Annotated in this window: 39 protein-coding genes (1 of these 39 running past the window's edge); 16 read left to right on the forward strand and 23 right to left on the reverse strand. The window is 68.4% G+C overall.

Going from position 1 to position 57,671, the window contains the following annotated elements; genetic code table 11:
- From CEK65_RS10760 to CEK65_RS10825, 14 genes are all read right to left on the reverse strand, one after another.
- On the reverse strand, positions 1-1,090 hold a 1,090-nt coding region (locus tag CEK65_RS10760; RefSeq protein ID WP_193314756.1), incomplete at its 3' end, for a beta-galactosidase family protein.
- Between the two features lie 134 nt (positions 1,091-1,224).
- The gene (locus CEK65_RS10765; RefSeq protein WP_152181717.1) at positions 1,225-3,567 is read right to left on the reverse strand and encodes a GH92 family glycosyl hydrolase; all 2,343 of its coding nucleotides are present in this window, start codon (positions 3,565-3,567) and stop codon (positions 1,225-1,227) included.
- A 130-nt stretch (positions 3,568-3,697) separates the two neighbouring features.
- Complete coding sequence (locus tag CEK65_RS10770; protein ID WP_152181718.1) at positions 3,698-5,140, reverse strand: glycoside hydrolase family 125 protein; 1,443 nt, start codon at positions 5,138-5,140, stop codon at positions 3,698-3,700.
- 170 nt (positions 5,141-5,310) lie between these two features.
- Positions 5,311-6,753 (reverse strand): 6-phospho-beta-glucosidase, encoded by a 1,443-nt coding sequence (locus tag CEK65_RS10775; RefSeq protein ID WP_152181719.1) that lies wholly within the window; start codon positions 6,751-6,753, stop codon positions 5,311-5,313.
- Positions 6,728-7,663, reverse strand: coding sequence for a carbohydrate kinase family protein (locus CEK65_RS10780; RefSeq protein ID WP_152181720.1), 936 nt, complete (start codon positions 7,661-7,663; stop codon positions 6,728-6,730). The genes CEK65_RS10775 and CEK65_RS10780 overlap by 26 nt, the downstream gene beginning before the upstream one ends.
- On the reverse strand, positions 7,660-9,036 hold the full coding sequence (locus tag CEK65_RS10785; protein ID WP_152181738.1) for an APC family permease: 1,377 nt from the start codon (positions 9,034-9,036) through the stop codon (positions 7,660-7,662). Before CEK65_RS10785 ends, CEK65_RS10780 begins: the two co-directional genes overlap by 4 nt.
- Positions 9,033-10,952: a beta-galactosidase gene (locus CEK65_RS10790; RefSeq protein WP_152181721.1), complete on the reverse strand. Its 1,920-nt coding sequence runs from the start codon at positions 10,950-10,952 to the stop codon at positions 9,033-9,035. The genes CEK65_RS10785 and CEK65_RS10790 overlap by 4 nt, the downstream gene beginning before the upstream one ends.
- Before the next feature lie 760 nt (positions 10,953-11,712).
- A complete protein-coding gene (locus CEK65_RS10795) occupies positions 11,713-14,685 on the reverse strand; it encodes a TonB-dependent receptor (protein ID WP_152181722.1) in 2,973 nt (990 codons plus the stop codon).
- Between the two features lie 632 nt (positions 14,686-15,317).
- Positions 15,318-18,047, reverse strand: a complete 2,730-nt coding sequence (locus CEK65_RS10800) for a glycoside hydrolase family 3 C-terminal domain-containing protein (protein ID WP_152181723.1) — start codon at positions 18,045-18,047, stop codon at positions 15,318-15,320.
- Positions 18,047-20,746, reverse strand: a complete 2,700-nt coding sequence (locus tag CEK65_RS10805; protein ID WP_152181724.1) for a glycoside hydrolase family 2 protein — start codon at positions 20,744-20,746, stop codon at positions 18,047-18,049. The genes CEK65_RS10800 and CEK65_RS10805 overlap by 1 nt, the downstream gene beginning before the upstream one ends.
- A 16-nt stretch (positions 20,747-20,762) precedes the next feature.
- Positions 20,763-23,261 carry a family 20 glycosylhydrolase gene (locus tag CEK65_RS10810; RefSeq protein WP_152181725.1) on the reverse strand — a complete coding sequence of 833 codons (2,499 nt, stop codon included), beginning with the start codon at positions 23,259-23,261 and terminating at the stop codon, positions 20,763-20,765.
- Between the two features lie 119 nt (positions 23,262-23,380).
- Entirely contained in the window at positions 23,381-24,433 is a 1,053-nt protein-coding gene (locus tag CEK65_RS10815) for a glycosyl hydrolase family 18 protein (RefSeq protein ID WP_152181739.1), read from the reverse strand.
- Positions 24,433-26,127, reverse strand: a complete 1,695-nt coding sequence (locus tag CEK65_RS10820; protein ID WP_152181726.1) for an alpha-L-fucosidase — start codon at positions 26,125-26,127, stop codon at positions 24,433-24,435. The genes CEK65_RS10815 and CEK65_RS10820 overlap by 1 nt, the downstream gene beginning before the upstream one ends.
- Before the next feature lie 99 nt (positions 26,128-26,226).
- Positions 26,227-28,878 (reverse strand): TonB-dependent receptor, encoded by a 2,652-nt coding sequence (locus CEK65_RS10825; RefSeq protein WP_152181727.1) that lies wholly within the window; start codon positions 28,876-28,878, stop codon positions 26,227-26,229.
- An 873-nt stretch (positions 28,879-29,751) separates the two neighbouring features.
- Between CEK65_RS10825 and CEK65_RS10830 the strand changes: the two genes are divergently transcribed.
- Positions 29,752-30,774: a glucokinase family protein gene (locus CEK65_RS10830; RefSeq protein WP_152181740.1), complete on the forward strand. Its 1,023-nt coding sequence runs from the start codon at positions 29,752-29,754 to the stop codon at positions 30,772-30,774.
- Positions 30,775-30,932: 158 nt separating this feature from the next.
- On the opposite strand, the gene CEK65_RS10835 is transcribed toward CEK65_RS10830, so the two are convergent.
- Together CEK65_RS10835 and bioA are read right to left on the reverse strand one after the other, a co-directional pair.
- Positions 30,933-31,664, reverse strand: a complete 732-nt coding sequence (locus tag CEK65_RS10835) for a 16S rRNA (uracil(1498)-N(3))-methyltransferase (protein WP_152181728.1) — start codon at positions 31,662-31,664, stop codon at positions 30,933-30,935.
- Positions 31,655-33,046: an adenosylmethionine--8-amino-7-oxononanoate transaminase gene (bioA, locus tag CEK65_RS10840; protein WP_152181729.1), complete on the reverse strand. Its 1,392-nt coding sequence runs from the start codon at positions 33,044-33,046 to the stop codon at positions 31,655-31,657. The genes CEK65_RS10835 and bioA overlap by 10 nt, the downstream gene beginning before the upstream one ends.
- 74 nt (positions 33,047-33,120) lie before the next feature.
- Between bioA and nudE the strand changes: the two genes are divergently transcribed.
- The 11 genes from nudE (at position 33,121) to CEK65_RS10895 (ending at position 41,468) form a co-directional block, all read left to right on the forward strand.
- A complete protein-coding gene (nudE, locus tag CEK65_RS10845; protein ID WP_026143746.1) occupies positions 33,121-33,675 on the forward strand; it encodes an ADP compounds hydrolase NudE in 555 nt (184 codons plus the stop codon).
- Positions 33,672-34,472 (forward strand): 3'(2'),5'-bisphosphate nucleotidase CysQ, encoded by an 801-nt coding sequence (gene cysQ / locus CEK65_RS10850; RefSeq protein WP_017912917.1) that lies wholly within the window; start codon positions 33,672-33,674, stop codon positions 34,470-34,472. The genes nudE and cysQ overlap by 4 nt, the downstream gene beginning before the upstream one ends.
- Positions 34,473-34,601: 129 nt before the next feature.
- The gene (gene mazG / locus CEK65_RS10855) at positions 34,602-35,378 is read left to right on the forward strand and encodes a nucleoside triphosphate pyrophosphohydrolase (protein WP_255424528.1); all 777 of its coding nucleotides are present in this window, start codon (positions 34,602-34,604) and stop codon (positions 35,376-35,378) included.
- On the forward strand, positions 35,375-35,698 hold the full coding sequence (locus CEK65_RS10860; protein WP_017912920.1) for a YnfA family protein: 324 nt from the start codon (positions 35,375-35,377) through the stop codon (positions 35,696-35,698). Before mazG ends, CEK65_RS10860 begins: the two co-directional genes overlap by 4 nt.
- A gap of 403 nt (positions 35,699-36,101) precedes the next feature.
- Positions 36,102-36,404 carry a DUF962 domain-containing protein gene (locus CEK65_RS10865; RefSeq protein WP_152181731.1) on the forward strand — a complete coding sequence of 101 codons (303 nt, stop codon included), beginning with the start codon at positions 36,102-36,104 and terminating at the stop codon, positions 36,402-36,404.
- 63 nt (positions 36,405-36,467) lie between these two features.
- The gene (locus CEK65_RS10870; RefSeq protein WP_087963563.1) at positions 36,468-37,433 is read left to right on the forward strand and encodes an SPFH domain-containing protein; all 966 of its coding nucleotides are present in this window, start codon (positions 36,468-36,470) and stop codon (positions 37,431-37,433) included.
- 3 nt (positions 37,434-37,436) lie between these two features.
- Positions 37,437-37,868, forward strand: coding sequence for an NfeD family protein (locus tag CEK65_RS10875; RefSeq protein ID WP_150409340.1), 432 nt, complete (start codon positions 37,437-37,439; stop codon positions 37,866-37,868).
- A 309-nt stretch (positions 37,869-38,177) separates the two neighbouring features.
- Complete coding sequence (gene gcvT, locus CEK65_RS10880) at positions 38,178-39,284, forward strand: glycine cleavage system aminomethyltransferase GcvT (RefSeq protein WP_152181732.1); 1,107 nt, start codon at positions 38,178-38,180, stop codon at positions 39,282-39,284.
- A 92-nt stretch (positions 39,285-39,376) separates the two neighbouring features.
- On the forward strand, positions 39,377-39,772 hold the full coding sequence (gene gcvH / locus CEK65_RS10885) for a glycine cleavage system protein GcvH (protein WP_017910465.1): 396 nt from the start codon (positions 39,377-39,379) through the stop codon (positions 39,770-39,772).
- Between the two features lie 467 nt (positions 39,773-40,239).
- A complete protein-coding gene (locus tag CEK65_RS10890) occupies positions 40,240-40,689 on the forward strand; it encodes a hypothetical protein (protein WP_148827634.1) in 450 nt (149 codons plus the stop codon).
- Positions 40,690-41,012: 323 nt separating this feature from the next.
- Positions 41,013-41,468, forward strand: a complete 456-nt coding sequence (locus CEK65_RS10895) for a hypothetical protein (protein WP_010344200.1) — start codon at positions 41,013-41,015, stop codon at positions 41,466-41,468.
- A 1,622-nt stretch (positions 41,469-43,090) separates the two neighbouring features.
- On the opposite strand, the gene CEK65_RS10900 is transcribed toward CEK65_RS10895, so the two are convergent.
- Together CEK65_RS10900 and CEK65_RS10905 are read right to left on the reverse strand one after the other, a co-directional pair.
- The gene (locus CEK65_RS10900; RefSeq protein WP_026143743.1) at positions 43,091-44,479 is read right to left on the reverse strand and encodes a serine hydrolase domain-containing protein; all 1,389 of its coding nucleotides are present in this window, start codon (positions 44,477-44,479) and stop codon (positions 43,091-43,093) included.
- Between the two features lie 336 nt (positions 44,480-44,815).
- The gene (locus CEK65_RS10905; protein ID WP_017910467.1) at positions 44,816-46,414 is read right to left on the reverse strand and encodes a choline dehydrogenase; all 1,599 of its coding nucleotides are present in this window, start codon (positions 46,412-46,414) and stop codon (positions 44,816-44,818) included.
- A 209-nt stretch (positions 46,415-46,623) separates the two neighbouring features.
- On the opposite strand from CEK65_RS10905, the gene CEK65_RS10910 reads away from it, so the two are divergent.
- Complete coding sequence (locus CEK65_RS10910) at positions 46,624-47,970, forward strand: MFS transporter (protein WP_043091861.1); 1,347 nt, start codon at positions 46,624-46,626, stop codon at positions 47,968-47,970.
- Positions 47,971-48,052: 82 nt separating this feature from the next.
- Positions 48,053-48,406, forward strand: a complete 354-nt coding sequence (locus tag CEK65_RS10915) for a DUF1304 domain-containing protein (protein WP_150409335.1) — start codon at positions 48,053-48,055, stop codon at positions 48,404-48,406.
- Between the two features lie 28 nt (positions 48,407-48,434).
- Here the strand turns inward: CEK65_RS10915 and CEK65_RS10920 are convergent, their stop codons facing one another.
- The 3 genes from CEK65_RS10920 to CEK65_RS10930 all read right to left on the reverse strand — a co-directional run bounded on the left by CEK65_RS10920 (position 48,435) and on the right by CEK65_RS10930 (position 52,389).
- Positions 48,435-48,917 (reverse strand): hotdog fold domain-containing protein, encoded by a 483-nt coding sequence (locus tag CEK65_RS10920; RefSeq protein ID WP_152181733.1) that lies wholly within the window; start codon positions 48,915-48,917, stop codon positions 48,435-48,437.
- 68 nt (positions 48,918-48,985) lie between these two features.
- On the reverse strand, positions 48,986-51,472 hold the full coding sequence (locus CEK65_RS10925; protein WP_017910471.1) for an acyl-CoA dehydrogenase: 2,487 nt from the start codon (positions 51,470-51,472) through the stop codon (positions 48,986-48,988).
- Positions 51,469-52,389: an alpha/beta fold hydrolase gene (locus CEK65_RS10930; protein ID WP_152181734.1), complete on the reverse strand. Its 921-nt coding sequence runs from the start codon at positions 52,387-52,389 to the stop codon at positions 51,469-51,471. Before CEK65_RS10930 ends, CEK65_RS10925 begins: the two co-directional genes overlap by 4 nt.
- A 139-nt stretch (positions 52,390-52,528) precedes the next feature.
- Between CEK65_RS10930 and CEK65_RS10935 the strand changes: the two genes are divergently transcribed.
- Complete coding sequence (locus CEK65_RS10935) at positions 52,529-53,140, forward strand: TetR/AcrR family transcriptional regulator (RefSeq protein WP_017910473.1); 612 nt, start codon at positions 52,529-52,531, stop codon at positions 53,138-53,140.
- 17 nt (positions 53,141-53,157) lie between these two features.
- Here CEK65_RS10935 and CEK65_RS20985 read toward each other — a convergent pair whose 3' ends face one another.
- Positions 53,158-53,565, reverse strand: coding sequence for a hypothetical protein (locus CEK65_RS20985; RefSeq protein ID WP_193314757.1), 408 nt, complete (start codon positions 53,563-53,565; stop codon positions 53,158-53,160).
- Here CEK65_RS20985 and CEK65_RS10940 point away from each other — a divergent pair.
- On the forward strand, positions 53,539-54,759 hold the full coding sequence (locus CEK65_RS10940; protein WP_193314758.1) for a sulfotransferase: 1,221 nt from the start codon (positions 53,539-53,541) through the stop codon (positions 54,757-54,759). The genes CEK65_RS20985 and CEK65_RS10940 overlap by 27 nt on opposite strands.
- Before the next feature lie 114 nt (positions 54,760-54,873).
- On the opposite strand, the gene CEK65_RS10945 is transcribed toward CEK65_RS10940, so the two are convergent.
- Positions 54,874-57,671, reverse strand: partial view of a TonB-dependent receptor gene (locus CEK65_RS10945; protein ID WP_152181735.1) — the 3' portion only. The gene runs 52 nt beyond the window's last position; the window shows 2,798 of its 2,850 coding nt (coding positions 53-2,850); its start codon lies off the right edge, out of view — the gene reads right to left on this strand; the stop codon is at positions 54,874-54,876.

Below are 57,671 nucleotides of genomic sequence, written 5' to 3' on the forward strand. Positions count from 1 at the left end.
GGGCGATGCCGGTGACGTGTTGGATGGCGTCGCGGAACAGGGTGAACTTGGGGGTGGGGCGGCCGGCTTCGTCGAGCACGGCGTCGTAGTCGTAGCTGGTGGTCTGCGGGGCGTAGTGGTCGCTGGGGTTCTTCTGGAAGTTGGCGCCATTCATGAAGCCGAAGCTGGTGCCGCCGACGAACATGTAGAGGTTCGCGGAGTGGCCCTGGCGCAGGATCCATTCGAATTCGCTGGCCTGCTTGGCGGCATCGGTGGCCGCGTGCTTCTCGCCCCATTGGTCGAACCAGCCGGCCCAGTATTCACCGACCATCTGCGGTTGCCCGGGGCGGAACTTGGCCAGGGTCTCGAAGGCGTTCTTGGCGTCGCCGGGGGCGAAGTTCACCACGGCCAGGGTGTCGGGCAGGGTGCCGTTGGCGAGTACGTCGGGGCCGTCGGCGGTGAACAGCAGCGCCTTGTCGAAGCCGGCCTGGACGAACATGGCGCGGTTGCGCCGCATGTAGGCGTGGTCGTCGCCGTAGGAGCCGTACTCGTTCTCCACCTGCACGGCGACGATCGGGCCGCCGTTGCCGTTGAGCCGCGGTTTGACCTGGGCGGCGAGCGCGTCGAGGTAGGCCTGGCTGGCGGCGAGGAAGCGCGGGTCCTGGCTGCGCACGCGCATGCCGGGCTCGGCGAACAGCCAGGCGGGATAGCCGCCTGCTTCCCACTCGGCGCACACGTAGGGGCCGGGTCGCAGGATCACGTTGAGGCCCTGCTTGGCGGCTTCGTCGACGAAGGCGGCGATGTCGTTGTTGCCGCTGAAGTCGAACTGGCCCGGCCGCGGTTCCACCAGGTTCCAGAACACGTAGGTCTCCACCGTGTTCAGGCCCATCGCGCGCGCTTTCTGCAGGCGGTCCTTCCAGTAGGCGCGGGGGATGCGCTGGAAGTGGATGGCGCCGGAAATGACCTGGTACGGCTTGCCGTCACGGATGAAGTGATCGCCCTGGGTGGCGAAGGCGGGCCAGGCGGTGGTGCTGTCGGCTGCGCGCACCTGCGTGGAGGGCAGGGCGAGCGCCAACGCGAGGGCGAGAGCGGCGAGGGTCTTACGCGGCATGGGAGATTCTCGAAAAAAGCGATGCGAGTGCGACAATAGGACGACCGGAGCGCGCGCCGTCGTGCATCGGGTCACGCACAGGCGCGGATGTGGGGAACCACCAATCCCGATTTCCCAATCCCCATTCCCGGCGGTCAGCTAAACGATGGCGGCAGATCGTCCTTGCCCGCACCGAACGCGGTATTGGGCTTGGGCCCCATCTCCAGTTCCAGCGTGCCGCCGGCGGCGAGGTCGGCATGGCGCAGCCAGCTGCGGGTGTAGGGCTTGCCGTTCCAGCGGGCGCTCTGGATGTAGACGTTGGCCGCGCTGTTGCCGTGGGCGACGATGCGCAGGGTGCGGCCGTTGCCCACGTCCAGTTCGGCGCGCTTGAACAGCGGGCTGCCCAGCACGTAGTTGGCGCTGACCGGGTCCACCGCGTACAGGCCCAGTGCGCTGAGCACGAACCAGGCGCTCATCTGCCCGCAGTCCTCGTTGCCGGACAGACCGTTGCGCGCGTCGTGGTACTGCTCGCGCAGCAGCCGCCGCACCATCGCCTGGGTCTTGTATGGCTGCCCGGCGTAGGCGTAGAGGTAGGCGACGTGGTGGCTGGGTTCGTTGCCGTGCGCGTACTGGCCGACCATGCCGTCGATGTCCGGCGGCGCGTCCGCCGGCAGTTCGGAGCTGGTGGTGAACAGTTCGTCGAGCTTGGCGACGAAGTGATCGCGGCCGCCGAACAGGTCCATGTAGCCGTACAAGTCGTGCTGGTTGAGGAAGGTGGCCTGCCAGGCGTTGGACTCGGTGAAGTCGCGCCACTGCGCGCTGTGGCCCATCGCACGCGGATCGAACGGGGTGGCCCACTGGCCGTCGCTCAGCCGCGGCTGCACGAAGTGACTCTCGCGGTTGAACACGTTGCGGTACTGGCGCGAGCGTTCGCGCAGGTGCTTGGCATCGTCGTCGGCGCCGACCGCCTGCGCCAGATGCGCCACCGCCCAGTCGTCGTAGGCGAATTCCAGGGTGCGGCTGACCGATTCGTCGACCTTGTCGCAGGGGATGTAGCCCATCTTCCGGTACAGCGCCAGGCCGTGCACGTCGTCGTCCATCGCACGCTTGCGCCACGCCGGGTAGGCGGCCTTCCAGTCGATGCCGGTGAAGCCCTTGGCATGCGCCTCGGCCAGCACCACGGCGGAGTGGTAGCCGATCATGCAGTCGGTCTCCACGCCCTGCAGTGGCCAGATGGCGACGCCCTGCGGGCATTCGTGGGCACCGCGCACCAGGCACTGCACCAGGTCGGGCACGCGTTCGGGCTGCACCAGGGTCAGCAAGGGATGCAGGGCGCGATAGGTGTCCCACAGCGAGTAGGTGCTGTAGTTGTGGTAGCCGGCCGGCGCCTGGTGCACCTGCAGGTCCATGCCGCGGTAGCGGCCGTCGGTGTCGCTGAACAGGGTCGGCGCGATCAGGCTGTGGTACAGCGCGGTGTAGAAGATGCGGCGCTGCGCCTCGTCGTCGCTGTCGATGCGCACGCGGCCCAGTTCCTTTTCCCATTCGGCCACGGCGGCGGCGTGCACGCGGGCGAAGTCGAAGTCGGGCAGTTCCGCGTCGAGGTTGGCCAGGGCGTTGTCGGTGCTGACCGCGGAGATGCCGACCTTGACCAGCAGCGGCGCGTCGGCGGCATCGGGGTAGTGCAGGGCCAGTTTCAGCCGGTTGCCGTCGGCGCTGCGCGCGCTCGCGGCCAGCGGCTGGTCGTCGGCATACAGCTGCGCGCTGGCGAACGGCCGCGACAGGCGCATGGCGAAGTAGATGTAGCGGCCCTTGGCCCACTGGTAGACGCGGCGGCCGCCGGTGACGGTCTGCGCGTCGACCAGGCGCAGGCTGGCGTCTTCGACGCGGGCGGGGATCTCCGGCTTGTCCTGCATGCCGTGGCACAGGTCCAGCAGCAGGTGCGCTGGCTTGCCCTTGGGGAAGTGGTAGCGGTGCAGGCCGGCGCGCGCGGTGGCGGTGAGTTCGGCATGCACGCCGCTGTCCTTCAGGCGCACGCGGTAGTAGCCGGGCGAGGCGGCTTCGTCGGCGTGGTCGAAGCGCGAGCGGTAGCCGGTCTCGGGGTGCTCGCGCGTGCCGGGCTGCAGCTTCACCGCGCCGGTGGCCGGCACCACCAGGAAATCGAGCATGTCGCCGATGCCGGTGCCGGACAGGTGGGTGTGCGAGAAGCCCATGATCGAGCCGTCGTCGGCGTGGTAGCCGGAGCAGGCGTCCCAGTCGGCGTTGTAGGTGTCCGGGCTCAGTTGCACCATGCCGAACGGCAGCGTGGCGCCGGGGAAGGTGTGGCCGTGGCCGCCGGTGCCGATGAACACGTCGACGTTGCGGGTGAGCTCGGCCTTGGCGCGCGCATCGGCCGGCAGCGCGTAGCTGCCGGCGCGTGCCTGCGCCAGGCGCGCGATGCCGCTGCTGCCGAACAGGGCCAGGGCGATGGCGCCCTGCAGGAAACCGCGTCGTGTGGCCATGGTGCTGTCCTCGGGGTGTGCAGCGGTGCGGTGGGGGTATGTTTGCTGTTGTGGGAGGGACTTCCGTCCCGACGCGTTGTCGGTCAGGCCCGTCGGGACTGAAGTGCCTCCCACAGATGCAGTGATCGCGTCAGGCCTTCAGCAACTGCGGCTTGCGCTGGTGCAGGTCGATGATCAGTTCGCCGAACAGGGTGTTGGCCCAGGCGAACCAGTCGCGGGTGAAGGTGCTCGGGTTGTCCTTGTCGAAGGCCTCGTGCATGAAGCCGCTGCCGGCGTCGGTGGTCTTGAGCCACTGCAGGCACTGGCGGATCTGCGCGTCGTCGTCGCTGGCCAGGGCGTACTGCATCAGCGACATCGGCCAGATCGTGCCCAGGCCGCTGTGCGGGCTGCCCACGCCGTCGGCGGCGCGGCCGCGATAGAAGTACGGGTTGCGCTCGCTCCAGGCCAGTTGCCGGGTGCGCAGGAACACGGGATCGCGGCGATCGCAGCAGCCCAGGTAGGCCAGGCTCAGCAGGCCGGGCGCGTTGGCGTCGTCGATGAACAACTGGTTGCCGTAGCCGTCCACCTCGTAGGCCCAGAACGGCTGACCGTCGGCGTCGCGCATCTGCCCAAACTTTCGGGTGGCCGTCTCGACCTCGTCGGCCAGGGCGCGGCACTCGCCGGCGAAGGCGGCGTCGTGATGCAGCGCCTCGCTCATCGTCGCCAGTTGCCGCAGCGAGGTCACCGCGAACAGGTTGGCGGGGACGAACAGCGGGTACAGGCAGGCGTCGTCGGACGGGCGGAACATCGAATGGATCATGCCGTTGGGCCGGGTCGGCTGGCCGTAGCCGTCCAGCACCAGCGTCTCGGTCGCCAGCGGCGAGGGCCGCTGGAAACTGTACGGGCCGCGGCCGTGCAGGCGCTGCTGCTCGCGGAAGGTACGCACCACCACGTGCATGGCGTCGCGCCAGTCGTCGTCGAACGGCGCGGTATCGCCGCTGGCGCGCCAGTACTCGTGCGCCAGGCGGATCGGGTAGCACAGCGAATCCACTTCCCATTTGCGCTCGCCGACGCCGGGCTTCATCTCGGTGATGTCGGCCACCGACCACTTCAGGCGCTGGCTGGTGCCGTCCGGCAGGAACGCGTTGGCGTAGGGATCCAGGCGGATGCAGGCGGCCTGGCGCTGGATCAGTCCATGGAACATGCGCCGCAGCGCCGGGTCGCGCTTGGCCAGCGGCACGTAGGGGTGCACCTGCGCGGAGGAGTCGCGCAGCCACATCGCCTCGATATCGCCGGTGATGACGAAGGTGTCCGGCTTGCCGTTGCGGGTGCCGGTCTCGACCGTGGTGTCGAGGGTGTTGGGGTAGCAGTTCTCGAACAGCCAGGCCAGGCGCGGATCGGCGATGCCGGCCTTGACCGTGCGCAACTGACGCTCGACCGCGGCGCTGACGAAGCGGCGCTTGCCCGGCGGCGGCCGCTTGCTGGGCAGCGCGGCAGAAGCCGACGCCGCGGCGGCGGCCGGCAGCGCCCCGCTCAGCAGCGCAGCGCCGGCGCTGGCGCCGAGGAAGTGGAGGATGTCGCGGCGGGTGGGCATGGCCTGGAACGCTCCGTGGAATCGACAAACGCTCCCGGCACGGGCCGGCGCCGGGGAGGCGCCGGCCGCGGCCGGGAGGGCAGGTTGATGGTACCTATGACGGACCAATTTGCGACGACCTTACAACGTGTGGCCGTCCGTTGCATCCTGCGACCGCACAACCGGCCGGCTCAGTGGTGGTGATGCGCGCCGTGCCAGTGCATCGGTCCCGAGCACACGCACTCGCCGTCGTCGTCGCCGTTGCCGGCATGGCCGAACAAGGCCTCCAGCAGTCGCCGCGACGGGCTCCACTCGCCGATGGCCGGGTGGATCAGCATCGCCTTGCAGGCGTCCAGGTGGCTGCCGCTGAGCGCGGCGTCGATGGCGGCGTGTTCGTAGGCCTTGACCGTGCGCACCAGGCCCTGGATCGCCTCGGGCATCGGCCGCGCCGGCAGCGGGGTGATGCGGTCGCGCTCGATGGTGGAGGAGATCTCGACGATGTCGTCGTCGGCCAGTTCCGGCATGCAGCCCTGGTTGCGCACGTTGACCACGTGCCGCCCCGGCAGCGCGCCGGTCAGTGAACTCATCACGTCCACGGCGATGCGGTGGTAGCCGGTGCTGGCGCGGAACGGGTCCGGCTGCGGCGCGAGGTCGTCGGCGAAGGCCGAGCCGGCCTCGGCCTCCAGCCGCATGTACGAGCCGGAGCGCTGCTGCAGGTAGGCGGCGTAGGTCTGCACCGCGCCGCTGCCGTCGCCGGCGTTGAGGCGGCTGCGCAGGTCGGCGATCAGGGTGTGGTTGAGCCGTTCGATCTCGCTGCCGCGGCTGGCGCCGCTGGCGCGCTGGTTCTCCAGGGCGCGACTGCGCTCGTAGTAGAAGTACAGGTACTCGGTGGGGATCAGCCGCAGCGTGCGCAGCATGTCGAAGTCGAACAGCGGCGCCAGGTACAGCTGGCGCAGGATCGCGTCGTCGGCGAGGATGCGGTCGAGCACGTCCTCGCCGCGCACGCGCACCGCGCGGATCCAGCCCAGGTGGTTGAGGCCGACGTACTCGCAGTCCACGTCCGCGGGCGGCTCGCCGAGTGCGCGGGCGATGTTGTGGAACAGCTCCACCGGCGTGTCGCAGATGCCGACCACGCGCGCGCGGGTGTGGCGGCTGATGGCCTGGGTGATCAGCCCGGCCGGGTTGGTGAAGCTGACCAGCCAGGCGTCGGGGCTGAGCCGCTCCACCATCCGCGCCTGCTCGATCGCCACCGGCACCGTGCGCAGCGCCTTGGCGACGCCGCCGGGGCCGGTGGTCTCCTGCCCGGCGTAGCCGTGGCGGATGATGGTGTGCTCGTCGGTGGCGCGCTGGCGGATGCCGCCGATGCGGATGCTGTTGAGCACGAAATGCGCGCCGTCGATCGCCGCTTCCGCCGAACTGGCCGCGTTGACCTGCAGCTCGCCGCCGAACTCGGCGACCACCGCGCGGCCCAGCGCGACCATCAGCGCCAGCCGCTCCTGGTCGGGATCGTAGAGCACGATCTCGCGCGCGCCGAGCGCTTCGGCGGCATCGTTGACGCCGTACACCACCAGCGGCGCGCGCACGCCGCCGCCGCCGATCAGGGCGAGTTTACGGTTGGTAAAGGAACTGCTCATGGAGACTCCTGAGACGTGGGGGATCGGGAAGGCCGTCGAGCGCGCCGAGCGCGGTGCAGCAGGCGGCGCCGCACAGGCAGCCGCGCTGCGCGCAGGCGTCGAGGGAAAGGTGGTCCAGCAGCGCGTCGATGAAGCCGGCATCGAAGGCGTCGCCGGCGCCGGTGGTGTCCTGCACGGCGACCGTGTGCGCGGCAACCAATCGCGCGCCGGCCGCATCCACCACGCAGGCGCCGGCGCCGCCGAGCTTGATCGTCACCTGCGCCAGCCCCAGCGCCTGCGCCCAGGCGGCGCATGATGCGGCATCGTCGCCGGCGCAACCGGCCAGTGCCGCCTCCTTCTGGTTGGGCAGGAAGTGATCGACCGCGCGGCAGGTGGCGTGGTTGTCCGGATCGGCCAGCCAGGCCGGGTTGAAGCCCACGTCCAGCGAGGTGCTGCAGCCGGCCGCGCGCAACGCCGGCAGCAGCGTGCGCGCCAGCGTCGCCGGCAGCGGCAGGGCGAAGTGCACATGGCGCGCGGCGCACATCGCCTCCAGCGCGTCCGCGCTGCGCAGCAGCGGTTCCAGCGCGGCATTGGCGCCGGGATAGGTGAAGAACGAGCGGTCGTCGTGCAGCGACACGCTGGCGGTGACGCCGGTGCCGGCGGGGTGGTCGACCAGGCCCTCGGTGCCGACGCCGAACGCGCCCAGGCGCTGCGCGAACCAGTCGCGGTCGCCGGCGCCGATCGCGCCGATCAGCGTGACCTTGCGTCCGAGCCGCGCCAGCCCGCAGGCGGTGTTGACGGTGCCGCCACCGAGGTCGCGATGGTAGTGCCGCGCCATCGCTTCCTCGCCCGGCCCGGGCCAGGTGCTGAAGCCGCTGAAGATGTGGTCGAGATAGACCTCGCCGACCACCGCGACGTCATGGGTTTTCATTGCTGGAAGGGCCATGCTGCCTCGCGTTTGGCCTGGATGAGATAGAGCGCGGTACCCGCGCACAGCGCCAGCACCGCCGCCAGCAGCCGCGGCAGCGGGCTGGTGGCCAGCAGTGCCAGCCAGCCGCAGACGCTGATCAGCAGCGGCCACGGATACAGCGGCATGGCGAAGCGCGCGCGGCGCCGCGGCTGCCGCCGCAGCAGCACCACCGCCAGGCATTGCGCCAGGAACTGGAACAGGATCTGGATGATCATCAGCGTGGCGATCAGGTCGTCCAGCGACAGCGGACAGGCCAGCGCCGAGGTGATGCCGACGAACAGCAGCGACACGGTGGGGAAGCGTCCGCGCGGGTGCAGCCGCGCGAACACGCCGAAGAACTGGCCGGACGCGGCCGCGGCATACGGCACCCGCGAATAACCCAGCAGCACCACCAGCGCCGAACCCCAACTGGCGAGCACGATCAGCGCCACCGCCACGGTGCTGCCCACCGGGCCGTAGATGGCCTGCATGAAGTCGGCCACCACCGCCTTGGACTGCGCCGCCTGTTGCCACGGCAGCACGCCGAGCAGGGTCACGTTCAAGCCCAGGTACAGCACCGCCACGATCGGGATCGACCACAGCACCGCGCGCGGAATCGTGCGGCGCGGCTTGCGGATCTCGCCGCCGAGCATGCACACGTTGTTGTAGCCGCCGTAGTCGTACACCGCGATCAGTGCCACCGCGCCGAAGCCCAGCCAGAAGCCGTGCGGCGAGGCCGGCCGCGCCTGCAGGAACTCGCGCGCCAGCGCCATGTCGAAATGCAGCGCGCCGCTGAGCACGATCCACACGCAGGCGGCGATCACCACCGCACTGACCAGCAGCGACAGCAACTGCACCGAGCGCACCTGCCGGTACAGCAGCGCGGTGTTGAACAGGCACAGCGCCATGGCGATGCCGGTGAGCGCGGTGCGGCTCAAGCCGGGCATCAGATAGGCCAGGTACTGCGCGCAACCGACCGCGGCCGCGGCCACCGACAGCGGCGCGGTCAGCAGCGTCTGCCATAGGTACAGGAAACCGAACAGACGCCCGGCGCGGTCGCGGCCATAGGCCTCGCGCAGGTAGTGGTACGGCCCGCCCGAGCGCGGGATCGCCGAACCCAGTTCGGCCCACACCAGGCCGTCGCACAGGCACAGCAGCGCGCCGACCACCCAGCCCAGCAGCACCGCCGGCCCGGCCAGCGCCGACAGCGCCAGCGGGATGGTGATGAACGGGCCGATGCCGATCATGTTGAGCAGGTTGGCCGACAGCGCGCTCCAGAATCCCAGCGTGCGCGGCGGCGCGCCCTGGTCGGCGGCGGACGAGGAGGACGCGACGGGTGCGGCGAGCGATGTCATGTGCATGCGCGATCCTGTGGGGAGGGAAGGGATGCGACGGGCTGCGTGGCAGGCGTGGGGACGAGACCGTCGGCGCAACGCACCAGGCCGGGTTGCAGGCGATGCAGATCGAGGATCAGCACCTGGTTGGCCCCGGCGCGCAGCCAGGCGCCGGGGCAATACAGGCATTGCTGCGGGCCAATGTCCCAGTAGCGGCCGAGCAGGCGCCCGTTGACCCACAGATAGCCCTTGCGCCAGTCGCGCATGTCCAGGTGCACGTCGCCGTGCTGGTCGAGGGTGAACTCGGTGGCGAAGAACAGGCCCGGGCGCTGCGGCGGCGCCTGCAGCGGGCGCAGCGACGGCGTCGGATCCATGTCCAGCGCCAGCCCGCGCACCTCCCAGCCGTGCAGCTCCTGCCCATCGAGCCGCACCGGACCGAGCAGGCCCTTGCGATCGCCCAACGCCGGGCCGAAGTTGATGTGGCCGAAACTGTCGACCAGCACTTCCAGATCGCGCGTGTCCTGCGCTGCATCGGGCAGGCGCAACTGCAGCGCGCTGTGCAGGTGCGGATGCCGCACTCGCGACACGTGGTCGAGTTCGCGCCCGTCCAGATGCACCACCGCGTAGTCGTGAACCTGCCCCAGGTGCAGCGACTGGCCCGCACCGATCCGGCGCCGATACAGCACCAGGCCCTGGTCCTGGCCCAGCAGGCGCTGGTTGTCGATGGGGGTGTCGGTCTGCAGCGCGGGGCCGAGGTTGTCCCACAGCGCGGCCACGGGCGTGGCCTGCACCGCAGCGAAGTGCGCACGTCGCGGTGCGGCGGGCACCGGCGGTGCGGGCGTGTCGGCCTGCGTGGCGATGATCTTGCGCAGCGCGAAGTACGCCGGCGTGGCACGGCCGGCCTCGTCGATCGGCGCGCCATAGTCGTAGCTGGTCAGCGCCGGCTGGAACTGCGAGCCGTCGTCCTCGGCATTGGCCCCGGCACTGAGACCGAAATTGGTGCCACCGTGCACCACGTACAGATTGAACGAATAGCCGGCGGCGGCGATGCGGCGCAGCAGCGGCGCATAGTCGCGACGCGCGAACTTCGGCTCGCCCCAGTGCGTGAGCCAGCCGGGGTAGCCCTCGGACACCCACACCGGTGCCTGCCCGGCAAAGGCCGTGGCCGCCTGCAGATCGTGCAGATCGGGACCATCGAGCCCTAGCGCGGCGCCGGGCAGCATCGCCTGGCGCCGCCGCAGATCCTTGAGCCCTTCGGCCAGCGAGAACGGCCCCTCGACCCCATGCGCCCGCCACAGCGCGGCCAGCGCCTGCAGATAGCCGACGTCGCTGCCGTGCATCGAGTATTCGTTCTCGATCTGCAGCATCAGCACCGGCCCCCCGGCACTGGCCATCAACGGCGCGATGCGCGGCGCGATCGCCCCGATGTAGCGCTCCACCGCCGCCATGTACCGCGCATCGTGGCGATCGCGCAGGCGGATGTTCGCCTCGCGCAGCAGATACGGCGGCAACCCGCCCAGCGTCCATTCCGCGCACACATACGGACCCGGGCGCAGATACACCCACAACCCCTCCTGCTGGCACAGCCGGATGAAGCCGACGAAATCGCGCTCGCCGCTGTCCAGGTCAAACTGCCCCGGCGCCGTTTCCAGCGCATTCCACATCAGATACAGCGCGATGGTATTCAGCCCCATCGCCTTGGCCATGCGAATCCGATGCAACCAATCCGCCTTCGCGATCCGCAGCGGATGCAGTTCCCCGCTGCGGATCTGCCACGGCTGCCCGTCCAGCGTGAAGCGGCCTTGCGCGAAACCGAACGTGTGCGGCCGTCCATCCGGCACCGGCGCTGATGTTGGCACCGCCGGGCGCAGCATCGGCATCGCCACCAAGCCCAATGGCGCGAGCAAACCGAACCGGCAGAAGGCTCGGCGTTTCATTGCGGACTCCAGCCGGAGCGTTGCAGTTGCAGTTGCCGTGGTTGTTGCTGTTGCTCTTCAGATTTTGCTCTTCCCGGGTCCCCTCCGCAGCGGCGGAGCTGGCGGGTAAACCCCCCCGGAGGGGGGCGGCGCACAGGGACGTGCGCCGTTTTCGGCCGGGGCAGGATGCCCCGTCCGAAAATCCCGTCAGCGGAGCGGACCCGCGCAGCGGGCGCTGCGGCGGGGTGTGCTTTCTTTTGGTTACTTTTCTTTGCACAAGCAAAGAAAAGTGACTCGCCGCCAGGCGAAAGCTTTTGCCTTTGCCTTCCAACATTCCCAGTAAAGCCTGTCGGGACTGAAGTCCCTCCCACAAAAAGCGTGGTCCAGGCGAAGTCGGTAAGGCCTGTCGCGGCTGAAGCCGCTCCTACAAGAGCGGCGGTGTGTGCCGCTAGTGTGAGCTGCTGAGATCGCATAATCCAAGCAGCGTCGGTAAAGCCCGTCGGGACTGAAGTCCCTCCCACAAGAGCCATGGTCCTGGCTGTTTCGGTAGAGCCTGTCGCGGCTGAAGCCGCTCCTACGACAAGCGGGGTGCGCGCTGCGCGAGCGGGCTGCCGATGCAGCCTGATCCAGGCCGCACAGGTAAAGCCCATCGGGACTGAAGTCCTTCCCACAAAAAGCGTGGTCCACGCGGAGTCGGTAAAGACCGCCGGGGCCGAAGTCCCTCCCACAGACAGCGTGGCAACGCTCCGCCATGGCATCCCAGTGCGCACGCCGCCGCGGCCTAGAACGCGTACTTGACGGTCAACAACGTCATCATGCCGGCATCCACGATGTCCGACACCGCCAGATTGTGCCGGCCCACATGGCCCCAGTAACTGTATTCCTTGGTGAGATTGGAGATCGACAGATCCACATTCACCCCATTGTCGAACCGATAGCCCGCATGCAGATCCACCCGCCGCGTCGGCCGCGCCCACAGATCGTCCCACGGCGCGTTCTGGTGCAGGAAATCGTAGTTCAGCAGATACGAACTGCTGAAGTGATAGCTCAGGTTCACCGAGAACTTCGAGCGCTCGTAGAACAACTCCAGATTGGCCATCGCATTCGGCGCCGACTGCATCTGCTCGTCCTCGAAGCCGACCATGCCCAGATCCGCATGCGCATGCTGGCGCGTGGCATTGGCGCTGACGCCCAGCCCGTCGAACGGCGCCGGCAGATCCTGGAAGCGCTGCCGTGCGCTGACCTCCACACCATAGACGCGGCCGTCGCCGCCGTTGGTCGGCATCTGGTAGAACACCGTGCCGCTGCCGCTGGTGCCCGAATTGGCCTGGCCGGAACCCGCATCGTAGATGTAGTGATGCAGGCGCTTGTAGAAGCCGGCCACCGAGAAGAACCCGCCATGGTCGGTCGCCCACTCGCCGGACAGGTCCAGGTTGGTCGAGGTGATCGCCTTCAGGTCCGGGTTGCCCTGGCTGATGGTGGTGATGCCGTTGGAGATGTTGATCTGGCTGCCGCCGCCCAACTGCACGAACGCCGGCCGCGTGTAGCTGGTCCACAGCGCGGCGCGGTAGGTGGTGGCGCTGTCCGGGCGCCAGGTCAGGAACACGCTGGGCAGCGGCTGGTCGTAGTGGGTGCTGTTGGCGGCGAAATAGCCGACCTGCTGGTTGCCGTCGCTGTCGGTGGGCGTGGTCCAGAAGGTGTTGTGGATGCTGGTGTGCTCGAAGCGCACGCCCGGCACCACTTCCAGGCTGCCGAAGGAGAAGGTCGCCATCGCGTAGGCGGCGCTGACCGCCTCGGTGCCGCGCATGGTATTGCAGTTGTAGTTGTTGACGTAGAACGCGCTGCCGCAGGTGTCCAGGTCGTCGTCGGTGAGGTGGCTGGCGATGACCTGCGCTACCGCGCCTTCGCTGACCCGCGGCGTGGCCCAGGGGTACTTGCCGGGGAAGATCGCCGCGTAGCCGCCGTTGAAGATGCCCAGGTCGCCCAGCGTGCTGGTGTCGGGCACCGGGCCGGTCCACCAGTCGCGGTTGCTGTAGTGGCGGCTGCTCTTGCTGTACTTCACGCCGAACTGCAGCGCGGTCAGCGCGCCGTCGGCGAAGTCGTAGCGCGCGTCGAACTTGGCGCCGCCCTTCTTCTGCCCGGAATAGATCTTGGTCGATTCGCCGTAGCTGCTGGCGTACAGCGAGGGGATGTTGTTGACCTGCGCCAGCAGCGCCGGGGTCAGCTGCGGGTAGGGGAAGGCGCCGCTGCCGTAGCGCATCAGGCTGCTGCCGGAGTAGGCGAAATTGGCCTGGCTGAACTTGTCCTCGCGCCCGTCGATCTCGATGTGGTCGGGGCGGTCGTTGTCGCCGAAGCTGTAGAACAGGTTCGGCGACAGCGTCCAGTTGCCGATGGTCTTGCGCGCGCCCACCTGGAACGTGGCCAGGTCGGCGATTTCCGGGTTGGTCTCGTACCAGAAGCGCGCGGCGATGCGGTTGATGTTGGGCGAATACACGCCGGGCGTGGCGGTGGGCACGAAGCTGACGTCCTGCGGCAGCAACTGCACGAAGGTGGTGCCCTGGTCGGTCTTGGCGTAGGCGTAGGTGGCGCGTGCGTACACCGACAGGGTGTCGTCCACGTTCCAGTCGAAGGCGGCATTGCCGCCGTAGCGGCGCTCCCAGCCGGCGACCACGCCGACGTTCATGCCGGTGCTGGTCAGGTTGTCCTGCGGCGCGTAGCCGGCGGCATTGCTGCCGTCGGCATTGGCGTGCAGGAATTTCCATGAGCCGTCGTTGAGCGCGCTGGTGGCCGCGGCCACCTCGCTGTTGGTCGAGGTGCGGTAGTCGTAATAGGCGCTGGCGTAGAAGCCGAATTGCTGCTCGTCGCCGAACTTGTGCTGGAACTCGCCGGCCAGGCCGCCGCCGAGGCCGTCGCCGCCGTAGTCGCGGGCGCGGCTCTCGACGCGGCCGCTGACGGTGACGCTGCCGCTGGTGGCCTCCTTGTAGTCGTAGGCGGTGGGCGTGCGGAAATCCAGGGTGCCGCCGATCGCGTCGCCGTCCATGTCGGCGGTGGAGGTCTTGTTGGCGACGATGGTCTGCAGGCCGGAAGGCGGCAGCAGGCTCAACTGCACGCTGCGGCTGTACGGCATGCCCTGGGCGACGGTGACGCCGTCGATCAGGTTGACGTTGTACTCCGAGGGCAGGCCGCGCACCGAGGCGAACATGCCTTCGCCGCGCGCGGCGCCGTCGACGCCGCCGAAGTAGCCCGAGCCGCTGTAGGTGATGTTGATGCCGGCGATCAGGCCCAGCGCCTCGGCGACGTTGTGCACGGCGGTGTGCTCGAGGTCGTTGGCCGAGAGCACGTCCACCGTGTTCGAGGAATTCATCTTCAGCGTGCTGGCGTCGTAGCGATTGGCCGCCACGCTGATGGTCTGCAACTGCTTGGCCTCGTCCAGCGCGATCGACACCGTGGCGGCGCCGCTGTCGGCGACCTGCACGGTGGTTTCCGGCGCACTGAAACCCGGGTAGTCCAGTTGCAGTGCGTACTGCCCGGCCGGCACGTCGGCGATGACGAAGCGGCCCTGGGCGTCGGTGACGGCGCTGAGCGCGGTGCCGGCGATGGCCACCTTCGCATGGGCGGCGGGCTTGCCGCTGCTGCGCTCCTTGAGTTCGCCCTGCACGGTGCCGGCCAGCGCCGGTGCGGTGGCGGCAAGGCCGGTGATGGCCAGGATGGCGGCGCACAGCGCCTTGCGCTTGCAATAGGGATGGGTTGCCACGTGACACCTCGCTGATCGTGATCGGTGCGGGCACGCGCCGAAGGCGACGCGCCGCTGCGTTCCTGGAAGGCAGACACGGTGGACGGAAGGCGCGCACGCTCGGACCGCACGCCGGAGGGCGTGCGAACAGGACAGAGCGAACGGCGACCGACGCGAGGCGTCTGCCGGCTGGGCGGACCGTTAAACGGCGATCAGTGGCGTGGCGGCGAGTAGCCGGCGATGCACTTGGAGCGCGAACGCAGCGCGCTCAGCTTGTAGCGACGGGTCATGCGCAGCGGCCCCCATGCGTGCCCGCGCGGAACGCGGACGACAGGCAGGGCGCCGGAACTCCGGCGAGGCATCGATCCTGGCTGCGACGACTGCATGACATGGCACATCACCCCTGGAACTGCCCTGGAAAACGCCGCAGGTGCTGCGGCGTTCGGCGCGTCTGGCATCGTCGATGCGTGGCACCGACGTGTTATCGATACCTCTGTCCCGGAAGACTGTCAATAGGTCGTGAAAAATAAATTAGCTGGACGCTGGAACGTGCGGGGATGGCGCCCGGCGGCGGCAGCGCGCCGGGCCGTTACGCTGCACCGCCGCATGCGCTGGCGCATTTCGTAGACAGGGGCCGTGGGCGGCCCCGTCGCTCACTTCGGCAGGGCCATGCGCCCGCTGATCGAGAACGCCGCGTCCTCGCCGGGTGCGCCGGTGCCCGGCTGACCGCCGCCGACGAACAGGCGGTAGTCGCCGGCTTCCACCGCGCGCTGTCCGCTGCGGTCGACATCGCTGAGTTGGCGCGCATCCAATGCGAAGCTCAGCGTGCGCGCCTCGCCCGGCTGCAGGTGCACGCGCTGGAAGCCGACCAGGCTGCGCAGCGGCGACTGCGCGCGCTGCGGGTACTGCAGGTAGACCTGCACCACCTCGTCGCCGGCGCGTGCGCCGGTGTTGCGCACGGTGGTGCTCACCTGCAGCGGCTGGCCGGCCTGCAGCGTCGCGGTCGACAGCTGCGGCGCGTCGTAGGCGAACTGGGTGTAGCTCAGCCCGTAGCCGAACGGGAACAGCGGCTCGCCCTTGAAGTAGCGATACGTGCGGCCCTTCATGTCGTAGCTGACGTAGGGCGGCAGGTCCTTGGTCGAGCGGTAGAAGGTCACCGGCAGGCGCCCGCCGGGGTTGATGTCGCCGGCCAGCGCCTGGGCGATCGCGGTGCCGCCGGACTGGCCCGGATACCAAGCGGCGATGATCGCGTCGGCGTGCTGCTTGGCCCAGTTCAACGCCACCGCGCTGCCGCTCATCAGCACCACCACCAGCGGTTTGCCGCTGGCCTTGGCCCGTTCCAGCAGCGCCTGCTGCGCCGCCGGCAGGGCCAGGTCGTTGCGGTCGCCGCCGTCGAAGCCGGGCACGTCGATGCGCAGTTCCTCGCCTTCCACGTCCGGCGACAGGCCGACGAAGGCCACTACTGCGTCGGCCTGCGCCACCGCGCGTTCGGCTTCGGCCAGCTGCAGCGCCGGCGGCGCCAGCCACTCCAGGCGCAGGCCCTGGTCCTGGCCGCGGTGTTCCAGCTCCAGGCGGATCCGCCGCGGCCGCGCGTCGTCGAAATGCAGCACGGTCTCGACGTTGCGGCCGTCGGCGTTGTGCATGCCGGCCGGCACGTGCTTGTCCTCGGCGTTGCCGGCGACCACCAGTTGATCGTCGATGTACAGGCGCACCGGGTCGTGGCCGGCGCAATCGAAGCAGCGCGCCACGCGTACCGCCAGGGTGTAATCGCCCGGGCCCGGCGGCAGCAGTTCGCCGCTCCAGCGCACCGAGTAGCGATCCTTGTCCACGTCCTTGGCCGGGGCCACGTGGTCCCAGTTGAAGCCGACCACGCGGTCCTGGCGCTGCACGCGCGGCGTGCCGGCCAGGTCCAGGTTGTCGAAGTACTCGCCGCGCAGCCCGGGCTTGCCGTCGCTGCGCAGGGCGGTCTCGGGGATCATGCCGGGCACGCCGGCGGCCAGCGGCGCGCCCTGCGCATAGGCGACCTGGGCGGCGCCGAAGCGCATGCGCAGCCCTTGCAGCGGCGTCACCGGCTGCACCGAGGTGCCCTGGTAATTGGCTTCCAGCGCGGCCAGCGCGTCGGCGTTGGGGCCGAGCACGGCCAGGCGCAGGCCCGGGCGCAGCGGCAGGGTGGCGTCGGCGTTCTTCAGCAGCACCAGCGATTGCTGCGCGGCCTGCAGCGCCAGCGCGCGGTGCGCGGCGCTGTCGATGTCCTTGGCGCCCAGCCGCGCATACGGGTCGTTGCGCTGCGGCTGCAGTTCGCCGAGCCGGTAGCGCGCGGCGAACAGGCGCACCAGCGAGCGGTCGAGCAGGGCTTCGTCGGCTTCGCCGCGGTCGAAGGCGATGCCGAGCTCGCGGTAGGCGTAGCCGCAGTTCAGATCGTGCCCGGCCTTGAGTGCGGCCGCGGACGAGCCGGCGTTGTCGGGGCGGTAGTAGTGGAACTGGGTCATGTCGTCGATCGCATCGCAATCGGACACCACGAACCCCTTGAAGCCCCAGTCGCCGCGCACGCGGCCGTCGAGCAGCCAGTCGGCGGCGCAAGCGGGTGTGCCGTGTAGCGAGTTATACGCGCACATCACCGAGCCGGCCTGGCCGTCGACGATGGCGGCGCGGAACGCCGGCGAGTAGGTCGCCTCGAAATCGTGCGGCGACACGTCCACGTCGAAGCCGTGGCGGCCCGGTTCCGGCCCGCTGTGCACGGCCAGGTGCTTGGGCGTGGCGATGGTGCGCGGATGCGCCGGATCGTCGCCCTGCAGGCCGTGGATGAAGCCGACCGCCAGCCGTCCGGTGAGGTAGGGATCCTCGCCGTAGGTCTCCATGCCGCGGCCCCAGCGCGGGTCGCGGAAGATGTTGATGTTGGGCGACCAGATGGTCAGCCCGGCGTAGCGCGGATGGTCCTTGCCGGGGCCGCCGGCGAGGTTGAACTTGGCCCGCGCCTCGGTGGAGGTGACGGTGCCGACGTCGTGCAGCAGCTCGGCGTTCCAGGTCGCGGCCAGGCCGATCGCCTGCGGGAATACCGTGGCCTCGCCGTTGCGGGCGATGCCGTGCAGGCCCTCGCTCCACCACTCGTAGGCCGGCACGCCCAGGCGCGGGATCGCCGGCGCAGCGTTCATCGCCTGCGCGATCTTCTCGGCGCGGGTCATCTTCGCCACCAGCGCGGCGGCACGGTCCTCGGCCTCGTCGGCATGGGCGAGCGAGGCGGCGAACAGGCCGATCGCACACAGCGCCAGGTAGAGGCGCTTTTGTGGGAGGGACTTCCGTCCCGACGCTTTACCGGTAACGCCCCGTCGGGACTGAAGTCCCTCCCACAAGGTGACGCCCGCCCGCGACATCGGCTTGCCCATCACTTCGCCTCCGCCGGTTCGGCCGGCGCGCCAGCCATCGTTCCGCCCAGATCGCGCACCTGCAGCGCCGCGCGCATCTGCTCCAGGGTGGCGCTGCTGTGCACGCGCACGGTCAGCGGTTCGCCCGGCAGCAGGTCGAAGGCGTTGTCGGACAGGGTCACGTCGAGGTCGCCGAAGCTCAGCCACACCTGCGCCGCAAGCGTGGCGCTGCTCAGGGTCAGCGCGTAGCCGTCGCCATCGGCGCGCAGCTCGCTGCGGATGTCGGCCTGCGGCCACTGCAGGCGCTTGGCCGCGTCGAAGTACACCAGGGTGCGCGACAGCACGCGCTCGCCGTCGAGCAACTCGAACACCGCCACGCTGCTGCGCGGATCGGCGCGGCGCAGCAACTGCGCATCGCTGAAACTGCCCACGCGCACGCTGGACAGCGGCGCCAGCGTCACCGGCTTCTCGGTCTTGCTCAGCACCTTGCCGGACAGGTCCATCACCCGCATGCGCCAGCGCGCGGCCAGCGGCGTGGTGCGGTCGGAAACCAGCGACACGGTGGTCTGGCCCTTGTCGTCGCGCAGTGCGGCGATCAGTTCCGGCGCGTAGAAGCGGCGCGCATGGTACTGCAGCGCCTTCCAGCGGCCGAAGTAGTCCACGCTCGACCACGAGGCGCCGGGCCACACGTCGTTGAGCTGCCAGTACAGCGACCCCATCGATTGCGGCCGCGAGGCGCGCAGGTGTTCGGCGGCCAGGGTGATGCCCTCGGCCTGCATGATCTGGCTCAGGTAGACGAAGCTGGCGAAGTCCTTGGGTTCGCCGAACGCACGGCGGATGTACAGCAGCAGGCGCTGGTTGCCGTTGCCCTTGTCGAACTTCTGGTGCGCGCGCATCACCGGCGATTCCGGCTGCAGGTCGCCGGGTTCGGCGAAGGCGCGGATGGTGCGCATCTCGGGGAACGACTGCAGGCCGTATTCGGACATGAAGCGCGGGGTCACGTTGAGGTACTCGGTGACCGGCAGCGCCGGGCCGCCCCAGACCTTCCAGTAGTGCATGTCGCCGTCGTCGGGCTGGTCGGCGGCGCCATCGAAATCGGTGCCCGGCGAGGTCGCCCAGTACGGGGTGTCGCTGTCGTACTTCTGCACCGCCTCGCGCAGCACCGTGCCGAACAGTGTGGTCATGCCGCGGACGATGCGCTCGCGCTCTTCCGGGTCGATCGACTGCTTGAATTTGACCCGGTCGCCCCAGTTCTCCCAGCCGGTCTGCACTTCGTTGTTGCCGCACCAGATGACGATGCTGGGGTGATCGCCGAGGCGCCGCACCTGCTCCTCGGCCTCGGCGCGGGTGTTCTCGCGGAAGGCGACGTCGTAGGGCGGGATCGCGCCGCCGAACATGAAGTCCTGCCAGATCATGATGCCCAGGCGGTCGGCATCCTCGTAGAAGCTGTCCGGCTGGTAATGGCCGCCGCCCCACATGCGCAGCATGTTCATGTTGGCGTCGCGCGCGGACTGCAGGAAGCCGCGCATGCGCGCGGCGTCGACGCGGGTGGGGAAGCTGTCGAACGGAATCAGGTTGGCGCCCTTGGCGAACACCGGGATGCCGTTGACCACGAGGGCGAAGCTCTTGCCCCACTGGTCCTTCTCGCGGCGCAACTCGACGCTGCGCAGGCCGGTGACGCGCTGCACGTCCAGGCGCTCGCCGGCGGCATCGCGCAGTTGCGCCTTGAACGTGTACAGGTCCTGGCGGCCGTAGCCGGCCGGGAACCAGCGCTGCGGCTTGGCGATGCGTACCGGCACGGTCAGGGTGTTGGCACCTGGATCGACGACCGCGCGCTGGCTGAACTGGCCGACGCGCTGGCCGTCGGGGCCGAGCACGTCCAGGTCCAGTTGCACTTCGCCGCTGCGGCCGGCCTGCACCTGCAGCTGTGCCAGCAATTGCGCCGCGTCGGCATCGACGCGCTGCTGGGCGATGCGCAGGCCGTCCACGCGCAGGTCGTCCCAGGCTTCCAGGCGCACGCCCTGCCAGATGCCGGCGGTGACGATGCGCGGGCCCCAGTCCCAGCCGAAGTTGTACGGCGCCTTGCGCACGTAGGTGGAGCTGTGCCGCGCCACCGGCTCGTCGCCGAACGCCGAGTCGTAGGCGCCGGGCAGCGCGTACGGCTGCTTGGACAGCCACGGCTGGATCTTCTTGATCGGCGAGGCGATCCGCACTTCCAGCACGTTGTCGCCGCGCTTGAGCAGCGGTTTGGCGTCGACCCGCCACTGCCGGAACATGTTGTCGGCGGCGAGCAGTTTTTTGCCGTTGAGGTAGACCTCGGCGAAGGTGTCCAGCCCGTCGAACACCAGTTCCAGGTGCGGGCGCGCCAGCAGGGCCGCATCGACCTGGAAATGGGTCTGGTACTGCCAGTCGCTGAGCCCGGCCCACTGGATCTGCGCTTCGTTGTCGCGATAGAACGGATCGGGCACCACCCCGGCGGCGATCAGGTCGGTCTGCACCGTGCCCGGCACCTGCGCCGGCAGCCATTGCGCGGCCTTCGGGTGCGCCTTGGCGTTGGCATCGCCCGGCGCCAGCCGCACCTGCCAGCCCTGTTGCAGCGACAGCGTCGTCGGCGCCGCCGCCTGGCCCAGCGCCGGCAAGGCCAGCGCCAGCAGCAGCCCGAGGCGGGCAGGAAGGCGCGTGCGCGACGCGGAACGGGGGCGGCGGGGCGGCTGGGTCATGCGAGGGTCTCCGTGGTCAGTGCGCGGCGGCGGGGGGCGCCTGCGCCGCGGTGTCGATCAGATGGACGGCGCCGATGGCGTAGTACGGGCCGGCGATGGGCGCGGTGGAGCGCAGGCACAGGTCGTGTACGCCGCTTTGTTTGGGCAGCCGCGCTTCCAGCGCGAACTGGTCGCCCAGGGTCTTGCCGGCCGGCAGCGGCAGCCGCGCCAGCAGCTTGCCCTTGCAGTCGCCCAGCCGCACTTCGAACTCGCCGCGCGGGCTGTGCGCCGGGTAGCGCTTGACCTTGGCCTGGTCGTGCGCCAGCCCGTAGTTGCGCGCCAGGCGGGCGGCGTCGATGCGGATGCGGTCGATGCCGTCCAGGCGCGCGTCGGCGTAGCGCCAGCAGCTGGTGAACAGGTCGATGTTGAACACCGGCGTGTCCTGGTCGGCCAGGTCCGGCAGCAGCGGCACGCGCAGGCCCAGCTCGCCGCCTTCGCACGAAGCCAGGCCCTGGGTATCGCGGCTGAGCAGGTTGGCGCGGTCGAGGATGCGGCTGCGCGGCGCGGCCAGCAGACGGCCGTCGTCGGCGAAGGTGGCCGCGCGCACGGTCACCGGCAGGGTCACCGCGAACGGCGCGGTGTAGCGCGGCGAGTCGGCCTTGGGCTCGCTGCCGTCGGTGGTGTAGCGGAAGTTGCCGAACTTGGCCTGGTTGCCCAGCACCACGGTGGCCTTCCCGCTGTCCAGCGCGGCGTTGTCGCCGTCCTGCACGGCGATGTCCGGGGCGAAGGCGCCGTCGCCATAGGCGATGCCCTGCAGGCGGTAGCGGTCCAGCTGCGCCGGCATGCGCTGCAGGAAGCCGTTCCAGTCGCGCGCGGCCATCGGCGACCAACCGGCCTCGGCCACCGCGCTCAGTCGCGGGAACAGCGCATGGTCGATATGCCAGGTGGAGGGGATGTACTCGCTCCACAGCGCCGCCTGCACGCCGAGCACGTGCTTGCTCTCCTCGGGGCTGAGCGCGGCCGGCACCGGGTCGAAGCCGTAGACCTTCTGCAGCGGCAGCGTGGCCAGGCGGCCGTTGGGCTCGTCGTTGCGTGCGCTCTGCAGATTGTCCAGGTACATCCAGCCGGCCGGTGCCAGCACCACGTCGTGGCCTTGCTTGGCGGCGGCGACCGCGCCGTCCACGCCGCGCCAGGACATCACCGAGGCGCTCGCCGGCAACCCGCCTTCCAGGATCTCATCCCAGCCGATCAGGCGCCGCTGGTGCTGGGTGAGGTAGTCGGCCAGTTGCTGGTTGAACCAGCCCTGCAACGCATGCGCGTCCTTGATGCCGAGCTTGCGCATCTGCGCGCGCACCGCCGGCGAGCGTTCCCACTGGTCCTTGACCGCTTCGTCGCCGCCGATGTGGATGTACGGCGAAGGGAACAGCTGCAGCACTTCATCCAGCACGCCGCGGATGAAGGTCATGCTCTTGTCGTTGGTGTTGAACAGGTACGGATTGACGCCCCAGTCCACCGACACCTTGGGCCGTTGCCGGGTCACCCCGACCAGTTCCGGGTACGCCGCCACCGCCGCCTGCGCGTGCCCGGGCATGTCCAGTTCCGGCACGATGGTGATGTGGCGTTCGGCGGCGTAGGCCACCAGGTCGCGGATCTGGTCCTGGGTGTAGAAGCCGCCGTAGCGATCGGGCAGGCCGTGGGTGCCCGCGCCGGGCGGGGTGCGCCAGGCGCCGATCTCGGTGAGCTTGGGATAGCGCTTGATCTCGATGCGCCAGCCCTGGTCGTCGGTCAGATGCAGGTGCAGCACGTTGAGCTTGTGCTGGGCCATCGCGTCGAGCAGGCGCTTGACCGTGTCCGGGCCATGGAAGTGCCGCGCCACGTCGAGCAGCACGCCGCGCCAGCCGAAGCGCGGCCAGTCGCGGATATGCACCTGCGGCACGTCCACCTCGCCCTTGCCGGCGTCGGGGGTCATCAACTGCCAGGCGCTGATCGCGCCGTAGAACAGGCCGCGCTCCTCGCGCGCCTGGATCAGCATGGTGCGCGGGTCCACGTCCAGCGTGTAGCCCTCGGCCTGCGCGACCTCGGTATTGGGATTGAGCTGCAGGCGGATGCTGCCGTCGGCGGGGATGGTCTCCGCACGCACCTCCAGCGACAGGCCGCGGGTCTTGCTCAGCAATTGCGACAGTTGCTGCGCCACGCGCTGCGCGCCGGCGTCGTCGAGGGGCACCGACAGCACGGCGCCGGTGCCGATGGTCAGGGTGCCGCCGTCGCGCTCGGCCTTGGCCGGCGCCGGGATCAACGGCAGCGGCGTCTTGTCGTCGTCGTCATCGTGTCTCGGGGCCGGCGGCGGCGCTGCGGCAGGCTTGGACGCGGGCGCCGGCGCTGGCGCTGGCGGCGGAGTGCGGTCGCAGCCGCCGAGCAGGCTGCCACAGGCGAGCAGGGACAACCCCAGCCAGGCGTTGCGGGAGGCCGCCGCGATGCGCGCGGCGGCGGGCATCGGGCGGTGCGGCAATCGGGGGTGTGCGCCCACTGCAGTCATCGGTCTACCTCAAGCGATCGAGATGCGTATCGTAGATGCTGTGAGGTAGCCTGGGGTGAGCGCGGCGCGTTCGCTGCGCGCCGCGTGCCCGTCGTGTCGCATCTCGGTCGTGGGGCCGCTCAGCGCGTCGCGGTCGGCAGTTCGTCCCAGACCTTGGGATCTTCGGCGCCCAGCACCCAGCAGCTGAAGCCTTCCAGACCGTATTGCTTGGTCAGCTCGTAGCGGGCGCGGAAGCTGCGCGCGTCCGGGCGGAACACCCATTCGCGCATGTCGTCGCGGTAGAAGTAGAACCACGACTCCTGCTCCACCGGGTCCCATTGCACGGTGGCGTGCTGCTCTTCCGCCAGCGGGAACGATTCGTCGGCATCGATGTAGTCGGCGGTGATGTTGGAGGCTTCGGTGCCGTCGGGCTTGACCGGATTGCCGGTGTACCAGCGGTAGCCGTAGGTGGCGATGCCCAGCGACAGCTTGTCCTTCGGCACCTGGGTCAGCGCGTAGTCCAGGTGCTTCTTCATCCACACCATGCCGTCCACCGGGCCGGGCGCGGTCCAGCGGGTGTGCTGGTCGTAGGTCATCAGGCTGATCAGGTCGGCCGAGGCGCTCAGCGCCTTGAGGTCGTAGGCGCCGCGCCAGTACTCCCACATCCACTTGGCGAAGGCGCCGCCCTCGGCATAGCCGGGCGCGTTCGGCACCACCGCCACCGACAGCTTGAAGCCGGCCTTGTGCAGCGCCTCGGCGGTCTGCTTGACCATCAGCGAGTAGGCGTCGCGGTCGGTCCAGGCGATGCTCTCGAAATCGAACTGGAAGCCGTAGTAGCCATGCTTGCGGCCGTGGATCAGCAGCGCCTGGATCATGCGCTGCTTGGCGTCCTCGTCGTGCAGCAGCTTGTGGAAGCCCTCGCGCCCGGCGGTCATCGACAGGATCGGCATCACCCGCAGCTTGTGCTGCTTGGCGATCTCGTACAGGTACATGTTCGGGGTGCCGTTGACCAGGCCGCTCTGGTCCACGCCGTACCAGGTCGGCACCACCACGTCGATCTTGTCGAGGTGGGCCAGGAACGAATTGGTCGATTTCTGCGTGTTCATCAGATAGAACAGCGCAGTCGGGTTCTTGGCCATGGCCGGCCCGCAGGCCAGGGCGAGGGCGAACAGCAGCCCTGCGAAACGCTTCATCATCGGGAGGAATCCGTTGGCGGAGTGGGGGAGGACAGGTCGATGCGGAACACGTAGGCGTGTTCGCCCACCGGCTTGGCCGGCAGGCGCAGGTGCAGGCCGTCGGCGCGCTGCTCGAACGGCACCGGCTTGCCGTTGGCGAGCAGGGTGACGCCGCGCACGCCATCGGCCGGCTTCAGCGAGCGGATCAGCGCCTGGCCGTCGGCCGGCCAGCCCAGCTCGATCGCGTACAGCGCGCCGTGGCCGGTGGTGAAGCGGAAATCCTCGGGCGTGTACGGCTTGGTCTTGGTGTCCTGGAAGGTGCCGCCGACCACTTCGGTCGGGCCTTCGCCGTAGCTGCGCCACGGCGTGCTGTCGTAGATCGCCTCGCCATTGGTCTTGAGCCACTTGCCGATCGACAGCAGGATCGCGCGTTCGGTGTCCGGGATCGAGCCGTCGGCGCGCGGGCCGATGTTGAGCATCAGGTTGCCGTTCTTGCTGACCACGTCCACCAGCATGTGGATGATGAAGGTCGGGGTCTTGTAGGTGTCGTTCTCGACATAGCCCCACGAGGCGTTGCTGACCGAGGTGTCGGTCTGCCAGTGCGTGGGATGGATGCCGGTGAGCTGGCCGCGCTCGATATCGAGCGTGCCGGCACCCTCGGGGAAGGCGCCGAGCTTGTAGTTCACCACCACGCCGCCCTTGGCCGCGCCGTGGTTGTAGTAGTACGACAACATGGTCGGCAGGGTGCCGCGGAAGGTCGGGTGCGCGATCCACCAGTCGAAATAGATCAGGTCCGGGTCGTAGCGGTCGATCAGTTCGGTGGTGCGCGCCAGCCAGTCGTCCAGCCAGGCCTGCGACACCGGGGTCCAGTCGTTGGTGACGTCGGCGTCGTCCTTGCCCGGCAGGCGCACCTGCGCCGGGCCGTACAGGCCAGCGTAGCGCGGGTCGTTGACGTCCGAGTCGAACTGGCGGCCGCCGTCGAAGAACCAGTCGTGCTCGGCGCGGTGCGAGGACAGGCCGAAATGCAGGCCCTGTGCGCGGATGGCCTTGGACAGCTCGCCGAGCACGTCGCGCTTGGGACCCATCTTGACCGCGGTCCAGTCCGACAGCTGCGAGTCGTACATCGCGAAGCCGTCGTGGTGTTCGGCCACCGGCACCACGTAGCGGGCGCCGGCATCGCGGAACAGGGTGGCCCAGGCCTGCGGATCGAACTTGGGCGCGGTGAACAGCGGGATCAGGTCCTTGTAGCCGAAGCGCGACTGCGGGCCGTAGGTCTCGCGGTGGTGCAGGTAGTCCTTGCTGCCCTGCTGGTACATGTTGCGTGAGTACCACTCGTTGCCGAAGGCCGGCACCGAGAACACGCCCCAATGGATGAAGATGCCGAACTTGGCGTTGTCGTACCAGGACGGCGAGCGGTACTGCTTGAGCGAGGTCCAGTCGGGTCGGAACGGTCCGCCGCGCGCGCCATCGTTGGCTTCGCGCACCAGCCGCGCGCGTTCGGGCGCGTACTTGGCGGTGGCCTGCAGCCACTGCTGGTCGATCTGTTCCGGACTGAGGGTGGTGGCGGTGGGCGCGGTCGGCGACGGCGCATCCGCGGCGCCGGCGGGCAGGGCCGTCAGCGCGAGCATGAGGGCCAGCGCGCTGGCCAGGGTCTGGAGTGCGGCTCCGGCGTGGCGGGATCGGTCCGCACGGGGGCGGGTCTCGGTCGTCATGGAACGGCACTCCTTCTTGCAGAAGACGATGCCGGCGCCGCCGCGCCGGACACGAAAAAGCGCGCCACCGTGGAGGGACGGTGGCGCGCCGGTGCTACATCAGAACTTGAAGTTCAGCTGCGCCTGGTAGCCGCGGCCGTTCTTGTACATGCCAATCGGCGCGTACTTGACCTCGTTGTACCAGTAGTACGTCGAGTCGAGCAGGTTGGTCGCGCTGAAGCTCACGCTCATCCAGTCGTTGATCTCGTACGAGGCGGTCAGATCCAGCTGCTTGTACTCGTCGGTGAACACCTGCGAGTTCAGGCGGCCGACCTGGGTGAAGTACTTGGAACGGTAGCTGTAGTTCAGGCGCACCATCCACGGGCCGTTTTCCCAGTAGGGGATCACGTTGTAGGTGTTCTTCGACAGGTACGGCAGGTTCAGGCCGGTGCTGGCGTCGGCGGTGGCGTAGGTGTAGTTCGCCTGCAGACCGAAGCCGTAGCCGAAGGCCTGCTGGTAGTTCAGCGAGGCGCCCTTGACCTTGGCGTTGGAGACATTGACCGGCGAGCTGATCTGGTAGATGCCGCTTACCCCATTGATCGGGTCGGTCAACTGCTGTGCGGTGGTAACGGTGACAATATAAGAGCCGATGTCCCGATAGAACACTTCGCCAGACAGCATGCTGGACGGGGCAAAGTACCATTCCGCGGCCAGATCGTAGTTGGTCGACTCGTAAGGCTTCAGGTCCGGGTTGCCGCCGCTGCCGGTCAGGTTGCACGACGTATTGCCGTTACAGGTCGTGCCATCGCTGCTGGTGCTGTTGAGCGAAACAGATCCTGCGAGATCCTGGTAGCGGGGACGCGCGATCACCTTCGCTGCAGAGAAGCGCAGCACCTTGTTGTCATCCAGGTCGTAGGCGATGTTGAAGCTCGGCAACGGCTTGTAGTACTGCTTGGTCGAGGTCACCGGGGTGTAGACGCCACCATTGGAGCTGAGCCAGTACAGCGACTTGTCCTTGGTGTCGACATAGCGCACGCCCAAGTTGCCGCGCCACTTGCCGGACTCGAAGTTCATCTGCGCATAGAGATCGCTGGTGATCTCCTTGACATCGAACATCTGGCCGTACTTGCTTTCCAACGCGCCCTGCGGAAGAGACTTCAGATAGGACAGCACCGAGTTCAGGTTGGCGGTCGGCCAGTTGACAAGGTCCGAACTGGCGTGGAGTCCATCGTACAAGCCGCTCGGAGTGGTGCCCGGGTTGAATGACGTCAGCAGAATGTTTTGGTTGGCATAGATCGCATTGCCGCGCGAATCCTGGCCGTTTTCGTGGTTGATGTACTTGTAGCCGACCTGAAGCTTGTTCAGCGGACCCCAGTCCAGATCGCGCGCGGCATCGAACTGGAAGTACTTCTCCTTGTCATTGGTGGTGGTGTACTCGATACCACCGGCTTGTTGACCCGACTTCAGGCCCCAGTTGCTAGCGCTGTTATTGCCGTAGGTAACGCCAGTGTTGGTGCCGTCATAGTTGAAATTGTAGCCGCCGTCCTGCAGCAGGAACTTCATCAGGTACTCGGGGTCCTTGCCGCCGGTGGCCTTGGTGGTGCCGACCTGCGAGGTGAACACCCACTTGTCGCCGTAGAAGTCGTGGCGCAGGTTCAGGCTCTTGGTGGTGACGTTGCTTTCGCGGTAGTTGGTGTCCAGCTGCGCATACGGCTGCTTGCCGTTGCCGGCGCCGTCGGTGACCGTGGCTTGGGTGATGTAACCGTTCTGCACGGTCGCGCTGGTGATCTTGTCCTGGTCGCCGCAGCCCGGGCAGACGTAGCGCGATTCGCTGAAGTTGTTGTACTTGCCCTTGATGTAGAGGCCGGTCAGGTTGAACTCGTTCTGATCGTTCGGCTTCCACTGCAGTGCGCCCTGCAGGCCGTTGCGCTCGCGGGTCTGCTGGAAGAAGGAACTGTTGATGCCCACCGGGATCTTGGCGGTCGCGACGTTACCACCGTCGCCGGAGATGCGCGCGGTCGGCGGGATGCCGGCGCCGGTGTTGTAGCCGAAGAACTCGATGCCGGCGCGCGACAGGTCTTCCTTGTCGTGGGTGGCGGAGATCAACGCGCCGAAGGTCTCGTCGTCGTTCTTCCAGCTCCACAGCGCCGAGCCGCGCGGATTGCCTTCTTCCGAACGGTCGTTGTAGTTGTAGCCGATCGAGCCGCGGATGGTGTTCTTCGGCAGGTCCAGCGGCTTGCGGGTGTGCACGATCACGGTGCCGCCGATCGAGCCTTCGTCGATGCGGGCTTCCGGGGTCTTGTAGACCTCCATCAGGCCGATGATTTCCGGAGACAGCAGGGTGTAGTTGAAGGTGCGGCCGCTGGTGTCGGTCGGGTTGCCGCCCCAGTCGCCCGAGGCGATGGTCTGGCCATTGAGCAGCACGCGGTTCAGCGCCGGGTCGGTGCCGTTGATGCTGACCTTCTCGCCTTCGCCGAACTGGCGGTCCACGCTGATGCCCGGCAGGTGCGCCAGCGACTCGGCGGCATTGGTGTCCGGGAACTTGCCGATGTCCTCGGCGCTGATCGCATCGACGATGGAGTTGGCCGAGCGCTTCACCGACTGGCTCTTCTCCAGCGAGGCGCGGTAACCGGTGACGGTGATGGCATCCAGCTGCTGGACGTTCTTGGAATCCGCGTTGGCGGAAGCGGGCGCTTCCTGCGCGGCGGCGTTACCGGACAGGTACAGCGCGGCCATGATGCTGAGGGCTAAGGTAGTGGTGCGGCTATTCATTGGCTAAACCTCTGGGTGAGTACTTGGGCATGAGGTGCCAACCGATGTTCCGGCGTGCTGGCCGCTGCCCGGCCTTGTGGATGGCGCCGCGCCTGGTGGCGCTGCGCGGATCGCATCTCGATGCGCGTCGTCCGGTCGCTGACGCGGAAGTAGCCAACCGGCGGCATCGAGGGCGCCAGTCCTTCCTGTGTTCCTGCAGGTAACAACCAAGTCCAGCAATACAGCAGTGCACCTTGTCGCCTGATCCGGACGCCGCTGCGTCCGGCCCGGCTCGGGGCGTGGTTTCGTCGGTTCGGGGATGCCGGTCGCAGCGTCAGCGCGCGTCCTGCCACTTGGCGCGGGAGGAGCGGCGATGCGTCGCTGTGTCTGAATCCCCTGAACGTGGCATGTCTTGAAGTTGTAAAACTTGTGTGAGCCGAGTCTGTCGTAGCGCTGACAGCGTTGTCAACACCCGTTTCACGTGGTTTTGACGAATGCAAGCAAGGCTCGCCGCGGCATCTTTCCGGAGGCTTTCGCGGCCCTTCGGTCGCGTCTCCTAGGTGCTTGTCTACAAAAGAAAACATGCCCGCGGAGGGCGGTTGCGTGCCCGCGGTAGCCGCGAGGCCCTGGTGTGGCAGGCGCTGCCGGTTGGCCGAGCGTGTGGCAGAAATTTGTGCAATGCGGCGAAATTTTGCGACGGATGTTCACCCATGCAACGCGCCATGCGATCGACCACTCGAACGGCCGGGCGATCCGGCCGACGAAGTCGCAGTGGTGAAGACAAAACGACAAACCGGTGAAATTCATCTTGACAACGTTGTCAAGGTGGTCCGACACTCGATCGATCAATCTGCCGAATCGGCGTGCGCCTGCTCTGGCGCAACGGGAGAAGATGTGTCCGCAAGCAGTTCATCAGTGGCAGCGGCCGTGCCGCGCGCCGAGCCCTTCATTGCTGCCGATGTCGGCGGAACCCATGTCCGGATCGGCCTGGTCGCACGCGCTGCCGGTGCCGGCCCGGCGCCGTCCGTCGATGTGCTGGACTATCGCAAATACCGCTGCGCCGACTATCCCGGTCTGGCCGAGATCATCGGCGAGTTCCTGGGCCAGGTGCAGGGGCCGAAGCCGACCCGTGGGGTGATCGCCAGCGCCGGTTACGCGCTCGAAGATGGTCGCGTCATCACCACCAATCTGCCGTGGACGCTGTCGCCGCCGGAAATTCGCGAGCGCCTGGGCCTGAAGGCACTGCATCTGGTCAACGATTTCGAAGCGGTGGCGTATGCGGCCGCGTCGATGGACGCCAGCGAAGTGCTGCATCTGACCGGGCCGCGCAAGGCGCAGCGCGGGCCTGCGCTGGTGATCGGTCCGGGCACCGGTCTCGGCGCCGCGGTGTGGATTCCGACCCAGGGCGGCGCCATGGTGCTGGCCACCGAGGCCGGCCATGCCGCGCTGCCGATCGGCAACGATCTGGAACTGGCGTTGGCGCAGCGGCTGTTGCGCGATCGCTCCTATGTGCCGATGGAGCATTTCCTGTCCGGCCCGGGCCTGCTCAATCTCTATCGCGTGCTGTGCGAGCTGCGTGGCGCCACGCCTGCGCATGCCGCACCGAGCGACATCACCGCGGCTGCACTGGGCGGCGACGATCCGCTCGCGCACGAGGCACTGTCCGCGTTCTGCGGCCTGCTCGGCAGCGTGGTCGGCGACATGGCCTTGCTGTACGGCGTGCAGGGCGGCGTCTACCTGGCCGGCGGCTTCCTGCCGCAGATCGGCGCATTCCTGTCCGCCAGCAGTTTCGTCGAGCGCTACTTGAACAAGGGCGCGATGCGTCCGGCGCTGGAACAGATCCCGGTGAAGCTGGTCGAGCACGGCCAGCTCGGGGTGATCGGCGCGGCGAACTGGTTCCTGCAGCAGCGCCACTGAGCGGCCCGGCGCGGCGATGGCCGCGCCGATAGGCGGCGTCCCGCAACGCCGGTGCGGCGTGCCTGGCGTGCCGTAGCGCTTCGACACATATATATGTCCCATGCCTGCGGCGCCTGCGTTGCGGTGCCGCTGTCTACAGCGTCACCGCTTGCCTGAGCTCACACGTCGCCGTGATGCGCCTGCAGCGCCGCGATCGCGGCCAGGCCGGCGGTTTCGGTGCGCAGGATGCGTGGTCCCAGGCGCAGGCCGACGAAGCCGGCGGCCTCCAGCGTGGCGCGGTCGCGTGGCGACCAGCCGCCTTCCGGGCCGATCGCGATCGTCGCCGCAGCGCCGCCGATGGCCAGCGACCGCAGGCGCTGTTCGCCCTGCGGATCCAGGATCAACCGGCAGGGGCTGTCCGCCGCGGCGCGCGCCGCATCGGCCAGCGCCAGCGGCGCGCTCAGCTGCGGCACGCGCGCGCGGCCGGACTGTTCGCAGGCCGAGATCACCACGCTGCGCCAGTGCGCCACGCGCTTGTCCACCCGCGCCGCATCCAGCTTCACTTCGGTGCGCTCGGCCCACACCGGCACGATCGCGGCGACGCCGAGTTCGGTGGCCTTCTGCAGGATCAGGTCCATCTTCTCGCCGCGCGCCACGCCCTGCAGCAGGGTGATCGCCAGTGGCGACTCGTTGTCGACCGGCTGCGCCGCGCCGATGCGCACGCTCGCGTTGCGCTTGCCGGCCTGCAGCAGTTCGGCGGGGTAATCGCAGCCGTCGCCGTTGAACAGCACGCAAGGATCGCCCTCGCGCAGCCGCAGCACGCGCAGCAGGTGGTTGGCGACGTCTTCCGGCAGGCTCAATTCGGCGCCGGCGTGCAGCGGCAGCTCCACATGGCAGCGGGTCAGGCGCATGCCACCGCCTCGTCGATCGCCGCCAGCGTGGTCTCGGCCAGCAGCGTCAACTGCTCGGCGTCCACGCAGTACGGCGGCATCCAGTACAGCACGTCGCCCAGCGGGCGCAGCACCACACCGCGTTGCAGCGCGGCACGGTAGGCGTGCAGGCCGACGCGTGCGGACACAGGGAAGGGCGTGCGCTTGTCGCCGTTGCGGGTGAGTTCGAACGCCACCACCATGCCGGCCTGGCGCACGTCGGCCACGTGCGGATGCTCGGCGAACGGCGCCGACAGTGCGCGCATGGTCTCGGTGGTGCTGCGGTTACGCGCGATCACGTCGTCCTCCTGCAGGATCCGCAGCGACGCCAGCGCCGCGGCGCAGGCCAGCGGGTTGCCGGTGTAGCTGTGCGAATGCAGAAAGGCGCGTTCGCGGCTGTCGTCGAGGAAGGCGTCGTACAGATGCTGGGTGGCCAGCACCGCCGACAGCGGCAGGAAGCCGCCGGTCAGGCCCTTGGACAGGCACAGCAGGTCCGGCATCACCCCGGCCTGTTCGCAGGCGAACAGGGTGCCGGTGCGGCCGAAGCCGGTGGCGATCTCGTCGGCGATCAGGAAGGCGCCGTTGGCGTCGCACAGTTCGCGTGCCCGGCGCAGATAGGCCGGATCGTGCATGCGCATGCCGCCGGCGCATTGCAGGCGCGGCTCCAGGATCACCGCGCAGATCTCGCCGGGATGGCGGTCGAACAGGTCGGCCAGCGCATCGGCGGCGGCATCGGCGCGTTCGCGCGCACTCTGCCCAGGCGCGGCTTGGTAGGCGTCGGGCGAGGGCGCGAACAAGGCCTCCGCCAGCAGCGGCGCGTACACCCGCCGATACAGCGGAATGTCGCCGACCGCCAGCGCCCCGATGGTCTCGCCGTGGTAGCCGTTCTCCAGCGCGACGAAGCGGGTGCGCCCCGGCTCGCCGCGGTTCTGGAAATAGTGGAAGGCCATCTTCAGCGCCACTTCCACGCCGGCCGAGCCATTGTCGGCGTAGAACACCTTGGCCAGCGGCGCGCGGCCGTCCTGGCGCGGCGCCAGCGCCAGCAACTGCTCGGCCAGCAGCACCGCCGGTTCGTGGCTGAAGCCGGCCAGCATCACCTGCTCCAGTTGCGTGGCCTGGGCGGCGATGGCCGCGGCGATGCGCGGTTCGCCGTGGCCGAACAGGTTGGTCCACCAACTGCTCACCGCATCCAGGTAGCGGCGGCCGCTGTGGTCGATCAGCCAGGCGCCTTCGCCACGGGCGATCGGGACCAGGGGCAGGGTGTCGGGGTGCTCGCGCATCTGCGTGCACGGGTGCCAGAGCACGGCCAGATCACGCGTGCGCCACGCCTCGGCCATCTGTGCTGCGGTCAGGTCTGATAGCATTTCGCGCTCATGAACAGGTTCTTCGCTCCGCGCATTCTATCGATCGACGCCGTCCGGCGCCGCAGGGTGCCGGCGTGACCCGTCGATTGCCGGTCATCCATGCCGTGCGCGAGCGCAGCGAATCGGCCGCCGAGCGCCGGGTCGAGGAGCTGGACCTGGAGTTCAGCAATGGCGAGCGCCGCGTGTTCCACCGGCTGAAGGCCCCGGGCCATGGCGCGGTGGTGGTAGTGCCGATGCTGGATGCGCAGACCGTGCTGCTGGTGCGCGAATACGCCGCCGGCGTGCATCGCTACGAACTGGGCCTGGTCAAGGGCCGTATCGACGCCGGCGAGACCCCGCTGCAGGCAGCCGACCGCGAACTCAAGGAAGAGGCCGGCTACGGCGCGCGGCAGTTGCGCGTGCTGCGCGCGATGACCCTGGCGCCGACCTACATGAGCCACCAGTCGTGGCTGGTGCTTGCACAAGATCTCTATCCCGAACGACTGACCGGCGACGAGCCGGAGGAATTGGAAGTGGTGCCCTGGAAACTGGCTGAACTGGATCAACTGATGTTGCGTGAAGATTTTTCCGAGGGGCGTTCGCTGGCGGCGCTGTTCATCGCCCGCGAGTGGCTGGGTCGCGCCGAATGATCCGTCTCACCAGTGATTTGCGCGAAACCGTGATCGCCATCGCCATCGATGCCGCCGCGGCCATCATGTCCGTCTATGCCACCGGCTTCGAGGTGGAGCACAAGGCCGATACCAGCCCGTTGACCCAGGCCGATCTGGCCGCGCACCAGATCATCGTCGAAGGCCTGGAGCGGCTGACCCCGGACCTGCCGGTGCTGTCCGAGGAATCGGCGCAGATCCCGTGGGAGGTGCGCGAGCACTGGACCACCTATTGGCTGGTCGACCCGCTCGACGGCACCCGTGAGTTCGTCAAGCGCAACGGCGAGTTCAGCGTCAACATCGCGCTGATCCACCAGGGCGCGCCGGTGTTCGGCGTGGTCCAGGCGCCGGTCGATGGCCGCGTCTGGCATGCGGTGCGTGGCGAGCAGGCATACCGCCGCGAGGGCTTCCGCGACACCGCGTTGAACACCCGGCGGCCGGCCACCGCGCCGCTGCGGGTGGCGGCGAGCCGCTCGCACCGCGACGCGCGTACCGACGCGCTGCTGCAGCGCATGGGCGAGATCGAACTGGTCGCGCAGGGTTCGTCGCTGAAGTTCTGCCGCATCGCCGATGGCGACCTGGACGTGTATCCGCGCTTCGGCCCGACCTCCGAATGGGACACCGCCGCCGGGCAGTGCGTGCTGCAGGCCGCTGGCGGCGCGCTGCTGGCCGCCGCGACCGGCAAGCCGTTCCGCTACAACCGCCGCGAATCGCTGCTCAACGGCGACTTCGTGGCGCTGGGCGATGCGGCGCTGCCCTGGCGCGACTGGCTGGGCTGAGCCGCGTAGCGAGCACGCGCCGCACGGCGCGCGCTCTGCCACACTAGGCGGCAGGCGGCAGCGGTGCCGTCGCACCGGAACCCGCCCGTGACTTCAGCCCGCTACGACCTTCCTGCCCTGCTCGACATCATGGCGCGCCTGCGCGATCCCGCGCAGGGCTGCCCCTGGGACCTGGAGCAGGACTTCGCCAGCATCGCCGCGTACACGATCGAAGAGGCCTACGAAGTGGCCGACGCGATCGACCGCCAGGACCTGCCCGGGCTGAAGGACGAACTCGGCGACCTGCTGCTGCAGGTGGTGTTCCATGCGCAGATGGCGCGCGAGCAGGGCGCGTTCGGCTTCGACGACGTGGTCGCGGCGATCTGCGACAAGATGGTGCGCCGCCACCCGCACGTGTTCGGCGACAGTCAGGTGGCCGATGCCGAACAGCAGACGCTGAAGTGGGAAGAGATCAAACGCGCCGAGCGCGCCGCCGCCGGCGAGCGCGACGGCTCGGCACTGGCCGGCATCGCCCGCGGCCTGCCGGAATGGCAGCGCGCGCTGAAGCTGCAGTCGCGTGCGGCGCGGGTCGGCTTCGACTGGCCCGGCCCCGCGCCGGTGCTGGACAAGGTGCAGGAAGAACTGGAGGAAGTGCGCGCGGAACTGGCGCATGGCGCCGCAGTCGATCCGGCACGCCTGCAGGACGAGATCGGCGACCTGCTGTTCGTCTGCGCCAACCTGGCGCGGCATGCCAAGGTCGACGTCGGTGCGGCGCTGCGCCACGCCAACCTCAAGTTCGAGCGTCGCTTCCGCGCGATGGAACGGCTGGCGCAGCAGGACGGCGGCGCGCTCGACGGTCTGTCGCTGGCGCAGCAGGAGGCGTACTGGCAGCGCGCCAAGGACGAAGAGCGCGCCGCGGCCGGATGAAGACCCTGCTGCTGTTCGTGCTGACCGCCGTCGCGGAAATCGTCGGCTGCTACCTGCCTTATCTCTGGCTGCGCGAACAGCGCAGCGCCTGGCTGCTGCTGCCGGCCGCGGGCAGCCTGGCGCTCTTCGTCTGGCTGCTGACCCTGCATCCCGCCGCCAGCGGCCGCGTCTATGCCGCCTACGGCGGCGTCTATGTCGCCGTCGCCTTGCTGTGGCTGTGGACGGTGCAGGGCATGCGCCCCACGCGCTGGGACCTGCTCGGCGCCGGCCTGTGCCTGGCCGGCATGGCGGTGATCATGTTCGCGCCGCGGCAGGGCTGAGGCCGCTCCCACGGGAGCTTGAGACGAACTCGGCGGGTGCACTGTGGGAGGGACTTCAGTCCCGACGCATTGGCTCATCGGAAAGCACGCCAGGTTGCGCGTCGTGGCCGCATGACCGTTGCGCCCCAGGACACGTCCCTGCGCGATGGGCGGTGCCCTGTGGTCGCGATACACGTCCTCGTCGCACCACGGCACGACGGAGGCCGCTCCCGCAGGCGCTTGCAGCGAATGCGGTGGGTGCACTGTGGGAGGGACTTCAGTCCCGACGCATTGCGTCATCGGAAAGCACGCCAAGTGCGCGTCGTGGCTGCATGACACCCGCGCGTCGCGTCCGTGCGCAGCGCGCGACGCCCGCGCTCCCGGCGTATGCTGGACGCCTGCGTCGCCTCGGGAGGGCCATCGCATGCGTCGCTTCTCCAGTTTTCGCGAGTTCTATCCGTTCTATCTGAGCGAGCACCGGCATCGGGTGTCGCGACGGCTGCATTTCGTCGGCAGCCTCGGCGTGCTGGCGAGCCTGCTGCTGGCGCTGTGCACCGGCCAGCTGCGTTGGTTATGGGCCGCACCGGTCTGCGGCTACGGCTGCGCCTGGATCGGCCATTTCGTGTTCGAGAAGAACCGTCCTGCCACCTTCAAGCACCCGCTGTATTCGCTGGCCGGCGACTGGGTGATGTTCAAGGACATGCTGCTGGGCCGCATCCTCTGGTGACCGGCACGTGCGCGTGCGCTGGCTATACTGCGGATTCGATTTCTTTCTGGTTAATGGAGCGACCTGATGCCGTCTTCCTTCTTCCTTGCGCTGGTGATCCTGTTCTTCGGCGTGGTGGTGCTGTTCAAGACCGTGCGCATGGTGCCGCAGGGATTCCAGTGGACGGTGGAGCGCTTTGGCCGCTACACCCACACGCTGTCGCCCGGCCTGCACTTCCTGATTCCGTGGATGTATGGCGTCGGCCGCAAGGTCAACATGATGGAACAGGTGCTGGACGTGCCCAGCCAGGACGTCATCACCAAGGACAACGCGGTCGTTCGCGTGGACGGCGTGGTGTTCTTCCAGGTGCTGGACGCCGCCAAGGCCGCGTATGAAGTCTCCAACCTGGAGATCGCCACCATCGCGCTGGTGCAGACCAACATCCGCACCGTGATCGGCTCGATGGACCTGGACGAATCGCTGAGCCAGCGCGAGACCATCAATGCGCAGCTGCTGAACGTGGTCGACCATGCCACCAATCCGTGGGGCATCAAGGTCACCCGCATCGAGATCCGCGATATCCAGCCGCCGCGCGACCTGGTCGATGCGATGGCCCGGCAGATGAAGGCCGAGCGCGAGAAGCGCGCGCAGATCCTCGAGGCGGAGGGCTCGCGGCAGTCGGAGATCCTGCGTGCCGACGGCGAGAAGCAGGCGGCGGTGCTGGAGGCCGAAGGCCGCAAGGAGGCCGCGTTCCGCGACGCCGAGGCGCGCGAGCGCCTGGCCGAGGCCGAAGCGCGGGCGACGGCGATGGTGTCCAAGGCGATCGCCGAAGGCGACGTGCAGGCGATCAACTACTTCGTCGCGCAGAAGTACGTGGAGGCGTTCAAGGAACTGGCCACCGCGCCGAACCAGAAGTTCGTGCTGATGCCGATGGAGTCCAGCGGCATCATCGGCTCGATCGCCGGCATCGCCGAACTGGCGCGCGAGGCGCTGAACAAGCAGGCCACCCCGCCGGCAGTGCCGCGCGTGCCGCCGCGCAACGGAGTCTGAGCCATGCGCATTGAGGTAGTGGCCTGGGGTGCCCTGACCTTGTTGCTGTTCGCGGCCGAATCGCTGGCGCCGGGCGCCTTCATGCTGTGGATGGGCTTCGCCGCCGCGGCGGTGTTCCTCGCCGTGCTGGTGTTCCCGGACATCCCCCTGCTGCTGCAGGTCGGCGCGTTCGTGGTGCTGAGCTTCGTCTCGATCCAGGTGTACCGCACCTGGTTCCGCAACCGCGGCCGGACCAGCGACCAGCCGCTGCTCAACCGCCGCGCCGAGCAACTGATCGGGCGCATGGTGACCCTGGACCAGCCGATCCACGGCGGCCGCGGTCGCGCCAAGGTCGACGACGCCTTCTGGGTGGTCGGCGGCCCCGACCTGCCGGCCGGCAGCACGGTGCGCATCGTCGGCGTGGACGGGATGACGCTGCTGGTCCAGGCGGTTTGAAAGCCGGGATTGGGGAGTCGGGGTTGGGGATTGGTGCCGCGAGTGTGCGGTACCTCCGCCTTCCCAATCTTCCTGCGCGTAGGAGCGGCGATCAAGCGCGCGTCCTTCGGCTCAGGACGCACGCTCTTGCTAATCCCGAATCCCAACTCCCCGATCCCGGCCTTCGCTGAAGCCGCTCCCACGGCACTGCGCGATCGAGCGCCAGTCCTTCGGATCCAGGAAAGCCGCTCTTACGAATCCCCATTCCCGATTCCCCAATCCCGGCTCCGCCCCAGCGATAATGGGGGACTTTTCTCACGGACCCGCGCCATGACCCAGAAGACCATCCTCAACGACAGCCACCGCGCCCTCGGCGCCAAGATGGTCGACTTCGGCGGCTGGGACATGCCGATCCACTACGGCTCGCAGATCGACGAGCACCACCAGGTGCGCCGCGACGCCGGCATGTTCGACGTCAGCCACATGACCGTGGTCGATCTGCACGGCGAGCAGGTCCGCGCGTTCCTGCGCCATCTGCTGGCCAATTCGGTGGACAAGCTGAAGGTGCCGGGCAAGGCGCTGTACACCTGCATGCTCAACCCGCAGGGCGGGGTGATCGACGATCTGATCGTCTATTACATGTCCGATGCGTTCTTCCGCCTGGTGGTCAACGCCGCCACCCGCACCAAGGACCTGGCCTGGATCGGCGAGCAGGCGCAGGCGTTCGGCGTGCAGGTGCGCGAGCGCGACGACTTCGCGATGATCGCGGTGCAGGGGCCGAACGCGCGCGCCAAGGCGATCGGCCTGCTGCGCGAGCAGGATCGTGCCGCGGCGCAGAAGCTCGGTCGCTTCGCCGCGATCGAGGCGACCTCGGACGCGGGCGTGCCGCTGTTCGTCGCGCGCACCGGCTACACCGGCGAAGACGGATTCGAGATCGTGCTGCCGCAAGCGCAGGCGCCGGCATTCTGGGAGGCGCTGATCGGTGCGGGGGTGAAGCCGGCCGGCCTGGGCGCGCGCGATACGCTGCGCCTGGAAGCGGGCATGAACCTCTACGGTCAGGACATGGACGATAGCGTCTCGCCTTACGAGGCCGCGCTGGCCTGGACGGTGACCCTCGACGAGGGCCGCGACTTCATCGGCCGCGCTGTGCTGGAAGCGCAGAAGGCCGGCGGCGCGCCGCGGCAGATGATCGGCCTGGTGATGGACGAGAAGGGCGTGCTGCGCCACGGGCAGAAGGTGCTGACCGCGAACGGCGACGGCGAGATCCTGTCCGGCACCTTCTCGCCGACGCTGGGCAAGGCCATCGCCTTCGCGCGGGTGCCGGCCGGCGAGCCGGGTGTGGTGCGCGTGGACATCCGCGGCAAGGAAGTGCCGGTGCGCGTGGTCAAGTTCCCGTTCGTGCGCGAAGGCCAGGTCCAGCCCGGCGTGCTCGGCTGAGTCCTGTCCGCCGCGCGCGACTTCGTCCCCAAGCGCGCGGTTCGCTACACTAGACTCCCATCCTCGATACCGTCTTCTTCCGGAGCAGCCCCATGAGCGAGATCCCTGGCGACCTCAAATTCCTCAAGTCCCACGAGTGGGCCCGCGTCGAAGGTAACGGTCGCGTGACCATCGGCATCTCCGACCACGCCCAGGGCCTGCTCGGCGACCTGGTCTACGTCGAGCTGCCGAACGTCGGCGATCACGTCGAAGCCGGCAACGGCGTGGCCGTGGTCGAGTCGGTCAAGGCCGCCTCTGACGTGTACAGCCCGCTCAGCGGCAAGGTCGTCGAGGTCAACACCGCGCTGAGCGACAAGCCGGAAACGATCAACGAGGACGCCTACGGCGAAGGCTGGATCCTGGTGCTGGAAGCGGACGATGCCGAGCAGTTGAACGAACTGCTGTCGCCGGACGAGTACGCCGAACTGCTCGAGGACGACGGCCACTGAGCCGACCGCCCATCGCGATACCCGAACCGGCCGCCCAGTGCGGCCGGTTTCTTTTTGGGCGCGGCTCGGCGAGCTCGCCAGCGTTCGCGCGTCGGCAGCGCCATTCTCGGCATGGCGATCCCGGAACGCGCGTCGCCTGCGTCGCCGCGTGCGTCGCTGCGAAGACCATGTGAGGTCGCCGCCGGGCGCACCGCGAGCGCAGCGTGTCCGTCGCGTCTGGCGGAGACCGATGCCGACGACCCGCGCGTCGATCGGCGCCGGTTTTCCGACGCGGCGCAGGTGCAGCGTGGCATGGAGACGCAACGTGGGTCGGCGACGCGGGGGCATTGGCGATGCGGTGTGCGCTGCTCGCGTCGCCGATGCATGACGGCGCGGTGCGTGCCGGCGCCAGTCGATCACCTCTGCGAGCTGTGCCGGTCGACACGACCGTGCAACGACATCGCCGGAGGACGCGTTGGCGACTTGGCATGGAGGTGGGCGAGGGCAGTCGTGCGCGTCGCGGTGTGTCGGCGACGTGCGTGCAGGTCGTGTCGCGGTGGCGCGATGTGGCACGACCCGGCGACGCGGCACGCATGCATCGCGCGCGTCGTGAGCGCCGCACGACGCAAAAAAGTTTGCGCACTTTTGCGCATTTGCACTTGTGCGATGCCGGAACCGCGTGCGGTCGCGAAATTTTTTTTCAGCTAGCGGACAGGCTGGCGTGCATCGCCGCGGTTCCCGCCGACGCTTCGCCGCTGCCTGCTCGCAACGCGATCGCGGCAGCGTGCCGTTGCAGAAAACACGGAAATTTCCCTGCTTTTTTTGCATGCGACGTTTTCCTCGCGGCGTCGGCGTCGGCGATCGGCGGCGTCGGCAAGGCGGCCAGTGCGGCATGCGGCGTCGGTGGCGCGCGCGCCATCGAAAAAAAAATTGCGTAGAAGTGTTGACAGTAAAAAAAACCGTGATTAGGTTTCGCCCAGCAGACGTTGCTGCGCAAGCGAGTGAATCGGATCGACATCAAAACGCGAAGCACAACTTGGACATCCGCCAGGAACCCGAAGATGGTGGAGTTGGAGTCGCTTCCCTCCGAGAAACGCAACGTCTCCCCTGGCATCGCACCCGTATCGACTTCCGGTACGGGTGTTTCTGTATCCGATCCGGCCCGCAGCGCGCGCCGGCGGTTCCCGCAGGCGGAGCATCGCCGCGAGGTTGCTTTAACTGGGCATTTTCAATCCATAGTTCACTGACGAGGAGCCATCCCATGGCGACGAAAAAAGCTGCGAAAAAGCCGGCCGCTAAGAAGGCGGTCAAGAAGACTGCCGCCAAGAAGCCGGCAGCGAAGAAGGTTTCGGTAAAGAAGGCGGTCAAGAAGGTCGCCAAGAAGGTGGCCAAGAAGGTCGCCAAGGTGAAGAAGGCGGTCAAGAAGGCCGTTGCCAAGAAGGCAGTGAAGAAGACGGCGAAGAAGGCCGCCACCAAGAAGACCGCGAAGAAGGCCGTCGCCAAGAAGGCGGTGAAGAAGACCGCGAAGAAGGCTGCGACCAAGAAGACCGCTGCCAAGAAGACGGTGAAGAAGTCGGCTGCCAAGAAGCCGGCCGCGAAGAAGGCAACTGCGAAGAAGGCCACCGCCAAGAAGACCGTGGCGAAGAAGAAGCCGGCCGCTCGCAAGAAGAAGGCCGCTCCGGTCGCGCTGCCGGCCACGCCCGCGCCGCTGATCTGATCCATCCCGATCGCTGTTCCTAGACTCTCTCCCCGGTGCCCAGCGGGGAGGGAGTTTTTTATGCGCGGCATCCTGCCGCGCGCGCTTGCAGTCCCGGTTGTGGGAGGGACTTCAGTCCCGACCGGAGAGTACCTCCGTGGCGCCTTCGTCCGACGATCCCGCGGCGTCCGTCTTCTCGATCCACGCTGGCCATTCCCTGTGCCTTGCTTGCCAGGCTGCGATGTGGACATCGCGCCTGTGCCTGTCGCATCGGCAACCGACGCGGCAAGCCGCGTCGCCTTCGTGCCACGGTCGGTGCCTACGGGCAGGGCCACGCATCCAGCTGATCTCCCTGGCATGCACGTGCGGCCTTGGCAGCCACGCGAGTATCGGGAGGGAGGCGCGGGCAGTTATCGTCGGCGTGCATTTACGCGACAGCTACGCCGGCAACGACACGACGCTAGGCGGCAACAAAGGCCGTCATATCGCGCTCAATGGATCGCCCCTGGCGTGGATCGACCGACCGTCGGGATCGGGGCCGTCACAGCAGCCGGAACGCCTGGCATTCGCCGACCCAGCCAAGACGTTGCGTGCGCACTTGCAGCGTGTCAGCGCGCCTTGCCCGCCTCCACTCCGCATCACGGGTTTTTCCCGCGTATCCGTGGACTGAGGGCAGTCTCCGGCCGCCTGCTTTCGCCACACTCACGCCGGATGCAGTCTGTTCTGTGGGAGTCGACTGTGGTGCAGCCGCGACAAGCGAAGCCGAAAGCCGGCCGACACCCTCTGTCGTCGGGACTGAAGTCCCTCCCACAGTACACCCGGTAGGTTCGCCGCAAGCCCCTGTGGGAGCGGATTCAGCCACGACTGGCTTTGTCTGGAATGCCCGTCGCTGCTGAAGCGACTTCCACAGTGGCTTGCGAGCTCGCCGGGTGGCTGTGGGAGGGACTTCAGTCCCGACGCATTGGGCCATCGGAAAGCACCCACCACGTCGCGCGTCGCGGTTGCACGACAGTCGACTCCCGCAGGAGGCTTCTCGTCGGTCGTTATCGCAGGTGTCCTGCAGTCGCGCCTCGCGTGCTGCCCCGCGCACGTCGGCGATGGTGCACCGGGTTGCCAGCACGCCAACGGCAGCCTGCGGCGATGCGGGGTGCAGCGACACCCGATGCCGGATCGCGAACAATGCCGAGAGGGCGCGGCGTGTGCCCTGTGCGCGATCTTGGAAGCGGCGGTGCGCCACCACCCTCACCGCGGCCGTACGCGGGCGCTCCCAGCGCCTGCTGCCGCTGGGGCGACGCAGTCGCCGATCGTTCGTCCAGGCACGACGTCGGCGTTGCGGCCACACTTTTATGGCCCGCTCGTTCCGGCGCATCGCCGCAGCCGGGACAGGACTGCGTCCCCGCGTCGGGAAAAAGGGCGCACGCGGCGCAGGTCAGCGCTGTAGACAGCAGAAAGGCGGTTCTCGCGCCCGTTCGCGAGGATGCTGCGCGAGCGCGCGGTCAGTGCGGCGGAGACCACGCCGTGTCGTTGCTGCGGGAACGGCACCGCGTCCCAGCCGGGAAGGGGCACACGCGGTGCAGTCAGCGCTGCAGACAGCAGAAGGCGGCTTGCGCCGCCTTCTGCGGGGATGCTGCGGGAGGACGCGCTCAGTGCGGCGAGGCCACCGACTTGGACGAGGAGGCGCCCTTCTTGTCCTTCGGGTCCGGACGCTCGGCCATCAGGTTGTCGCTGCCGAAGTCGGTGTCCACGTCCAGCCAGCGCTGCGCCGGCAGGCCGATCGCGCGGTCGAGCACGGTCGGCAGCAGGCCCGAGGGCAGGCCGCTTTCGCCGTTCCACAGGATGGCCACGCCGAGGTCGCGTTCCGGCACCAGTGCGATCAGGCCGCGGTAGCCCTGCACCGCGCCGGCATGGAAGATCACCTGGTGGCCGGAGTAGTCGAACACGCGCCAACCCAGCGCGTAGCTGGCCGAGTTGACCCGCGCGCGGCGCCAGCCCGAGCGCATCTCGCCCGGGGTGAGGATCAGCGGCGCGTGCAGGGTCGCCAGCAATGGCTCCGGCAACACGTCCGGGCGATGCCCGGTCTGCGCGATCAACCACTGCGCCATGTCGCTGATGCTGGCGTTGACGCCGGCGGCCGGCGCCAGGCGGTAGTAGGTCGGCTTGGGCGTCAGCGAGACCCAGCCGTTGCGGCTGCGCACGTGCGGGCGCGCCCAGCGCGGGCTGGCCTGGATGCCGGCCAGGCCCATGCTGGCGTCGTTCATGCCCAGTGGCTTGAAGATGCGCCGCTCCACCGACTGCTCGTAGAAGCTGCCGGACGCGGCGAACACCACGTCGCCGATCAGGCTGAAGGCGACGTTCTGGTAGGCGTAGCACTCGCCCGGCGCGCACTTCAGCGGCGCATAGGCCAGCTTGTGGCTGAGCGTGTAGTAGTCGATGTTGGATTCGACGTCGCGGTCGTAGGCGTTGTAGGTGAGGCCGACGCGGTGGCTGAGCAGGTCGGCGACGTTCAACTGGCGCGTGGCGACCGGGTCGCTGAGCTGGAAGCCGGGCACGTAGTCGACGACCTTGCTGTCCCAGCGCAGGGTGCCGTCGTTGACCAGCAGGCCGGCCATGGTGCCGGCGAACGCCTTGGACAGCGAGGCCAGGCGGAACACGGTGTGCGCATCGACCTGCTCGGGGCGATTGACGTCGGTGACGCCGTAGCCGCGCGCGCTGAGCACCTGGCCGTTGTGCACGATGGCCATCGCCAGGCCGGGCACGCGCTCGCCATAGGTCAACTGTTCGGCCACCGACTCCAGCGCGGCGACATCGAAGTCCTTGGCCAGCGGCAGCACCTGGCTCTGGGTGAGCGAAGCGCGGTAGGGCAGCGGCTGGGTCGGCGAGGTGTAGCGCGTGGCTTCGGTGTGCAGCGGCGGCGGCAGCGGTTGCGCGGGCGCCGGCGTCTGTGCGGTGGAGGACATCGCAAAGGGCAGCAATGCCCCGAGCAACCCGGTTGCCACCGGTCGAAGGAGCCGGTGCCTGCTGTTCTGTGTCATTGCGCCTGAGGCCTGTGAGGTGCTGCCGGCCACGATTCTAGCGCCGGATTTCTCGAATGCACAAACTGGGAGAAGATGAATAGGCATCGCCTTGATCCTGCTGGGGATTTCCCGCCTCGGATGGGGGTGTGCAGGCCTGCCGGCGGAGCGGTGGCGGGGACTGCGGCGGATGCCCACGGACATGCAATCGCCGTGCCGCGCAAGCCCCGCTTCAGCCCCTCTCCCCCCGGGAGAGGGGTTGGGGTGAGGGTACGTCACATAGCACCAGCAGAACTGCGGCAGCAACGGTCGGCAAATCGCCGCGTCATGAGGCCTTGCGCCCCCCAAACAACCGCCTCACCCCTCCCGCAGCACAGCCCGCCCACGGATCAGATCCGCAGCGCGCTCGGCGATCATCATCGTCGGGCCGTTGGTGTTGCCGCTGACTAGGCGCGGCATCACCGAGGCGTCCACTACGCGCAGGCCGTCGAGTCCGCGCAGGCGCAGCTGCGGGTCGACCACCGCCTGCGCATCGCTGCCCATGCGGCAGGTGCCGATCGGGTGATAGATGGTTTCGGCCTTGGCGCGGATGAAGGCGACCAGCCCGGCCTCGTCCAGGTCCTCGCGTGCCGGCAGCAGCGGCGCGCCGCGCCATGCATCGAACGCCGGCTGCTGCAGGATGTGCCGCGCCAGGCGCGCGCATTCCACCAGCATGCGCAGGTCGAAGCCGTCGGGATCGCTCAGATAGTTGGCCTGGATCCGCGCCGGCGTGCGCGGGTCGGCGTCGTTGAGCGCGATGCGGCCGCGGCTGCGCGGCTGCAGGTGGCAGGCGTGCAGGGTGAAGCCGTCGCCGGGCAGGCGGTTGCGGCCGTGGTCATCGAGCATGGCCGGCACGAAGTGCAACTGGATGTCGGCGCGCGCGTCCGGCGCCAATGGCGAGCGGATGAAGCCGCCGGCCTCGGCGATGTTGCTGCTGCCGGCGCCGCGGTGCCCACGCAGGAAATAGTCGAAGGCGATCTTGGCCTGGTTGCGGCGGTCGTAGCTGATGCCCGGGCGGGTGCGGTACAGCGTGCACACGTCCAGGTGATCCTGCAGGTTGGCGCCGACCTGCGGCTGGTCCAGCTGCACCGCGATGCCGTGGCGGCGCAGCGCATCGGCCGGGCCGATGCCCGAGAGCATCAGCAGCTGCGGCGAGTTCACCGCGCCGGCGCTGAGCAGCACTTCGCGCGCGGCGCGCGCCTGCACCTCGCGGCCGTCCTGCGCATAGGCGACGCCGACCACGCGTCCACCTTCGATCAGCAGGCGCAGCACCAGCGCGTCGGTGACCACCTGCAGGTTGTCCCGCGCCCGCGCCGGCGCCAGGTAGGCGACCGCGGCCGAGCAGCGTGCGCCGTCCTTCTGGGTGACCTGGTACAGGCCCACGCCCTGCTGCTGCGGGCCGTTGAAATCGGGATTGTGCGGGAAGCCCGCTTCCTGCGCGGCAGCCACGAACACGTCCGAGAGCGGGTTGTGGTAGCGCAGGTCGGAGACGTGCAGCGGGCCGTCGCCGCCATGCAGCGCATCGCCACCGCGGCTGTTGCATTCGCTGCGGCGGAAGTACGGCAGCACGCCGCGCCAGTCCCAGCCATCGGCGCCGTCGGCCGCCCAGTCGTCGTAGTCGGCGGGCACGCCGCGCACGTAGCACATCGCGTTGATCGAGCTGGAACCGCCCAGCACCTTGCCGCGCGGCCACCAAAGGCGGCGGTCGTTTAAGGCCGGCTCGGCCTCGGTCAGGTAGTTCCAGTTGATGCGGCGGTTGCTGGCCAGGCGCGCCAGGCCCGCGGGCATGTGGATGAAGGGATTGCGGTCGCGCGGCCCGGCCTCGATCAGCAGCACCTTGCAGTCGCGGTCCTCGCTCAGGCGGTTGGCGAGCACGCAGCCGGCCGAGCCTGCGCCGATGATGATGTAGTCGTACACCCGCGGTGTCCCCTGAGTTCCTGGCGCCGACGCTAGTCGCCGAGGATAGAGCATATGCTCGGCGCGGCCGTTCGCCGCGCGCGATGCGCGTACGGCGCGGGCGGTGGATCGCGCACGCGCTGGCGGTGTTGCGGTGCATCAGCTACCGTGCGCGTTTTCCGCCCCCCGAAAATCGCCATGTCCCGTTTTTGCGCCAGGGTCCGCCGCCGATGAGCGCCACCCCGCATGCCCCCGGTGCGCTGGCGCGGCTGCGCGGTGCCCTGCGCGATTCGCCGCCGCTGGCGTGGGCATTCCTGTACTTCTTCTCGCTGCTCAGCGGCTACTACGTGCTGCGGCCGGTGCGCGAGGCGATGGGCGCCTCCGCCGACGTGGCCGCGGTGTTCCCGCCGGCGATGATCGCGTTCTTCGCCGCGCACGGCATGCCGCTGAAGGAATTCGCGCTGCAGGTGCTGTTCACCTGCACCTTCCTGATCATGTTGTTGCTGCAGCCGATCTACGGGGCGCTGGTCAGCCGCTATCCGCGGCGGGTGTTCCTGCCGGTGGTGTACGGCTTCTTCATCGCCACGCTGCTGCTGTTCTACGTGCTGTTCGACAGCGGCGTGCCCGGGCGCGGCATGGCCTTCTTCCTGTGGATTTCGGTGTTCAACCTGTTCGCGGTGGCGGTGTTCTGGAGCTTCATGGCCGATGTCTTCAGCAACACCGAAGCGCGCGCCTGCTACGGCTACATCGGCGCCGCCGGCACGCTCGGCGCGTTCCTGGGGCCGGTGATCGCCAGCAGCCTGGTCGAACGCATCGGCATCGCCAACCTGATGCTGGTGTCGGCCGGCTTCCTGGTGGTCAGCGTGGTGTGCCTGCTGCGCCTGCGGCTGTGGGCGGTCGCCCGCGAACGCGAGCGCGGCGTGGTCGGCGGCGAGGCGCCGATGGGCGGCGACGTGCTGGCCGGGCTGAAGCTGATCGCGCGCGAGCCGCTGCTGCGCTGGCTGGCGCTGATGTCGGTGTTCGGCGTGGGCGTGGGCACCCTGCTGTACAACGAACAGGCGGCGATCGTGCGCCGCCTGTACACCGATGCGGCGGCCAGTACCGCCTTCTACGCGAACATCGACCTGGCGGTGAACGCAGTGACCCTGGTGCTGCAGTTGCTGGTCACCCGCGCGCTGCTGTCGCGCTTCGGCATCGGGCCGGCGCTGCTGATCCCCGGCTGCGCGATCCTGCTCGGCTATTCGGTGCTGGCGGTGTCGCCGCTGCCGATGCTGGTGGCGGTGGTGCAGGTGGTGACCCGCGCCGGCGAGTTCTCCCTGGCCAAGCCGGCCCGCGAGACCCTGTACACCCGGGTCGGCCGCGAATGGCGCTACAAGGCCGGCGCGGCGATCGATACGGTGATCTACCGTGGCAGCGACCTCAGCTTCGCGTGGTTGTACAAGCTGCTGTCGGGGTTCGGCTCGCAGGTGGTGTTCGTCGCGGGCCTGCTGGCCGCCTCCGGCATGACCCTGGGCGCGTGGCGGCTGCTGCGCGAGGCGGCCAAGCTGCCGCCGGAACGCACGCCGCCAACGCGCTGAGCCGGCGCCGCGTGGCGGGGGACTGGCCGCCCATCGGGCCGCTGGCTATGCTGACGCCCTGTCTCCTGTGCCGGATAGCACGATGATCCTGTTGGCTTCGATCCTGGTCGGCGCGGTCGCGCTGCTGCACGTGTACATCCTGGTGCTGGAGATGGTCCTGTGGACGCGTCCGTTGGGCATGAAGGTGTTCCGCAATTCGCCGGAGAAGGCGCAGGCCACGCGCGTGCTGGCGGCCAATCAGGGGCTCTACAACGGCTTCCTCGCCGCCGGCCTGGCCTGGGGCCTGGTCGCGCAGCGGGTCGACGTGATGCTGTTCTTCCTCGGCTGCGTGGTCGTGGCCGGCCTGTACGGCGGCTGGAGCGTCAGCCGCCGCATCGTGTTCGTGCAGGCGCTGCCGGCAGCGCTGGCGATCGCGGCGCTGCTGCTGGCGTATTGAGCCACGCACCGCGCACGCGACGCTGCGATCAGGGCGAGGCCGTGGCCGGCGCGCGTGGCGACACCCACATGGCGATGCGCGCGAAGCACACCACGTGCTCGTGCGTATCGCGGATCTCCACGCTGACCGGCAGGTCGTAACCACGCTCGGCGGCGACGATCGCCACGTCCGGCGTGGCCACCGCATGCATCGGGCCGAGCGCCTTGCTGCGGTATTCCACCCGCATGCCCTTGGGGATCCAGCGCATCGACGGCGGCAGGCTGGCGTCGACCATCACTCCACCGGCCAGTTCCGCCAGGTTGCACAGCGCGATCGCGTGTACCGTGCCGATGTGGTTGCTGACCCGCCGCCGGTGCGCGATGCGCGCCTCGCAGCGGCCCGGCTCCAGGACGGTGATGCGCGGGGCGATGCTGGCGAAGTAGGGCGCCTTGAAGCACACCGCACGCGAGAACAGCCAGGATCCCCCGGGCCAGCCTTGCATGCGGCGGTAGAGCGAGAGCAGTCGGCTCATTGCAGTTCCCCCGAACGCACGACGGCGGACCGAAGTCCGCCGTCGTGGGTGTCGCATGGTCAGGACGATCAGGCCGCTTCGCGCGAATGCCCGTCGTCGGCCGCCGCTGCGGCACGCTGGTAGTAGCTCGCCGAACGCAGTTCGTCGGTGTCGAAGTCGTCGACGCTGATCGTGTCCATGGTGATCTCGCGCAGCTCCTCCAGCTGACGGCGCTCGTCGGCCGACAGCACGCCTTGGCGCACCGCCTCGTCCAGCTGCGAGGCGAAGTCCAGCGATTCGATGCCCTTGCTCTTGAGCGCCTTCAGGAACTTGCGCTCCACCGGCTCGGCCAGCACCGCCTTGGTCAGGTAGCTGGCGATGCGGCCGCCGGGGTTGTTCTCGCACGGGGTCAGGAACACGCCCTGGCCCAGGCGATCGCGGGCTTCGTTCGGCGTCATCAGCAGCGCGGCGACGCGGTGGCCCAGGCGGTCGCCCGGCGCTTCGGCGCGGCGGCCCCACGGGAAGATCAGCGCCCACATCAGCCAGCCGACCGGACGGATCGGGAAGTTGCGCAGCGCCGCCGACAACGCCAGCTCGATCTTGTGCACGCTGTCGTGGAAGGCCCAGGCCAGCAGCGGCTGGTCGGTGGCCGGCGCGCCGTCGTCGTGGTAACGCTTGAGCATGGCGCTGGTCATGTAGATGTGGCTCAGCACATCGCCCAGGCGTCCGGACAGCGACTCCTTGAACTTCAGCTTGCCGCCGAGCATCAGCATCGACACGTCGGCCATCAGCGCCAGGTTCGCCGAGTAGCGGTCCAGCTTGCGGAAGTAGCGGCGGGTGTAGGCATCGCCCGGCGCGGCGCCGATGCGCGCGGCGGTCAGGCCGAACCACAGCGAACGCACCGCGTTGGAGATGGCGAAGCCGATGTGGCCGAACAGGTTGCGGTCGAACTCGTCGACGCCGGCCTTGTGATCCGGATTGCCGGCGGCCTTCATCTCCTTCATCACCCACGGATGGCACAGGATCGCGCCCTGGCCGAAGATCAGCAGGCTGCGGGTCATGATGTTGGCGCCTTCCACGGTGATCGCGATCGGCGCGGCCTGCCAGCTGCGGCCGGCGAAGTTGCGCGGGCCGAGGATGATGCCCTTGCCGCCGACCACGTCCATCACGTCGCTGATGACCTCGCGGCTCATCGTGGTGCAGTGGTACTTGGCGATCGCCGACGGCACCGACGGCACGTCGCCGCGGTCCACCGCCGCGGCGGTGGCCTGCGACAGCGCGCTGATCGCATAGGCCTTGCCGCCGATCCGCGCCAGCGCCTCTTCCACGCCTTCGAAGCGGCCGACCGACAGGCCGAACTGCTTGCGGATGCGCGCATACGCGCCGGTGACGACCGCGCCGAACTTGGCGCCGCCGCTGGCGGTGGAGGGCAGGGTGATCGAGCGGCCGACGGCCAGGCACTCGTTGAGCATGTTCCAACCCTTGCCGACCATTTCCACGCCGCCGATCAGCTGGCTCAGCGGGATGAACACTTCGCGGCCATGGATCGGGCCGTTCTGGAACGGCGAGTTCAGCGGGAAGTGGCGGCGGCCGATCTCGACCCCCGGGGTCTCCCGCGGCAGCAGCGCCAGGGTGATGCCGATGTCCTTGGTGTCGCCGATCAGGCCTTCCGGGTCGTACATGCGGAACGCCAGGCCGACCAGGGTCGCCACCGGGGCCAGGGTGATGTAGCGCTTGTCGAAGGTCAGCTTGACGCCGAGCACGTTGGCGCCGTTCCACTCGCCCTTGCAGACGATGCCGTAGTCGGGGATCGAGGTGGCATCGGAGCCGGCGAACGGACCGGTCAGGCCGAAGCAGGGCACTTCCTGGCCCACCGCCAGACGCGGCAGGTAGTAGTCCTTCTGCTCCTTGGAGCCGTAATGCAGCAGCAGTTCGCCCGGGCCCAGCGAGTTGGGCACGCCGACGGTGGAACTGACCACGCTGGAGACCGAGGCGATCTTCTGGATCACCTTGTGGTGGGCCAGCGCGGAGAAGCCCAAACCGCCGTATTCCTTCGGAATGATCATGCCGAAGAACTTGTTCTTCTTGATGAAGCTCCAGATCTCCGGTGGCAGGTCGGCGTGGACGTGGGTGATTTCCCAGTCGTTGGTCATCCGGCACAGCTCTTCCACCGGGCCATCGAGGAAGGCCTGCTCTTCGGCGGTCAGCTGCGGCTTGGGATAGTTCAGCAGCTTCTGCCAGTCAGGGTCGCCGGTGAACAGCTCGCCTTCGAAGCCGACCGAGCCGGTTTCCAGAGCGATGCGCTCGGTCTGCGACAGCGGCGGCAGCACCTTGCGGAACACCTTCAGCATCGGCGCGGTGAGCAGCGGCTTGCGCACGAACGGCAACAGCAGCGGCATCGCGACCACCGCCAGCACGACGGCCGCGACGATGGTGGCGACGTGGTTGGCGCCGAGCAGCCAGCACGCGACCAGCAGCGTGGCGCTCAACGCGGCCCAGACGGCGAGCCGCATGCGGTGATAGGCGGCGAACGCGCCGGCCAGCAACAACACGAGGAAGGGGGCAATGATGCTCATGGGCGTGCTCCGGGGAGGTACTCGGTGACGGCGGACGATGCGCCGGCGCAGGCCGGTGGCAGGGCGTCCAGGTAGTGCAACACAGTGGCGGTAAATGCGGCGTTGTCGTCGCCGGCCAGCATATGCGTGGCCTCGGGCAGATGCGCATGCTGCGCATGCGGCACCAGCGACAGGAACTCTTCGATGGTCTGCGGCGTGACCAGGTCGCTGCGGCCGCCGCTGATCAGCAGCAGCGGGCACTGCACGTGTGCGGCGGCCTGCGCGATCGCGCCCTGGTGCTGGTCGCTGTCGCGCGCCAGCTCTTCGACCAGGCGCGGATCCCAGTGCCAGTACCAGCGGCCGTCGGCGTGTTGCCGCAGGACGCTGCGCAGCGCCTCGGGCGACTTGCGCGCGCGCTGCGGCAGGTAGGCGGCGATCGCGTCGCCGGCCTCGTCCAGGCTGGCGAAGCCCTGCGGATGCGCGGTCATGAAAGCGAGGATGCGCTCGACCCCGGCCGGCTGCCAGCGCGGGGTGATGTCCACCAGCACCATCGCGCGGAACAGGCCCGGCCAGCGCGATTCGGCGATCAGCCCGAACAGCCCGCCCATCGAGGCGGCGACCAGCACCGGTGGCGGCGACATCTCGCCGGCGACCACGATCAGGTCGTCGGTGAACTGCTCGCCGCGATAGGGCAGGTCCGCCGGGTTGCGTGCGGAGTCGCCATGGCCGCGCGCGTCGTAGGCGACGCTACGGTACCCATGCGCCTGCAGCGCCGCGGCGGTCGCCGACCAGGCATGCCGGGTCTGGCCGAAGCCATGCGCGAACAGCACCGATCCCGCTTCGCCGGGACCGGTGACGGTCGCGGCCAGCGCCAGCTCGCCGGCACCCGAGAGGGTAGCCGAGGCGGCATGCGGGACGGTGGCGGAAGCGGAAACCATACGAGATAGTATGGTTGCTCTGCGCGGCATGTCAATACGATGCAGTATGGGTGCGAAAAGCCAATGCTGCCGGGCATTTGCGCCGCCCTTGTGAAGGCCACATACTGCAACCGACGTCCCCGTATGGTTAAATCCACGGATGAATACCGCGCCCGCTCCTTCCTCCGACGACGGCGCCGCTTCCGGCGGTGGCCGCAACAACCGGCTCAGTGCCGAAGACTGGGCGCAGGCCGCCCTGGACCTGATCGCCGAACAGGGCGTGAGCGCGGTGGCGGTGGAGCCGCTGGCGCGGCGCCTGGGCGTCACCAAGGGCAGCTTCTACTGGCACTTCCCCTCGCGCGATGCGCTGCTGCAGGCCGCGCTGGAGCGCTGGGAACTGGTCGAACAGCAGCAGGTGTTCGGCAGCCTGGAAGAGGTGCCGGATCCGCGCACGCGGCTGCGCGCGCTGTTCCAACTGGTCGCGCACGAGGTCAAGCCGCACATCATCTACAGCGAGTTGCTGAAGGCGCTCGATCATCCTGCGGTGCGGCCGGTGATCGACCGGGTCTCGCAGCGGCGCATGGAGTATCTGATCGCCTCGTTCCGCCAGGCCGGGCTCAGCCGGACCGATGCGCAACATCGCGCACGCCTGGCCTATGCCGCCTACGTCGGCTTCCTGCAGCTGTCGCTGCAATTGCACCAGCCCAAGCAGGCGCGCGAGGACTTCGAAGCCTACGTCGAACACGTCATCGTGACCTTGATTCCCGGCTGAGGCTGGGCCGGCGCGCGTCAACGCCCAGGCAATCCTGAAGGAAGATGATGACCGGCTCCGATGAGCAGATCGGCGCGTTGCTGGCCCAGGGCCGCAGTGCGATCGCAGCGCGGCGGTTCGATCGTGCCGAGGTCGCGTTCGCGCAGGCCGTGGCGCTGGCGCCGGACCAGGCCGATGGCTATCTGGGCCTGTCGCACGCTCTTCTGGTGCTGGGACGCCATGCGGAGGCCAAGACCGCGACGATGAGGCTGGCCGCGATGTCCCGGTTGAGCCCGGCACAGGCGTTCGAACTGGCCAGGCGCCTGCGCCATTTCAACGAATACGAGCGACTGATCGCGCTGTTGCGCGATCAGTCGTTGCTCTCGGCCATGTCGCCGCAGCAACTGGCCGAAGCGGCGGTGCTGCTGAGCGACATCGGCGAGCACGCGCTGGCATTGACCCTGGTGGAGCGCGGCCTGCGTCTTGCGCCGGGGCATGCCGCTTCGTTGTACTTCAAGGGCAACCTGTTGTTCTTCCTCGGCGACCGCAACGGTGCCGAAATCCACTACGAAGCGGCATTACGTGCCGATCCGGCGATGGCGCAGGCGTTCTGGATGATGGCCGCGCTGCATACCCAGCGGCACGCGTCCAATCATGTGGGCCGCCTGCGCGACGCGCTGAGGCGCTGTCCGCCAGGTTCCATGGGCGAAACCTATCTGAATTTCGCCCTGCACAAGGAACTGCACGATCTGGGCGAGCACGCCGAGGCATGGCAGGCACTGGAGCAGGCATGCGGCAGCGCGCGCCGGCGCATCGATTACCGCCTGTCCGATTCGCTGGCCTTGCTGGATGGCATCGAGCGGCGGTGTTCGCCGGCGTATCTGGCCGAGCCGATGCCGATAACGGAAGGTGGTCCGCGTCCGATCTTCATCGTGGGAATGCACCGCAGCGGCACCACGCTGCTCGAACAGATGCTCGTGCGCCATTCCCAGGTCCGCTCGGTGGGCGAGTCCTATCTGTTTCCCGAGCAACTGCGCGGCGTCACCAATACCGCGGCGCGGGATGCGCTCTCGCTGGATATGCTCGCGCGCCTGGATTCGGACGCGCTGCGCCGCGCAGGTGCCGACTATCTGCACGCGGCCGCGTGGGCAGTCCAGGGCCGGGATGTCCTCGTGGAGAAACTGCCGGCCAATGCGTTGAATGTCGGCTTCATCCGCAAGGCGTTGCCGCAAGCCAGGATCGTGTGGATGGCGCGCGATCCGATGGATACCTGCTTCTCCAATCTGCGCGTGCTGTATTCGGGCGTGGCCGGCTATTCCTACACGCAGCATGAAATGGCCGGCTACTTCGTTGCACACCAGCGGCTGATGCAGCATTGGGAGCGCAGCCTGCCCGACGCACTGTTGCGGGTCGATTACGCAGCGCTGGTCGCGCAGCCGGAGGCGACGTTGCGCCAGGTCGCGGCCTTCTGCGGATTGCCGTACCAGCCGCAGATGCTGGATCTGGAGCGGGCTCATGGCGCGGTCGCGACGGCGAGCGTCGGACTGATGCAGGGTGGTCTGCGCGCGGATCGCGCGCGGGTGTGGGCGCCGTATGCGGCGCAACTGCAGCCGTTACGCTCCGCTCTGGGACTGGCGTAGCCGACGCCCGCCGGAGCCCCGGATCGAGCTGCCGTCGCAATCGACCGGTTCCGTCGCCCAAAAAAAGATGCAGCCCCTTGCGGGGCTGCATCGGGTGACGCGACGACGAGTGGATCAGAACTTCTGGTTGTACTGCATGTACAGGAAACGGCCCGGCACTTCGTACTGCGGATCGAAGCTGTTGGCGAAGGTCGTGTACGAGACCGGTGGGTTGCGGGCGAAGATGTTGTTCACGCCCAGGGTGATCTTCGCGTTCCAGGGCGCCTTCCAATAGAAGGACGCATCGTTGTACACGGTGGCGCCCAGCTTGTTGTAGGACAGGTCCGGGTTGGTGTTGAAGTTGCTGCAGAGTTGGCCGAAGCCATAGTCGTTGGTGCTGAACGGGCAGGGTTCGTCCTGCTTGGAGTAGTAGCGCATCGACCAGGTGGCGCCGACATCGCCCAACTCCCAGCGCGCCAACAGGTTGGAGCGGATGCGCCAGTTATTGTTGCGATCCGAGTACTCGCCGACCTTGTTGTTGCCGTCGTTGTTGTCCTCGTTCCGGGCGTAGTAGGTGGTATCCCAGTTGAAGGACAGCGTGCCCCACGACTGCTCGGGCAGGCGGTAGTTGACGGTCATGTCATAACCTTCCACCAGCGTTGAGCCGATGTTCAGGCCAGCGGACAGCAGTTCGTTGATGGAACCGTCGGCGTTACGCGAGAACAGCGAGCAGGCCTGAGCGACCCCATCCTTCACGCAATCGTCCAGAATGCGCTGGCCGCTGAAGCTGGTGATGGTGTTTTCCAGCTTGATCTGCCACCAGTCCAGCGACACGTCGAAGCCGCTGACGAAGCTCGGGCTCCAGACGAAGCCGAGGGTCTTGGTGGTGGAGGTTTCCGGCTTCAGGTTGACGTTGCCGCCTGTGCTGATGCGGATCTGCGCGTTGCCCTGGTCGTAGCCGCCCGCCGGTACGCCCTGCGCGGAGCAGCGCGCGCGCTGTTCGGCGGTCAGGCCCGCATAGCCGCCGCCGAAGGTCGTCGAGCAGGGGTCGGCGATCTGCTCGAAGCTGTCGGCGACGCCCTGGAACAGCTCGGACACCGACGGCGCGCGGAAGCCCTGCGCCCAGTTGCCGCGGATCAGCAGGTCGTCGATCGGCTTCCACTTGAAACCGAACTTGCTGTTGACCGTGTTGCCGAAGGTGTCGTACTTCGAATAGCGCGTTGCGACGTCGAATTCCAGCTCCTTGAACAGGGTCACGTCCTTGAGCAGCGGGATGGAGATTTCCAGGTAGGCTTCGTCCAGCGAATAGCCGCCCGAGGTCGGGGTGCGCACGTTGCCGGTGGTGTTGCCCGAGGCGATCAGCGCGTCCGGCGAGTCGTAGCCGCTTTCGGCACGGTGCTCCACGCCGGCGGCGAAGGCCAGGGTGCCGCCGGGCAGGTCGGCGACTTCGCCGGTGAGGTTGGCGAAGTATTGCTTCATCTTGTACTGGTATTCGTCGTGCGCGACGAAGGTGATGTAGTTCAGCATCTCCGGGGTCAGGCCGCCGACGCCGCCCAGCAGGTTCGCCGGCACGCAGCCGTTGACGATCGCACCCGGGGTGCCGCAACGCGCGGTGCCGGTGGCGTCGATGAAGGACGGACCCACCGCGTTGCGCAGCGACAGCAGATTGAACAGGCCGGTGGTGGTGTCGTTCTGGTCGTTGCGGCCATAGCTCATGCCCGCATCCCAGGAGAAGTAGCGATCGCCCAGCTCGAAGCTGCCCTCAAGGGCGCCGACGAAGCCGAAAGTATCGACGTTCTGCTTGAAGCTGCGGCCGCCGGTTTCGGTGGCGCGACGCTGCACGCGCGAGACGGTGCGGCCGAACGGGTTGTAGATGCTATTCGGCGAGATCGCGATGGTGCGGGCCTGGACGCCGGCGCCGGGGCCTGTGCCGAGCACGATCGGCATCGAGGCGAGCAACTGCTCGGACTGGCGATTGTTGTAGGTCGCCTGTGCGGAGAAGCTGACGTTGTCGGTGATCTTGAACATCGCCTGGCCGAAGATCGACTTGCGCTCCTGCGGAGTCAGCAGGTAGTTGTCCGGGGCGAAGTTGTAGAGATCGTTGACGCCCGCGCCCCAGTTGCGCCAGTTGGCGGGTGTCGAGCCGGCGTCGTAGCCGAATTGGCCGGTCGTGCCGTTCGGACGGGTCTGGGTACCGCTGCACACGCCATTGGCGAAGGTGCCGTTGCACACCGCGAAGCGACCGTTCGGGCTGGTGGTGCTGCCGAAGGCGGTGCCCGTCTTGTAGATCGGCACGGCGGAAATCGCGCGGTCGCCGGCCATCACCGGATCTTCCTTGACGTAGCCGGCGCCGAACAGCGCGCTGAAGCGTTCGCCGGTGCTGCCGATGGTCACGTCGAAGCTCTGGCGCGCGCCATCGCCCTTGCTGAACTGGCCGTAATAGGCGTTTGCTTCGGCGCCGTCGAAATCCTTGCGCAGGATGATGTTGACCACGCCGGCGATCGCGTCGGAGCCATAGATCGCCGAGGCGCCGTCCTTCAGGACTTCCACGCGCTCGATGGCGGCGGTCGGGATGGTGTTCAGATCGGTGGCGCCGCCCAGACCGGTGCCAGCGACCCAGCGGCGGCCGTTGACTAGTACCAGGGTGCGATTGGAGCCGAGGTTGCGCAGGCTGACGCGGGTTTCGCCGTTACCACCGTTGTTATAGGTGGAGTTAAGCGTGGAGCCGTTGGCAGACAGATTCTGCAGCACGTCGCCGATCGAGGTCAGGCCCTGCGCCTGGATGTCTTCGCGCGACATGCTGAAGACCGGCTGCGACGTCTCCACGTCGGCGCGCTTGATGCGCGAGCCGGTGATTTCGATGCGGTCGAGCGTGGTGGTACCGCTGTTGGCGTCCTGTGCGAACGCGGCGCTGGCGGCACCGCCCGTACTCG

Source organism: Xanthomonas sp. LMG 12459 (genome assembly GCF_009192905.1).
In the GTDB taxonomy this organism is placed as follows: Bacteria; Pseudomonadota; Gammaproteobacteria; order Xanthomonadales; family Xanthomonadaceae; genus Xanthomonas_A; species Xanthomonas_A sontii.

Coding starts and splice junctions, on each gene's coding strand:
- mazG (WP_255424528.1), top strand. CDS start 34,602: ATGGCGCGCCTGCGCGATCCCGCGCAGGGCTGCCCCTGGGACCTGGAG.
- CEK65_RS10920 (WP_152181733.1), bottom strand. CDS start 48,917: ATGAGCCGACTGCTCTCGCTCTACCGCCGCATGCAAGGCTGGCCCGGG.
- CEK65_RS10820 (WP_152181726.1), bottom strand. CDS start 26,127: ATGACGACCGAGACCCGCCCCCGTGCGGACCGATCCCGCCACGCCGGA.
- CEK65_RS10910 (WP_043091861.1), top strand. CDS start 46,624: ATGAGCGCCACCCCGCATGCCCCCGGTGCGCTGGCGCGGCTGCGCGGT.
- CEK65_RS10895 (WP_010344200.1), top strand. CDS start 41,013: ATGGCGACGAAAAAAGCTGCGAAAAAGCCGGCCGCTAAGAAGGCGGTC.
- CEK65_RS10785 (WP_152181738.1), bottom strand. CDS start 9,036: ATGACATCGCTCGCCGCACCCGTCGCGTCCTCCTCGTCCGCCGCCGAC.
- CEK65_RS10900 (WP_026143743.1), bottom strand. CDS start 44,479: ATGACACAGAACAGCAGGCACCGGCTCCTTCGACCGGTGGCAACCGGG.
- CEK65_RS10775 (WP_152181719.1), bottom strand. CDS start 6,753: ATGAGCAGTTCCTTTACCAACCGTAAACTCGCCCTGATCGGCGGCGGC.
- CEK65_RS10815 (WP_152181739.1), bottom strand. CDS start 24,433: ATGAAGCGTTTCGCAGGGCTGCTGTTCGCCCTCGCCCTGGCCTGCGGG.
- CEK65_RS10835 (WP_152181728.1), bottom strand. CDS start 31,664: ATGCGCCTGACCCGCTGCCATGTGGAGCTGCCGCTGCACGCCGGCGCC.
- CEK65_RS10790 (WP_152181721.1), bottom strand. CDS start 10,952: ATGAAACGCCGAGCCTTCTGCCGGTTCGGTTTGCTCGCGCCATTGGGC.
- CEK65_RS10810 (WP_152181725.1), bottom strand. CDS start 23,261: ATGACTGCAGTGGGCGCACACCCCCGATTGCCGCACCGCCCGATGCCC.
- CEK65_RS10805 (WP_152181724.1), bottom strand. CDS start 20,746: ATGACCCAGCCGCCCCGCCGCCCCCGTTCCGCGTCGCGCACGCGCCTT.
- CEK65_RS10925 (WP_017910471.1), bottom strand. CDS start 51,472: ATGAGCATCATTGCCCCCTTCCTCGTGTTGTTGCTGGCCGGCGCGTTC.
- CEK65_RS10800 (WP_152181723.1), bottom strand. CDS start 18,047: ATGGGCAAGCCGATGTCGCGGGCGGGCGTCACCTTGTGGGAGGGACTT.
- cysQ (WP_017912917.1), top strand. CDS start 33,672: ATGATCCGTCTCACCAGTGATTTGCGCGAAACCGTGATCGCCATCGCC.
- CEK65_RS10860 (WP_017912920.1), top strand. CDS start 35,375: ATGAAGACCCTGCTGCTGTTCGTGCTGACCGCCGTCGCGGAAATCGTC.
- CEK65_RS10915 (WP_150409335.1), top strand. CDS start 48,053: ATGATCCTGTTGGCTTCGATCCTGGTCGGCGCGGTCGCGCTGCTGCAC.
- CEK65_RS10875 (WP_150409340.1), top strand. CDS start 37,437: ATGCGCATTGAGGTAGTGGCCTGGGGTGCCCTGACCTTGTTGCTGTTC.
- gcvT (WP_152181732.1), top strand. CDS start 38,178: ATGACCCAGAAGACCATCCTCAACGACAGCCACCGCGCCCTCGGCGCC.
- CEK65_RS10765 (WP_152181717.1), bottom strand. CDS start 3,567: ATGGCCACACGACGCGGTTTCCTGCAGGGCGCCATCGCCCTGGCCCTG.
- CEK65_RS10780 (WP_152181720.1), bottom strand. CDS start 7,663: ATGAAAACCCATGACGTCGCGGTGGTCGGCGAGGTCTATCTCGACCAC.
- CEK65_RS10825 (WP_152181727.1), bottom strand. CDS start 28,878: ATGAATAGCCGCACCACTACCTTAGCCCTCAGCATCATGGCCGCGCTG.
- CEK65_RS10890 (WP_148827634.1), top strand. CDS start 40,240: ATGGAGGTGGGCGAGGGCAGTCGTGCGCGTCGCGGTGTGTCGGCGACG.
- gcvH (WP_017910465.1), top strand. CDS start 39,377: ATGAGCGAGATCCCTGGCGACCTCAAATTCCTCAAGTCCCACGAGTGG.
- bioA (WP_152181729.1), bottom strand. CDS start 33,046: ATGCTATCAGACCTGACCGCAGCACAGATGGCCGAGGCGTGGCGCACG.
- CEK65_RS10935 (WP_017910473.1), top strand. CDS start 52,529: ATGAATACCGCGCCCGCTCCTTCCTCCGACGACGGCGCCGCTTCCGGC.
- CEK65_RS10770 (WP_152181718.1), bottom strand. CDS start 5,140: ATGCCCACCCGCCGCGACATCCTCCACTTCCTCGGCGCCAGCGCCGGC.
- CEK65_RS10930 (WP_152181734.1), bottom strand. CDS start 52,389: ATGGTTTCCGCTTCCGCCACCGTCCCGCATGCCGCCTCGGCTACCCTC.
- CEK65_RS10865 (WP_152181731.1), top strand. CDS start 36,102: ATGCGTCGCTTCTCCAGTTTTCGCGAGTTCTATCCGTTCTATCTGAGC.